50 protein-coding genes and 1 tRNA gene (1 of these 51 only partly in view) are annotated in these 57,090 nt (G+C 63.9%); 29 read left to right on the plus strand and 22 right to left on the minus strand.

Annotated elements, in window-relative coordinates; all coding sequences use genetic code 11:
- Positions 1 to 160: 160 nt before the first annotated feature.
- Genes trpC through ACVWY1_RS09795 form a run of 3 tightly spaced genes read right to left on the minus strand, consistent with a single transcriptional unit; the run spans position 161 to position 2,643 of the window.
- Entirely contained in the window at positions 161 to 994 is an 834-nt protein-coding gene (gene trpC, locus ACVWY1_RS09785) for an indole-3-glycerol phosphate synthase TrpC (RefSeq protein ID WP_198753816.1), read from the minus strand.
- A complete protein-coding gene (trpD, locus tag ACVWY1_RS09790; protein ID WP_102685216.1) occupies positions 991 to 2,040 on the minus strand; it encodes an anthranilate phosphoribosyltransferase in 1,050 nt (349 codons plus the stop codon). Before trpD ends, trpC begins: the two co-directional genes overlap by 4 nt.
- Positions 2,041 to 2,049: 9 nt before the next feature.
- On the minus strand, positions 2,050 to 2,643 hold the full coding sequence (locus ACVWY1_RS09795) for an aminodeoxychorismate/anthranilate synthase component II (protein ID WP_046857364.1): 594 nt from the start codon (positions 2,641 to 2,643) through the stop codon (positions 2,050 to 2,052).
- A 373-nt stretch (positions 2,644 to 3,016) separates the two neighbouring features.
- Here ACVWY1_RS09795 and estP point away from each other — a divergent pair, with 373 nt between their 5' ends.
- Positions 3,017 to 4,918, plus strand: a complete 1,902-nt coding sequence (gene estP, locus ACVWY1_RS09800; RefSeq protein ID WP_277502568.1) for an esterase EstP — start codon at positions 3,017 to 3,019, stop codon at positions 4,916 to 4,918.
- A gap of 33 nt (positions 4,919 to 4,951) precedes the next feature.
- On the opposite strand, the gene trpE is transcribed toward estP, so the two are convergent.
- The 9 genes from trpE to ACVWY1_RS09845 form a co-directional block, all read right to left on the minus strand.
- Positions 4,952 to 6,430, minus strand: coding sequence for an anthranilate synthase component I (gene trpE / locus ACVWY1_RS09805; RefSeq protein ID WP_277502567.1), 1,479 nt, complete (start codon positions 6,428 to 6,430; stop codon positions 4,952 to 4,954).
- A gap of 70 nt (positions 6,431 to 6,500) precedes the next feature.
- Entirely contained in the window at positions 6,501 to 7,319 is an 819-nt protein-coding gene (locus tag ACVWY1_RS09810; protein ID WP_277502566.1) for a phosphoglycolate phosphatase, read from the minus strand.
- Complete coding sequence (rpe, locus tag ACVWY1_RS09815; RefSeq protein WP_102685224.1) at positions 7,316 to 7,990, minus strand: ribulose-phosphate 3-epimerase; 675 nt, start codon at positions 7,988 to 7,990, stop codon at positions 7,316 to 7,318. Before rpe ends, ACVWY1_RS09810 begins: the two co-directional genes overlap by 4 nt.
- Before the next feature lie 195 nt (positions 7,991 to 8,185).
- Positions 8,186 to 9,013 carry an ABC transporter permease gene (locus ACVWY1_RS09820; RefSeq protein WP_457378195.1) on the minus strand — a complete coding sequence of 276 codons (828 nt, stop codon included), beginning with the start codon at positions 9,011 to 9,013 and terminating at the stop codon, positions 8,186 to 8,188.
- Between the two features lie 11 nt (positions 9,014 to 9,024).
- On the minus strand, positions 9,025 to 10,272 hold the full coding sequence (locus ACVWY1_RS09825; RefSeq protein WP_277502565.1) for an ABC transporter permease: 1,248 nt from the start codon (positions 10,270 to 10,272) through the stop codon (positions 9,025 to 9,027).
- Between the two features lie 126 nt (positions 10,273 to 10,398).
- Entirely contained in the window at positions 10,399 to 11,433 is a 1,035-nt protein-coding gene (locus tag ACVWY1_RS09830) for an ABC transporter substrate-binding protein (RefSeq protein WP_102681939.1), read from the minus strand.
- Between the two features lie 40 nt (positions 11,434 to 11,473).
- Complete coding sequence (locus tag ACVWY1_RS09835; protein ID WP_102681938.1) at positions 11,474 to 12,586, minus strand: ABC transporter ATP-binding protein; 1,113 nt, start codon at positions 12,584 to 12,586, stop codon at positions 11,474 to 11,476.
- A gap of 281 nt (positions 12,587 to 12,867) precedes the next feature.
- Positions 12,868 to 13,500, minus strand: coding sequence for a response regulator (locus ACVWY1_RS09840; protein WP_172670942.1), 633 nt, complete (start codon positions 13,498 to 13,500; stop codon positions 12,868 to 12,870).
- Complete coding sequence (locus ACVWY1_RS09845) at positions 13,494 to 15,896, minus strand: PAS domain-containing sensor histidine kinase (protein ID WP_277502563.1); 2,403 nt, start codon at positions 15,894 to 15,896, stop codon at positions 13,494 to 13,496. Before ACVWY1_RS09845 ends, ACVWY1_RS09840 begins: the two co-directional genes overlap by 7 nt.
- 95 nt (positions 15,897 to 15,991) lie before the next feature.
- Between ACVWY1_RS09845 and ACVWY1_RS09850 the strand changes: the two genes are divergently transcribed.
- Positions 15,992 to 16,996, plus strand: a complete 1,005-nt coding sequence (locus ACVWY1_RS09850) for an alpha/beta hydrolase family protein (RefSeq protein WP_139668067.1) — start codon at positions 15,992 to 15,994, stop codon at positions 16,994 to 16,996.
- A 52-nt stretch (positions 16,997 to 17,048) separates the two neighbouring features.
- On the opposite strand, the gene ACVWY1_RS09855 is transcribed toward ACVWY1_RS09850, so the two are convergent.
- From ACVWY1_RS09855 to ACVWY1_RS09865, 3 genes are read right to left on the minus strand one after another with little or no spacing between them, the layout of a single operon-like run.
- On the minus strand, positions 17,049 to 17,813 hold the full coding sequence (locus tag ACVWY1_RS09855; RefSeq protein ID WP_277502562.1) for a TerB family tellurite resistance protein: 765 nt from the start codon (positions 17,811 to 17,813) through the stop codon (positions 17,049 to 17,051).
- Position 17,814: 1 nt separating this feature from the next.
- On the minus strand, positions 17,815 to 18,486 hold the full coding sequence (gene murU, locus ACVWY1_RS09860) for an N-acetylmuramate alpha-1-phosphate uridylyltransferase MurU (RefSeq protein ID WP_277502561.1): 672 nt from the start codon (positions 18,484 to 18,486) through the stop codon (positions 17,815 to 17,817).
- Entirely contained in the window at positions 18,483 to 19,502 is a 1,020-nt protein-coding gene (locus ACVWY1_RS09865; RefSeq protein WP_457378196.1) for an aminoglycoside phosphotransferase family protein, read from the minus strand. The genes murU and ACVWY1_RS09865 overlap by 4 nt, the downstream gene beginning before the upstream one ends.
- A 132-nt stretch (positions 19,503 to 19,634) precedes the next feature.
- On the opposite strand from ACVWY1_RS09865, the gene ACVWY1_RS09870 reads away from it, so the two are divergent.
- From ACVWY1_RS09870 to ACVWY1_RS09920, 11 genes are all read left to right on the plus strand, one after another.
- Entirely contained in the window at positions 19,635 to 22,475 is a 2,841-nt protein-coding gene (locus ACVWY1_RS09870) for an LPS-assembly protein LptD (RefSeq protein WP_277502558.1), read from the plus strand.
- Positions 22,456 to 23,775 (plus strand): peptidylprolyl isomerase, encoded by a 1,320-nt coding sequence (locus ACVWY1_RS09875; RefSeq protein WP_102681930.1) that lies wholly within the window; start codon positions 22,456 to 22,458, stop codon positions 23,773 to 23,775. The genes ACVWY1_RS09870 and ACVWY1_RS09875 overlap by 20 nt, the downstream gene beginning before the upstream one ends.
- Positions 23,772 to 24,761, plus strand: a complete 990-nt coding sequence (pdxA, locus tag ACVWY1_RS09880) for a 4-hydroxythreonine-4-phosphate dehydrogenase PdxA (RefSeq protein WP_277502556.1) — start codon at positions 23,772 to 23,774, stop codon at positions 24,759 to 24,761. Before ACVWY1_RS09875 ends, pdxA begins: the two co-directional genes overlap by 4 nt.
- Positions 24,758 to 25,558 (plus strand): 16S rRNA (adenine(1518)-N(6)/adenine(1519)-N(6))-dimethyltransferase RsmA, encoded by an 801-nt coding sequence (rsmA, locus tag ACVWY1_RS09885; RefSeq protein WP_102681928.1) that lies wholly within the window; start codon positions 24,758 to 24,760, stop codon positions 25,556 to 25,558. The genes pdxA and rsmA overlap by 4 nt, the downstream gene beginning before the upstream one ends.
- Positions 25,559 to 25,685: 127 nt before the next feature.
- Positions 25,686 to 26,066 (plus strand): Co2+/Mg2+ efflux protein ApaG, encoded by a 381-nt coding sequence (gene apaG, locus ACVWY1_RS09890; RefSeq protein WP_046857379.1) that lies wholly within the window; start codon positions 25,686 to 25,688, stop codon positions 26,064 to 26,066.
- Positions 26,066 to 26,923 (plus strand): symmetrical bis(5'-nucleosyl)-tetraphosphatase, encoded by an 858-nt coding sequence (locus ACVWY1_RS09895; RefSeq protein ID WP_457378197.1) that lies wholly within the window; start codon positions 26,066 to 26,068, stop codon positions 26,921 to 26,923. Before apaG ends, ACVWY1_RS09895 begins: the two co-directional genes overlap by 1 nt.
- 13 nt (positions 26,924 to 26,936) lie before the next feature.
- Positions 26,937 to 27,266: a thiosulfate sulfurtransferase GlpE gene (gene glpE / locus ACVWY1_RS09900; RefSeq protein WP_046857381.1), complete on the plus strand. Its 330-nt coding sequence runs from the start codon at positions 26,937 to 26,939 to the stop codon at positions 27,264 to 27,266.
- Positions 27,267 to 27,548: 282 nt separating this feature from the next.
- Positions 27,549 to 29,471, plus strand: a complete 1,923-nt coding sequence (locus ACVWY1_RS09905) for a PrkA family serine protein kinase (RefSeq protein WP_023629260.1) — start codon at positions 27,549 to 27,551, stop codon at positions 29,469 to 29,471.
- A 125-nt stretch (positions 29,472 to 29,596) separates the two neighbouring features.
- Positions 29,597 to 30,868 carry a YeaH/YhbH family protein gene (locus ACVWY1_RS09910; protein WP_102681926.1) on the plus strand — a complete coding sequence of 424 codons (1,272 nt, stop codon included), beginning with the start codon at positions 29,597 to 29,599 and terminating at the stop codon, positions 30,866 to 30,868.
- Entirely contained in the window at positions 30,865 to 32,433 is a 1,569-nt protein-coding gene (locus ACVWY1_RS09915) for a SpoVR family protein (RefSeq protein ID WP_277502554.1), read from the plus strand. The genes ACVWY1_RS09910 and ACVWY1_RS09915 overlap by 4 nt, the downstream gene beginning before the upstream one ends.
- Before the next feature lie 60 nt (positions 32,434 to 32,493).
- Complete coding sequence (locus ACVWY1_RS09920; RefSeq protein ID WP_457378198.1) at positions 32,494 to 33,588, plus strand: multifunctional CCA addition/repair protein; 1,095 nt, start codon at positions 32,494 to 32,496, stop codon at positions 33,586 to 33,588.
- A 48-nt stretch (positions 33,589 to 33,636) separates the two neighbouring features.
- Here ACVWY1_RS09920 and folK read toward each other — a convergent pair whose 3' ends face one another.
- Complete coding sequence (gene folK / locus ACVWY1_RS09925; protein ID WP_277502553.1) at positions 33,637 to 34,146, minus strand: 2-amino-4-hydroxy-6-hydroxymethyldihydropteridine diphosphokinase; 510 nt, start codon at positions 34,144 to 34,146, stop codon at positions 33,637 to 33,639.
- Positions 34,137 to 34,493 carry a dihydroneopterin aldolase gene (gene folB, locus ACVWY1_RS09930; protein ID WP_457378199.1) on the minus strand — a complete coding sequence of 119 codons (357 nt, stop codon included), beginning with the start codon at positions 34,491 to 34,493 and terminating at the stop codon, positions 34,137 to 34,139. The genes folK and folB overlap by 10 nt, the downstream gene beginning before the upstream one ends.
- 74 nt (positions 34,494 to 34,567) lie before the next feature.
- On the opposite strand from folB, the gene plsY reads away from it, so the two are divergent.
- Entirely contained in the window at positions 34,568 to 35,137 is a 570-nt protein-coding gene (gene plsY, locus ACVWY1_RS09935; protein ID WP_046857387.1) for a glycerol-3-phosphate 1-O-acyltransferase PlsY, read from the plus strand.
- 25 nt (positions 35,138 to 35,162) lie between these two features.
- Here the strand turns inward: plsY and tsaD are convergent, their stop codons facing one another.
- Complete coding sequence (gene tsaD / locus ACVWY1_RS09940; RefSeq protein ID WP_046857388.1) at positions 35,163 to 36,188, minus strand: tRNA (adenosine(37)-N6)-threonylcarbamoyltransferase complex transferase subunit TsaD; 1,026 nt, start codon at positions 36,186 to 36,188, stop codon at positions 35,163 to 35,165.
- Between the two features lie 205 nt (positions 36,189 to 36,393).
- Here tsaD and rpsU point away from each other — a divergent pair, with 205 nt between their 5' ends.
- The 5 genes from rpsU to ACVWY1_RS09965 all read left to right on the plus strand — a co-directional run bounded on the left by rpsU (position 36,394) and on the right by ACVWY1_RS09965 (position 44,758).
- A complete protein-coding gene (gene rpsU, locus ACVWY1_RS09945; protein ID WP_003255575.1) occupies positions 36,394 to 36,609 on the plus strand; it encodes a 30S ribosomal protein S21 in 216 nt (71 codons plus the stop codon).
- A gap of 278 nt (positions 36,610 to 36,887) precedes the next feature.
- Positions 36,888 to 38,876: a DNA primase gene (gene dnaG, locus ACVWY1_RS09950; protein WP_457378200.1), complete on the plus strand. Its 1,989-nt coding sequence runs from the start codon at positions 36,888 to 36,890 to the stop codon at positions 38,874 to 38,876.
- A gap of 67 nt (positions 38,877 to 38,943) precedes the next feature.
- Positions 38,944 to 40,794, plus strand: coding sequence for an RNA polymerase sigma factor RpoD (gene rpoD / locus ACVWY1_RS09955; RefSeq protein ID WP_457378201.1), 1,851 nt, complete (start codon positions 38,944 to 38,946; stop codon positions 40,792 to 40,794).
- Between the two features lie 120 nt (positions 40,795 to 40,914).
- Positions 40,915 to 44,664: an EAL domain-containing protein gene (locus ACVWY1_RS09960; protein ID WP_457378202.1), complete on the plus strand. Its 3,750-nt coding sequence runs from the start codon at positions 40,915 to 40,917 to the stop codon at positions 44,662 to 44,664.
- A 17-nt stretch (positions 44,665 to 44,681) separates the two neighbouring features.
- Positions 44,682 to 44,758, plus strand: a tRNA-Ile gene (locus tag ACVWY1_RS09965).
- A 182-nt stretch (positions 44,759 to 44,940) separates the two neighbouring features.
- On the opposite strand, the gene prfH is transcribed toward ACVWY1_RS09965, so the two are convergent.
- Positions 44,941 to 45,561, minus strand: coding sequence for a peptide chain release factor H (gene prfH, locus ACVWY1_RS09970; RefSeq protein WP_110697542.1), 621 nt, complete (start codon positions 45,559 to 45,561; stop codon positions 44,941 to 44,943).
- On the minus strand, positions 45,561 to 46,697 hold the full coding sequence (locus tag ACVWY1_RS09975; RefSeq protein WP_110697459.1) for an RNA ligase RtcB family protein: 1,137 nt from the start codon (positions 46,695 to 46,697) through the stop codon (positions 45,561 to 45,563). Before ACVWY1_RS09975 ends, prfH begins: the two co-directional genes overlap by 1 nt.
- Positions 46,698 to 47,148: 451 nt before the next feature.
- Here ACVWY1_RS09975 and ACVWY1_RS09980 point away from each other — a divergent pair, with 451 nt between their 5' ends.
- Positions 47,149 to 47,520: a hypothetical protein gene (locus tag ACVWY1_RS09980; protein WP_110697457.1), complete on the plus strand. Its 372-nt coding sequence runs from the start codon at positions 47,149 to 47,151 to the stop codon at positions 47,518 to 47,520.
- Between the two features lie 54 nt (positions 47,521 to 47,574).
- Here ACVWY1_RS09980 and ACVWY1_RS09985 read toward each other — a convergent pair whose 3' ends face one another.
- A complete protein-coding gene (locus ACVWY1_RS09985) occupies positions 47,575 to 48,270 on the minus strand; it encodes a CatB-related O-acetyltransferase (protein ID WP_457378203.1) in 696 nt (231 codons plus the stop codon).
- Between the two features lie 146 nt (positions 48,271 to 48,416).
- Between ACVWY1_RS09985 and ACVWY1_RS09990 the strand changes: the two genes are divergently transcribed.
- A complete protein-coding gene (locus ACVWY1_RS09990; protein ID WP_094011516.1) occupies positions 48,417 to 48,878 on the plus strand; it encodes an Lrp/AsnC family transcriptional regulator in 462 nt (153 codons plus the stop codon).
- Positions 48,879 to 48,883: 5 nt separating this feature from the next.
- On the opposite strand, the gene ACVWY1_RS09995 is transcribed toward ACVWY1_RS09990, so the two are convergent.
- Entirely contained in the window at positions 48,884 to 49,174 is a 291-nt protein-coding gene (locus ACVWY1_RS09995) for a DUF3077 domain-containing protein (protein WP_028689051.1), read from the minus strand.
- Positions 49,175 to 49,774: 600 nt separating this feature from the next.
- On the opposite strand from ACVWY1_RS09995, the gene ACVWY1_RS10000 reads away from it, so the two are divergent.
- The 8 genes from ACVWY1_RS10000 to pqqE all read left to right on the plus strand — a co-directional run.
- Complete coding sequence (locus ACVWY1_RS10000) at positions 49,775 to 51,457, plus strand: flavin monoamine oxidase family protein (RefSeq protein ID WP_457378204.1); 1,683 nt, start codon at positions 49,775 to 49,777, stop codon at positions 51,455 to 51,457.
- A gap of 16 nt (positions 51,458 to 51,473) precedes the next feature.
- Positions 51,474 to 52,256 carry a carbon-nitrogen hydrolase family protein gene (locus ACVWY1_RS10005; protein WP_277502550.1) on the plus strand — a complete coding sequence of 261 codons (783 nt, stop codon included), beginning with the start codon at positions 51,474 to 51,476 and terminating at the stop codon, positions 52,254 to 52,256.
- A gap of 52 nt (positions 52,257 to 52,308) precedes the next feature.
- The gene (gene pqqF / locus ACVWY1_RS10010; protein WP_277502549.1) at positions 52,309 to 54,624 is read left to right on the plus strand and encodes a pyrroloquinoline quinone biosynthesis protein PqqF; all 2,316 of its coding nucleotides are present in this window, start codon (positions 52,309 to 52,311) and stop codon (positions 54,622 to 54,624) included.
- Between the two features lie 170 nt (positions 54,625 to 54,794).
- Positions 54,795 to 54,866, plus strand: coding sequence for a pyrroloquinoline quinone precursor peptide PqqA (gene pqqA, locus ACVWY1_RS10015; protein ID WP_003243383.1), 72 nt, complete (start codon positions 54,795 to 54,797; stop codon positions 54,864 to 54,866).
- 73 nt (positions 54,867 to 54,939) lie between these two features.
- Entirely contained in the window at positions 54,940 to 55,851 is a 912-nt protein-coding gene (gene pqqB / locus ACVWY1_RS10020; protein WP_102681912.1) for a pyrroloquinoline quinone biosynthesis protein PqqB, read from the plus strand.
- Between the two features lie 27 nt (positions 55,852 to 55,878).
- Complete coding sequence (gene pqqC, locus ACVWY1_RS10025) at positions 55,879 to 56,616, plus strand: pyrroloquinoline-quinone synthase PqqC (RefSeq protein WP_173862413.1); 738 nt, start codon at positions 55,879 to 55,881, stop codon at positions 56,614 to 56,616.
- Positions 56,613 to 56,888, plus strand: a complete 276-nt coding sequence (gene pqqD / locus ACVWY1_RS10030; RefSeq protein ID WP_457378205.1) for a pyrroloquinoline quinone biosynthesis peptide chaperone PqqD — start codon at positions 56,613 to 56,615, stop codon at positions 56,886 to 56,888. The genes pqqC and pqqD overlap by 4 nt, the downstream gene beginning before the upstream one ends.
- Positions 56,860 to 57,090, plus strand: partial view of a pyrroloquinoline quinone biosynthesis protein PqqE gene (pqqE, locus tag ACVWY1_RS10035; protein WP_457378206.1) — the beginning only. It continues 918 nt past the right edge of the window; 231 of the gene's 1,149 nt are visible here — the first part of the coding sequence; the start codon lies at positions 56,860 to 56,862; the stop codon falls past the right edge of the window. Before pqqD ends, pqqE begins: the two co-directional genes overlap by 29 nt.

The following is a 57,090-nucleotide window of genomic DNA, read 5'->3' on the forward strand; positions in this document are numbered from 1 at the left end:
TCACCGCCGCCCGCCACTGTTTTGTTTTTCCACCCCCCGGCCGCCGGGGGGCCCCCCCCCCCCCCCCCCAATACCGCGCCGGGGGGGGGGGGGGCGCCCCCCCGCGATGAGGCCGGTACAGGTATGAAAAAGCCGGCAAAAACGCCGGCTTTCGGTTCGATCAGTCCAGTTGCTGAACAGTCTTCTTCACTTGCTCGGGGAAGAACAGCCGCTGCAGCTCCAGCCCTGGCTGCTCTGCGCGCATGAACGCCTCGCCGACCAGGAAGGAGTACACCTCGTTGATTTCCATCAGCTCGACATCGGCCCGGTTGAGGATGCCGCTTTCGGTAATCGCCAGACGGTCACGCGGGATGCGCGGCAGCAGGTCGAGGGTGGTCTCCAGGCTGACCTCGAAGGTATGCAGGTTGCGATTGTTGACCCCGACCAGCGGTGTATCGAGGGTCTTCAGCGCACGCTCCAGTTCATCGCCGTCATGCACTTCGACCAGCACGTCGAGGCCGACGTCCTTGGCCGTGGCCGCCAGCTCGGCCATTTTCACGTCGTCCAGCGCTGACACGATCAACAGCACGCAGTCGGCACCCAGGGCGCGGGCCTCGACGATCTGATAAGGATCGACCATGAAGTCCTTGCGGATCACCGGCAGCGAAACGGCGGCACGCGCCTGCTGCAGGTAGATGTCAGCGCCCTGGAAATAGTCCACGTCGGTCAGCACCGACAGGCAGGTTGCGCCACCCCTCTCATAGCTGACGGCAATTTCCGCCGGCACGAAGTTTTCGCGGATCACGCCCTTGCTCGGCGAAGCCTTCTTGATTTCGGCAATGACCGCCGGCTGCTTGCGCCTGGCCTGCTCGATCAGGGCATTGGCAAAGCCACGCGGGGCATCGGCCGCCTTGGCCAGGCGCTCGAGCTCACCCAGGCTGACCCGCGCGCTGCGCTCGGCCACTTCCTGGAACTTGCGGGCGATGATCCTTTCCAGCACCGTCGGTACACTCATGCTTCGTTCTCCACCTTGAATACCGCGGTAAAGGCGCCCAGCTCCTGGAGTTTTTCCCAGGCCAAGCCGGTGTGCAGGACATCGTGAGCCAGCTCTACACCCTGGGCCAGGGTCATCGCGTGATCAGCGGCATACAGCGCCGCGCCCGCGTTGAGCACGATCATCTCGGCGGCCTTCTGGCCGTTCTCGGTCTTGCGCCGGCCCAGGGCATCGCGGATCAGTTCCAGCGAGGCCTGCGGGCCCTCGACCGCCAGGCCATGGAGGCTCTGGCTCTTCATGCCGAGGTCTTCCGGCTCGACCCAATACTCGGTGATCTGGTCGTTCTTCAGTTCAGCGACAAAGGTTGGCGCAGCCAGGCTGAACTCGTCCAGGCCATCCTTGGAGTGCACCACCAGCACATGCTTGCTGCCCATGCGCTGCAGCACTTCGGCCAATGGGCGGCACAGGGCCTGGGTGAACACGCCGACCACCTGGTGCTTCACACCGGCCGGATTCGTAAGCGGGCCGAGCATGTTGAACAAGGTACGCAGCCCCAGTTCGCGACGCGGGCCAGCGGCGTGCTTCATCGCGGTATGGTGGGTCTGGGCGAACATGAAGCCGATGCCGAGGCTGTCGATGCAGCGGGCCACCTGCACCGGAGTCAGGTTCAGGTAGATGCCGGCAGCTTCCAGCAGGTCGGCGCTGCCGCTCTTGCCGGAGACGGCGCGGTTGCCGTGCTTGGCCACCGTGCAGCCCGCAGCCGCCAGCACGAAGGCCGAGGCGGTGGACACGTTGAAGATGTTGGCGCCGTCGCCGCCGGTGCCGACGATGTCGACCACGCCGTCGAGGGTCTTGAGCTCGACCTTGTCGGCCAGCTCACGCATCACCGACACCGCGCCGACGATCTCGTCGATGCTCTCGCTCTTCATGCGCATGCCCATGAGGAAGGCGCCGATCTGCGCCTCGCTGCACTGGCCGGTCATGATCTGGCGCATGACGTCGCGCATTTCCTCGGTGGACAGGTCCAGGTGGCCGACAATGCGGCTCAAAGCGGTCTTGATTTCCATGATCGGTCCTTAACGGCGTCCGCCGGTCTGCTTGAGGAAGTTGGCGAACAGCTCGTGTCCCTGCTCGGTGAGGATGGATTCCGGGTGGAACTGTACCCCCTCCACGTTCAGGGTTTTATGACGCAGGCCCATGATCTCGTCGACGGAGCCGTCTTCATGCGCGGTCCAGGCGGTCACTTCCAGGCAGTCGGGCAACGTGTCGCGCTTGACCACCAGCGAGTGGTAGCGGGTCACGGTGAGCGGATTGTTCAGGCCAGCGAACACACCCAGGTCGCGGTGGAACACCGGGCTGGTCTTGCCGTGCATCACCTGGCGGGCACGCACCACGTCACCGCCATAGGCCTGGCCGATGGACTGGTGGCCCAGGCACACGCCGAGGATCGGCAGCTTGCCGGCAAAGTGCAGGATGGCCTCGATGGACACACCGGCCTCGCTCGGCGTGCAGGGGCCCGGGGAGACGACGATGCGTTCGGGGTTCAGGGCTTCGATCTGGGCGATGGTCATTTCGTCATTGCGAATGACCTTGACCTCGGCACCGAGCTCGCCGAGGTACTGCACGACGTTGTAGGTGAAGGAGTCGTAGTTGTCGATCATCAGTAACATCTGGAACGAACCTCTTGAATACTGACTTTTGATTCGAGCCTTCCCTGCTGCCATGGGCGCGGGAAAATTCCGCGGTGAGCGGCGGTTAAAGCGAAGGGAAGGCAAACAGGAGCGGGCCGGGCATGCCGGCAAGAGATAAAGTCAGGCGCGCCAACGCCAACGGGCGACGGCCTTGATAACGCGCATCAAGAGTTTGCTGACGATCAACACGGGGTAGGTCTCGTTCATACGTCAGGGCACAGTAGCCTACCGGGGCGACGGGCGCAATACGCCCGTAAACACTGGGAAACCAATGCGATGGTGGGCGAAGACCGGCGATTTGCTAAGGTCATGCGGCTTGCTTCGATAAAAACAACGAAAAGGATATTCATGCATGCGCAAGACTCCCTTCCTGTTCTCCGCCCTCGGCATCCTCGCCCTGGCTTGCAGCCAGGCGATGGCCGGCCCCTCCCCTTATTCATCGCTCATCGTCTTTGGCGACAGCCTCAGTGATGCCGGGCAGTTTCCCGACCTGACCGGCGGCACGCCAGGCATGCGTTTCACCAACCGCGATGCCGATGGCAACTACGCGCCCGTATCGCCGATGATCCTGGGGGGCAGGCTGGGCTTTTCGGGAACTGCCCTGGGACCATCGACATCACTCAGCAACCAGCTGCAAGGCACGCCCGACGGCAACAACTGGGCCGTGGGCGGCTACACCACCCAGCAGATCCTCGACTCGATCACCGACACTTCGAAAGCCGTCATCCCGCCCGGGCGCCCTGGCGCGGGGGTGGTCCTGCGCGAGCGTGACGGTTACCTGGCCAATGGCCTGCGCGCCGACCCCAATGCCCTGTACTACCTGACCGGTGGCGGCAACGACTTCCTCCAGGGCCTGGTCAACAGCCCCGCGACCGCAGCCGCAGCAGGTGCCCGCCTGGCGGCCAGCGCCCAGGCGCTGCAACAGGGCGGAGCCCGCTACATCATGGTCTGGTTGCTGCCAGACCTGGGCCAGACACCGAACTTCAGCGGCACGCCCCAGCAAGGACCGCTGTCGCAACTGTCCAGCGTGTTCAACCAGTCGCTGGTCAGCCAGCTCGGGCAGATCGACGCCGAGATCATTCCGCTCAACATTCCCACCCTGCTGCAAGAGGCCCTCGCCAGCCCCGCCCAGTTCGGCCTGGCCGCCGACCAGAACCTGGTCGGCACCTGCTACAGCGGCGACGGTTGCGTGGGCAACCCGGTCTACGGGCTGAACGGCACGACCCCGGACCCGACCCGGTTGCTGTTCAACGACTCGGTACACCCGACCATCGCCGGCCAGCAGCTGATCGCCGACTATGCCTATTCGATCCTGGCCGCGCCGTGGGAGCTGACCCTGCTCCCGGAAATCGCCCACGCCAGTATCCGCGCCCACCAGGATGAACTGCGCAACCAGTGGCAGACACCCTGGCAGGCCGTCGGTCAATGGCAGGCCTTCGTCGCCACCGGCGGCCAGGACCTGGATTTCGGCAGCCAGCGCAGCGCCGCCAGTGGTGACGGGCGCGGCTACAACCTGACCCTCGGCGGCAGCTACCGGCTCGACGACGCCTGGCGCGTGGGGCTGGCGGCCGGTGTGTACCGGCAAAAGCTCGAGGCGGGCCAGGATGATTCGGACTACAAGCTCGACAGCTACTTGGCCAGCGCCTTCGCCCAGTTCCGCCAGGATCGCTGGTGGGCTGATGCGGCATTGACCGCCGGTCACCTGGATTACCGCGACCTCAAGCGCACCCTCGCCCTGGGTGTGAACGACCGCAGCGAGAAAGGCGACACCGATGGCGAGGCCTGGGCCGTCACCGGCCGGGTGGGCTACAACCTGGCGCCCGAGAGCAGCCACTGGCAACTGGCGCCGTTCATCAGTGCCGACTACGCGCGGGTCAAGGTCGATGGCTACGACGAGAAGAGCGGCCGCTCCACGGCGCTCGGTTTCGACGACCAGGAACGTACGTCGCGCCGGCTCGGAGCCGGCCTGCTGGGTAGCGTGCAACTGCTGCCGACGACAAAGCTGTTTGCCGAGGTGGCCCGCGAGCATGAATTCGAGGATGACCAGCAGGACTTGCGCATGCACCTGACCAGCCTGCCGGCGAACGACTTCACCCTCACCGGCTATACACCGGACAGCAACCTGACGCGGGCCAGCCTGGGGGTGAGCCATGAACTGGTGCCGGGGGTGAACCTGCGGGGGAACTACAACTGGCGCAAGAGTGATGAGTTGCGCCAGCAGGGAGTGAGCGTGGCGTTGAGCCTGGACTTCTGAGTTGTCTGGGGCCGCGCCGCGGCCCCTATCAACCTACTTGGAGGTTTGCTCGGCCAGCGCCACCGCGCGGAACATCGCCCGGCGCTTGTTGATGGTTTCTTCCCACTCCAGCGCCGGAACCGAGTCGGCGACGATGCCGCCACCGGCCTGCACATGCAGTTCGCCATCCTTGATCACCGCAGTGCGGATGGCGATGGCGGTATCCATGTTGCCGTTCCAGGCAAAGTACCCCACCGCGCCACCGTAGACGCCGCGCTTGACCGGCTCCAGCTCGTCGATGATTTCCATGGCGCGGATCTTCGGCGCGCCGGAGAGGGTACCGGCCGGCAGAATCGCCCGCAGCGCGTCCATGGCCGTCAGCCCCTCGCGCAGCTGGCCGGTGACGTTGGACACGATATGCATGACGTTAGAGTACCGCTCGATGACCATCTTCTCGGTCAGGCGCACGCTGCCGGTGGCGGACACGCGACCCACGTCGTTGCGGCCCAGGTCAATGAGCATCAGGTGCTCGGCGATTTCCTTGTCATCCGACAGCAGGTCGTCTTCCAGGGCCCGGTCGGCTTCTTCGGTGGCGCCACGCGGGCGGGTACCGGCGATCGGGCGCACGGTCACCAGGTTGTCTTCGACCCGCACCAGCACTTCCGGCGAGCTGCCCACCACATGGAAGTCGCCGAAATTGAAGAAGTACATGTACGGCGTCGGGTTGAAGCAACGCAGCGCCCGGTAAAGGTCGATGGGCGCGGCCTTGAAGTCGATGGACATGCGCTGGGATGGCACCACCTGCATGCAGTCGCCGGCCAGGATGTATTCCTTGATCCGGCCCACCGCGTTTTCGTAGTCGTCACGGGTGTAGCTGGAGCGGAACTCGGGTTCGGCTGCCTGTGGCCCGCTCAAGTCCAGGCCGCGGCGCGGGGTGATCGGCTGGCGGAGGGTGTCCAGCAAACCTTGCAGGCGGGCCTGGCCCTGCTCGAACGCTTGTTCTTCGGCCGGATCAACCAGCACGATCGCATGCATCTTGCCGGCCAGGTTGTCGAACACCACTACCGCGTCGGAGACCATCAGCAGGATATCTGGCACGCCCAGCGGATCGGGGTTGGGGCTGGCGCCCAGGCGTTTTTCCACATAACGCACGCAGTCGTAGCCGAAGTAACCGACCAGGCCACCATTGAAACGCGGCAAGCCTGGGATGTCAGCGACCTTGTAACGGTCCTTGAACGCCTCGACGAAAGCCAGCGGGTCTTCGACGTCGTGGCTTTCCACCTCGACGCCATCCTGCAGGATGCTCACATGGTAGCCATGCACACGCATGACGGTGCGCGACGGCAGACCGATCATCGAGTAGCGGCCCCATTTCTCGCCACCTTGCACGGACTCGAGCAGGTAGGAGTTGGGCTGGTCAGCCAGTTTCAGGTAGATCGACAGCGGCGTGTCGAAGTCAGCCAGGGTTTCGCAGGCCAGGGGGATGCGGTTGTAGCCGGCAGCGGCCAGGCGCAGGAATTCTTCGCGGGTCATGTGTAGCCTCGGGGCAAGCAGCAATGGGGTCGGGCAAACGGATGTACCGGCAGGCGCCGGCGGGCGGGAGTCAGGCGCGCCAGCGCCAGCGGGCCAGGGCCTTGATGACTTTCATCCAGAATTTGCCAGTAACCACCACGTCGTTGTCTCTGCTTTGCGGGGCTTGAAGGTCCGCCAACGTTATCCCAGTGTCGGTGACTAAGCAACCGGGCAGCAGCAGGCGCAGGTCGCTGAGCACCAGGCTGGGCGACTCCTCGTCGATGGGGCGGCCATGGTTGTAGCCGTAGCTCAGGCCGACGCACTGCACCCCCGCGGCCTTGGCGGCTAGCACGTCGCTGCGTGAATCGCCGACGAACAGCGCCTGCTCGGCGCTGACGCCGGCCATTTTCATGACAAACAGCAGCGCTGCAGGGTCGGGCTTCTTCTGTGGCAGGGTGTCGCCGCCGATGATCCAGCGGAAATAGCGCCCGATCTTCATCTGGTCAAGCAAAGGGGCAACGAAGCGTTCGGGCTTGTTGGTGATCAGTGCCATCTCCACACCCTGCTTGCGCAGCCAGCGCAAGGTGTCGCGCACGCCGGGGTAGACCACGGTGAGTTCATGGTTATCGGCATAGGCCTCCATGAACAGCGCCAGCGCTTGCTCGGCCAGCGCATCGTCCACCGCGGCGTGATCAATACCGCCGGCCAGGGCCCGGCGCACCAGCACCTGGGCGCCGTTGCCAACCCAGTGGCGCACGGCCTCAAGGCCTGCAGGCGGTCGCCCGAGTTCGAGCAGCGTGCGGTCGACGGCTGCGGCCAGGTCAGGTACCGAATCGATCAGGGTGCCATCCAGATCGAACATCACCAGCCTGGGCAGTGTCCCCGGGAACAGCTGCTCGAAGCCGCTCATGCGCGTGCCAGCGCCATTTCGGCACGCATCTTGTCGATGACTTCCTTGTAGTCCGGGGCATTGAAGATCGCCGAGCCGGCGACGAAGGTGTCAGCGCCGGCGGCGGTGATCTCGCGGATGTTGTTGACGTTCACGCCACCGTCGATCTCCAGGCGGATGTCACGACCGCTGGCGTCGATCAGGGCACGGGCTTCGCGCAGCTTGTCGAGGGTGCCGGGGATGAACTTCTGGCCGCCGAAACCTGGGTTTACGCTCATCAACAGGACCATGTCGATCTTGTCCATCACGTACTTCAGCGCATCCAGGCTGGTAGCCGGGTTGAACACCAGGCCGGCCTTGCAGCCGCCGTCCTTGATCAGTTGCAGGGAACGGTCGATGTGCTGCGTGGCTTCCGGGTGGAAGGTGATGTAGGTGGCGCCGGCCTCGATGAAGTCGCCGATGATGCGGTCGACCGGGCTGACCATCAGGTGCACGTCGATGGGCGCGGTCACCCCGTACTTGCGCAGGGCGCTGCAGACCATCGGGCCGATGGTCAGGTTGGGCACGTAGTGGTTGTCCATGACATCGAAGTGGACGATGTCGGCCCCGGCGGCCAGGACCTTGTCGACGTCCTCGCCCAGGCGGGCGAAGTCGGCGGACAGAATGGAGGGGGCAATAGCGTAGGGCTGCATGGCGCACCTGTTGGGCAGAATCACGGTGGCGCGCATTGTAACTCAGGGAAGCGGATCGGGGCTGATTGGTATCAACGCCGGCGCAGCAGACGGTCGAACGGATGGCGTGGAAGCGGGCTTGCCCCGCGATTGCGATCGTGAATTCGGCATGCCATCGCGGGGCAAGCCCGCTCCCACGTCACCCGCGTCGAAGATTCAACCTAGCTGCTGGGTCCTCAGTTTCTCACTGCGCCCACGCAACCACTCCAGGGTCAGCAGCAGGATCACCGAGAAGGCGATCAACAAGGTCGCCGCCGCGGCGATGGTCGGGCTCAGGTTTTCGCGGATGCCACTGAACATCTGCCGTGGCAGGGTCGCCTGCTCGGGCCCGGCAAGGAACAGGGTCACCACCACCTCATCGAACGACGTGGCGAAGGCGAACAGCGCGCCGGAGATCACCCCAGGGGCGATCAACGGCAAGGTCACCCGACGGAAGGCCAGCAGAGGCGAGGCCCCAAGGCTCGCCGCCGCGCGCACCAGGTTGTAGTTGAACCCCTGCAGCGTGGCCGACACGGTGATGATCACGAACGGCACACCCAGCACCGCATGTACCAGGATCAGCGAGGTGAAGCTGTTACCCATGCCCAACGGCGCGAAGAACAGGTAGCTGGCCACGCCGATGATCACCACGGGCACCACCATCGGCGAGATTACCAGCGCCATCACCAGCGACTTGCCGGGGAAGTCGCCACGGGTCAGGCCGATGGCCGCAAGGGTGCCGAACACCATGGCCAGCAGCGTGGCTGCGGGGGCAACGATGATGCTGTTCTTCAGGGCGCGCATCCATTCGGCGGAGGCGAAGAAGTCCTGGTACCAGTGCAACGAAAAGCCTTGCAGCGGATAGACCAGGAAGCTCCCGCTGTTGAACGAAAGCGGGATGATCACCAGCACCGGCAGCACCAGGAACAGCAGGATCAGGCCGCACAGGATGCGCAGGCTGTAGAACCACACCCGCTCCACGGGCGACATGTAAGGGCTCAGCATGACAAGGCTCCTCAGCTCAGGCGCAGGCGGCTGGCGCCGACCAGCCAGCTATAGATCAGGTACAGCAGCACGGTGGCCAGCAGCAGCAATCCGCCCAGGGCGGTGGCCATGCCCCAGTTGATGCTGGTGTTGGTGTAGAAGGCGACGAAGTAGCTGACCATCTGGTCGTTCGGGCTGCCCAGCAGCGCCGGGGTGATGTAGTAGCCGATGGCCAGGATGAACACCAGCAGGCAGCCGGCGCCGACACCGGCGTAGGTCTGCGGGAAGTACACCCGCCAGAAACTGGCGAACGGATGGCAGCCGAGGGAGATCGCCGCGCGCATGTAGCTGGGCGAGATACCTTTCATCACGCTGTAAAGCGGCAGGATCATGAACGGCAACAGGATGTGCACCATGGAGATGTACACGCCGGTACGGTTGAACACCAGCTCCAGCGGCTGGTCGATGATGCCCATGGCCATCAGCGCACTGTTGATCAGCCCGCCTGACTGCAACAGCACGATCCAGGCCGCCACCCGCACCAGGATGGAGGTCCAGAACGGCAGCAGCACCAGGATCATCAGCAGGTTGCTCTGCCGGGTCGGCAGGTTGGCCAGCAGGTACGCCAGGGGATAGGCCAGCAACAGACAGATCACGGTGATCACCACACCCATCCACAGGGTGCGAGCGAAGATGTCCAGGTAGATGGCCTGGTCGGGGGTGGCCTTGGCCAACTCGCCCAGGTCGTCGATACGGTGGTCCAGCGCGGCCAGCAGGTAGAACGGCGTGACACTGCTGGTGTTGCGACGGATCGCCTGCCAGTAGGCAGGATCGCCCCAGCGCTCGTCGAGCGTCTGCAAGGCTTCTTTGTAGGAGGCAGGCTCGGCCTTGAACGGCAGCGCCCGCGCAGTCTTGGCCAACAGGCTGCGGTAACCGGCCAGCTCCATGTTCAGGCGCTTGGAAAGGTCACCCAGGGTCTGGTTCTTGCGAGACTCGGCAAGGTCTTGGCTCAGGGCCTTGTAGACCTCCTCGCCCGGCAGGCTCTTGCCGTCCCACTGCGTCACTGCCTCGACGGTGCGCGGCAGGCCGGCGACCACCTCGGGGTTGCCGACGCTTTTGTACAGCAGTGCCGCGATCGGCACCAGGAACACCAGCAGGAGGAACAACGCCAGCGGCGCGATCAACGCCTGGGCCTTCCAGCGGTTGACCCGCTCGGCATGCTTGAGGCGCTGCTTGAGGCTTTTACCCGCGCCTTCGTTGAGGGGCACTGCAATGGCCATGGCGAACTCCGCGATACAGGCTGAAATTGGGGCTGCTGCGCAGCCCATCGCCGGCAAGCCGGCTCCCACAAGTACTGCACAGGTTTTATGGGAGCCGGCTTGCCGGCGATGAAGGCTCCAGATGGTTTACTTCTTCGCCGCCCAGGCGTTGAAGCGTTGCTCCAGTTGTTCGCTGTTGTCGGCCCAGAAGGCCACGTCGATCTGCACCTGGTTGGCGATGTTCTCAGGGGTGGTCGGCATGTCCTTCTTCACCTCGGCCGACAGCAGCTCCACCGCCTTGCTGTTGGCCGGGCCATAGGCGATGTTCTCGGAGTAGGTCTTCTGCTGCTCGGGCTGGACGGTGTAGGCGATGAATTTCTTCGCCTCTTCCACATCCTTGGCACCTTTCGGGATGGCCCAGGCATCGAAGTCGTAGATGCCGCCGTTCCACACCACCTTGAGGTTGCTTTCCTTCTGCACCGCGGCGATACGACCGTTGTAGGCCGAGCTCATGACCACGTCACCCGAGGCCAGGTACTGCGGCGGCTGGGCACCGGCTTCCCACCACTGGATGCTCGGCTTGAGTTCGTCGAGCTTCTTGAAGGCGCGGTCCTGGCCTTCTTTGGTGGCCAGCACCTTGTACACCTCTTTGGGTGCGACGCCGTCAGCCATCAGGGCGAATTCGAGGGTGTACTTGGCGCCCTTGCGCAGGCCACGCTTGCCCGGGAATTTCTTGGTGTCCCAGAAGTCGGCCCAACTGGCAGGCGCGCTCTTGAGTTTGTCGGCGTTGTAGGCCAGCACCGTGGACCAGACGAAGAAGCCGACGCCGCACGGCTGAATGGCGCCGGGCACGAAGTCGCCTTCATTACCGAACAGTGCGGGATCAAGCTCTTCGAACATGCCTTCATCGCAACCTCGGGCCAACTCCGGCGACTCCACCTCGACCAGGTTCCAACTGACGCTCTTGGTGTCGACCATGGCTTTGACCTTGGCCATCTCGCCGTTGTACTCACCGGCGACGATCTTGCCCTTGCCCGCCTTTTCCCATGGTTCGTAGAACGCCTTGGTCTGGGCCGCCTTGTTGGCGCCGCCGAAGGAAATTACGGTCAGGTCGGCCGCCATGGCCTGGCCGGCGGCGAACAGGCCAAGGGCCAGGGCGGTCAGTTTCAACTGCTTGCGCATTATTATTCTCTCCACAGTTCAGGGTTGGTGAAGCAAACCATCAATGGGCGTCGGCAATCGGATCGAGCGCGCGGGCGTGCTCCACCTCCCAGCCCAGCGGTACCACGTCGCCCACAGCCAGGGCCGGGTCGAGCTCGGCGATTGGCTGCTTGACGAAGAAATCGGCCTTGCCACAGACCTCCAGGCGTACCCGCACGTGGTCGCCCAGGTAGATGAACTCGGCGACACGACCGGAGAAGCGGTTGACGCAGTTCTCGCTGTGGCCGTTCAGGCGTACCCGCTCGGGGCGGATCGACAGCGTCACCGGGTCACCGGCCTGGCCAACGTTGACCGCCAGCGCATCGACCCGCTCGCCACGGGCCAGTTGCACCTGGCAACGGCTGCCGTCACTGGCCAGCAGGGTGCCGTTGATGCGGTTGTTCTCACCGATGAAGTTGGCGACGAAGGTGTTGCAAGGCTCTTCGTAGAGGGTGCGCGGGTCGGCGATCTGCTGGATCTCGCCCTGGTGGAACACCGCCACCCGGTCGGACATGGTCAGCGCCTCGCCCTGGTCGTGGGTCACGTAGACCACGGTCACGCCCAGGCGCTGGTGGATATGCTTGATCTCCATCTGCATGTGTTCACGCAACTGTTTGTCGAGGGCGCCGAGCGGCTCGTCCATCAGCACCAGCTGTGGCTCGAACACCAGGGCACGGGCCAGTGCCACGCGCTGCTGCTGGCCACCGGAAAGCTGGCCGGGATAGCGCTTGGCGAAGGCATCCAGCTGGACCATGCCGAGCACGCGCTTGACCCGCTCGCTGACGTCGGTCTTGCTGAGGTTGCGCACGGTCAACGGGAAGGCCAGGTTCTCGGCCACGGTCATGTGCGGGAACAGTGCGTAGTTCTGGAACACCATGCCGATATCGCGCTTGTGCGGCGGCACATTGTTGATTGAGCGCCCGGCCAGCTGGATCTCACCGGCGGTGGGGGTCTCGAAGCCTGCCAGCATCATCAGGCTGGTGGTCTTGCCCGAACCGGAAGGGCCGAGCAGGGTCAGGAACTCGCCCTTGCGGATGTCCAGATTGAGGTCCTTGACGATCAGCGATTCGCCGTCGTAGCTCTTCTGCACACCTCGGAAGCTGACCAGCGTCTCGTTCGAATTCGCCTCGCTCATGCCCTGCACCTTCTTGTTGGAATGACTGCGTTGGCAAAAGCGTAGAAGACGCGCAAAGCCCCGGAAATCGGGGGCGCTGAGAGAATGCCATCATCCGGATGGAAGACTTGTTGTAGGGATCGCCCTACAAGGATGGCGTTTTCAGGTAACTCGAGCTTTGCAGGAGCGGCTTTAGCCGCGAGCACCCGCGAAGCGGGTGTCGGAGACAGCGGCGCTTGCATCGCGGCTAAAGCCGCTCCTACGGTGAGATCGCGTAAAAGCCATTGTCGTAACCAGAACACTCACACCAACTTGTGCTCCATGGCGTATTTCACCAGCTCCGCCAACGAGTTGACCTTGAGCTTCTGCATCAGCCGCGCCTTGTGGGTGCTGATGGTCTTGCTCGACAGCGCCAGCTGCAGGGCGATGTCGTTGACGTTGGCGCCCTGGGCCAGGCGCTCGAACACCGAGAATTCGCGCTCCGACAGCAGCGTGTGCAGCGGCCGGGTTTCGGTCAGGCCCACCTCGAACACCATGCGGTCGGCCAGGGCCGGGTCGATGTAGCGCCCTCCCCCCGCCACCCGGCGGATAGCCGTGAGCAACAGCGCCGGGTCGCTATCCTTGGTCGCATAGCCCGCCGCACCGGCCTTGAGCGCCCGCGCCGCCATCTGCGCCTCGTCATGCATCGACAGCATCAGGATCGCCGGCGGATTGTTCAGCGCACGGATCCGCGGGATCGCCTCCAGGCCATTCACCCCAGGCATGGAGATATCCAGCAGCACCACCTCGCAGGGCGTGTGGCGCAGGGTCTCCAGCAACTGCTCGCCATTGCCCGCCTCGCCCGCCACCTGCATGTCCTTGGCCAGGCCGATCAATTGCTTGATGCCTTCCCGGACGATGGTGTGGTCTTCCGCCACCAGCACTCGAATCACGATTGTTTCTCCTGCTTCAAAGGAATCGCCACGCTCAGGCTGGTGCCCTCGCCCGGCTCGCTGTCCAGGTTCATGCTGCCACCGTGCATCAACACCCGCTCACGCACACCCACCAGGCCGAACGAAGTCGGCCGCGCCGCCTCCATGGCAAACCCCACGCCGTCGTCGATCACGGTCATGCGCAACTGCCCGGCCTCGTGAACCAGCTCGATCTGCACCGTGTGCGCCTGGGCATGGCGCATGACGTTGGTCAGCGCCTCTTGCAGGATACGGAACAGGCCGATGGCCTTGGCATCGCTCAAGGGTGGCAGATTGTCCGGTACCTGCACCAGGCAGGGGATCTGCGTGCGCGCCTCGAAACGCCGCGCCTGCCACTCGATGGCCGAGGCAATGCCGGCGTCGAGGATCGGCGGGCGCAGGGCCGTGGCCACGTCGCGTACCAGCTGGAACAACTGGGCGATCAGGCGCTTCATGCTGGCCAGGCGCTCGTTGAGGGCGGGATCCAGCTTGGCGAACGCCAGCTCGCACATCGACACTTCAAGCTTGAGCACCGTGAGCATCTGCCCCAGTTCGTCGTGCACTTCGCGGGCAATCCGCGCCTTCTCCTCTTCGCGCACGCTTTCCAGGTGCGCCGACAACTCGCGCAATTGCTCCTGGGACCCGGCCAACGCCAGCTCGGCCTGCTTGCCCTGGGTGATGTCCCAGACCACGCCGTCCCACACCATGCGCCCATCGGCCAGGCGGCGGGTGGTCGCCTTGATGTCGGCCCAGCGCTGCTCGCCCTGGCGGGTGAGGATACGCCCCTGCCAGGACCAGTCCTGATCGCTGGCCAAGGCCAGGTCCTGGACCCGATGGTAATCGGCGCGATCCTCCGGGTGGACCAGGTTGCGCAGCCCCATCTGCGGGTGCTGGATCGCCGCCGGGGTGTAACCGACCAGCGCCTCGCTGCCTTCGCTGATATAGGGAAACTCCGGGTCGCCTTCGGCCGGATCGCGCTCCAGGCGAAACACCAGCCCCGGCACGTTGCCAGCGATCCCCTTGAGCCGCGCCTCGCTTTCGCGCAGCGCGGCCAGGTCGCGCCGGCGCTCGGTGACGTCGGCGAGGAACACCACCAGGTACTCGGCATCGCGAAAACGCAGGAACGACAGCGACAACTCGACCGGGAACAGGCTGCCGTCGGCGCGCCGACACTGGCTTTCGAATTGCTGCTCGCCGCCATCCCCGGTACGGGCACGCTTCCACAGTTCCAGCCAGCGATCCATCTTCAGGTTCGGCTCGATAACGACCAGCGGCAGCTCCAGCAGCGCCCCCTCGGCAAAGCCCAGCATGCGCTCGGCGGCATGGTTGGCGTAGCGCACATGGCTGTCCCAGTTGACCCAGAGGATGCCCACCGTGCTCTGGTCGATGGAAAACTGACTCAGGCGCAAAGCCTCCTCACGCACCTGGCGCTCGACCAGGCTCTCCCGGGCCGCCAGCAACCCGCGCTCCAGGCCGCGCTGCTGACGACGCTGCCAGGCCAGGGTCGCCAAGGCGCACAGCAGCAGCAGGCCGAACAGCAAGGCCAGGTTCTGCCAGAACCCGGCGGACTCGGAAAACCGGGGATACCTGGGCTGCAACCAACGCTGGTGCATCTGCTCCAGGGTCTTGGCCGGCAGGGCCTGCAAGGCACGCTCGAGAATATCAGCCAGCACTGGCCAATCGCGCCGTGAGCCGACCCGCAGCAACTGCGGCAGACCGATATCACCCACCACCGCGAGGTCGGCAAACTCGCCTTCGCGCGACAGCCGGCTAAGCTGCGCCTCGTCCAGCACGGCGAAGCTGGCCTGCCCACCCAACACCAACTGCAGGGCCTCGCGCTCGTCGGGTACACCCTGCAGGTTCAGATTGCCGTAGTTGCCGCGCAGGTAATCCACCAAGGTACCGGGCATGCGTACCGCCACGCGGTCATTGGCGTTCAGTTTTTCCAGTTCCACGGCTACCGCGCCGCTGCGCATGCCTACCACCAATTGCGGCACACGCATGTAAGGGTCACTGAACAACCACAGCCGCAGGCTGGTCGGCGTTTGCATAAGGCCTGGAGCGAAATCGATCTCGCCCGCCTGCAAGGCATGCTCAAGGGCGGCCTGGTCGGCAAAGCCGCGCCAGGTCAAATCCAGGCCCAACGCCTGGGACAAGGCGCCGACCAGTTCGACGTTGGCCCCGTAGAATTGCTGCAGGCGCCGGTCGAACTGGGCATAGGGCGCCTGCAGTACCAGGCCGACGCGCAAGCCGCGGTGTTCGTCCAACCATTGCTGCTGGGCTGGATCCAGCATCACGGCAGGCGGCGCCTGCGGCTTGGCCAGGGCGATCAAGGGTAGACACAACCAGCCGATAACCCACAGGCAACGCACTCGCTTCATCTCTACGCTCGTCTTGGCAATGACGGCCACCTGGCGTGGCCGTCGCGGGCAAATACCATTAGGCTGCCGGTATGATTCTGGCCTTGGATTGATCGATGTTCACACTTTATCGCACGACGCTGGCAATGTTCTGCCTGGCTTCGGCCCTGCCGTTCGCGGCTCAAGCCGACGACGCCGAGAAACCCGAAGCGCCCGCCGAGGCGGCCGCGTCCGCTCCCGCTCCGCGCCCACCGCTGCTCGAGCGCAGCCAGGACGATGCCATGGCCCTCGAGCGCCAGGTACCCAAGGCCGAACAGCAGACCTTGCAGGCCAATGGTGAAAACTTCCTGGCGCTGTGGAAGCCTGCCAACGACAGCGATCCGCAAGGCGCGGTGATCATTGTCCCGGGCGCGGGCGAAAGTGCCGACTGGCCCACCACCGTCGGCCCGCTGCGTCGAGGTTTCCCCGATGTCGGCTGGAGCACCCTGAGCCTGAGCATGCCCGACCTGCTGGCCGAGCGCCCACAGGCGCGGGTCGAGGCCAAGCCCGCAGTCGAACCGAAAAAACAAGACGGCGAGTCGGCTCCAGCCAAGGACACGCCCGCCGATGCCAACGCCAACGTTGCCCAGGCGACCGCGCCGGAAGCGGATACCGCCGAAAGCACCGACGCGGTCGAAGCCGACGAACACACCAGCGAGGAAGATGCCGAGCGCATCTTTGCCCGCCTCGACGCCGCCGTGGCCTATGCCCAGCAGGAGAAAGCGCGCAGCATCGTGTTGCTGGGCAACGGCAGTGGCGCGTACTGGGCCGCACGTTATCTCAGCGAGAAGCAGCCGCCCCAGGTACAGAAACTGGTAATGGTCGCCGCGCAGACACCCGCGCGGGTTGAGCATGACCTGCTGAGCCTGACCCCGACGCTGAAGGTACCAACCGCCGACCTCTACTACGTCACCCGCACAGCAGATCGGCTGGCGGCCCAGCAGCGCCTGCAGGCCAGCAAGCGGCAAAAGGGCAGCCAGTATCGCCAGGTGTCGCTGATGGCCATACCTGGCAACAAAGCGGCGGAACAGGAGCAACTGTTGCGCCGGGTGCGCGGCTGGTTGACGCCGAAGGAAGAGTAACAACAGCCGCTCCTGCCCGCCTCGGCAGGAGCGGGCTTGCCCGCCGGTGTACCTACAGCCCCCGCCGCTTGCGGATCATGGCATAGGCCTGATGCAACTCACGGGTAAGCTCGGTCGCCTCGCGCACCTTCGCTTCGCTGGCGCCACTGCCCACCAGCTTGTCCGGATGGTGCCGGCTGAGCAGGCGCCGATAGGCCTGTTTGACCTTGTCGGCCTCGGTATCCGGCTCTACCCCCAGCAATCTCAGCGCCGCCGCATAGGTCATGACGCCGCCTTCGATCGAAGAACGTCGCGGCTCATAATCTAGCGACAAGGCCTGCACCTGGTTGCGACTGAGCCCCAACTGCTGCCCCCAGCCGAGCAACAGGTCACGCTCCTGGCGCCCGGCCTTGCCGTCGGCCCAGACCATGCGCCAACAGGCACGCAAGGTGCCTTCGGCGCCGTGGGGCTGCATCTTTATGCGGCGCAGGTAGTGCCCCAGGCGCTCCTTGCCCGACTTGCCCCGGTTGAACGCGGCTATCGCACGCATCCGCGCTGGCTCCGCCAGGTCCAGCCGGGTCATTTCCTGCCGCGCCTGCTGGATATGCCCTTCACCCACCCGGCCATCGCTCTTGGCCAGCCGCCCGAGCAGAACGAACAACAACTCTTCGTCACGCAGTGCCGGGCGCCCGCCCAGGCGCTCGCGCGCGTCCTCCCAACCCTGCAGCCGCAGGCGCCGATCCATGGCCTGGCCCAGCAGCGCCCCCAGCAACGCACCTGGGATGCTGGCCACGGCGAAACCGGCACCGGCACCAATCACTGTGCTCGGCCACCACATATCAGGCACGCTCCCCGATCAGGCGCTCGACATCGGCCAGACGCTCGAGGGTGCCGACATCGATCCAGTGCCCGCCATAGTGCTCGCCGCTCACCCGCCCTTCGGCCATGGCGCTGCGCAACAGAGGAGCCAATTTGAATGCACCGGGCTGGCAACCTGCGAACAGCGCCGGGTCCAGCACCGAGATACCACTGAAAGTCAGCGTTCCCGGGGCGTCATCGCCATCGCTCACCTGCCCGTCCGCCAGGCGGAAGTCGCCACGGCCGTGGTGGCCGGGGTTGTCCACCAGCACCAGATGCGCCAGGCCGTGCAACGGTGCATTCAGGCCGGCGAAGTCGTAGTCGGTCCAGACATCGCCATTGACCAGGATGAACGGTGCATCACCCAGCAGCGGCAGCGCCTTGAAGATCCCACCACCGGTCTCCAGCGGCTCGCCCTCCGGCGAATAGCTGATCACCAGGCCGAAGCGGCTGCCATCGCCCAGGTGATCCTCGATCTGCTGGCCAAGCCACGCATGGTTGATGACCACCTCGCGAATACCGGCACGGGCCAGGGCCTCTAGGTGGTACTCGATCAACGGCTTGCCGGCGGCTCGCACCAGCGGCTTGGGCGTGTGCAGGGTCAGCGGGCGCATGCGCTCGCCCTTGCCTGCCGCCAGGATCATCGCCTTCATGAACGCGCCCCGGCATGCAGTTCGGCAATCAGCTGGCCCAGCTCGGCCAACTCAGGCCGGCGGCTGATCACTTCATCTATATAAGCAAAGAACCGCGGCACGTCGGCCAGATAGCGTGGCTTGCCGTCGCGGTGGCAGATGCGCGCGAAGATACCGATCACCTTGAGATGGCGTTGCACCCCCATCAGGTCGCTGGCTCGCTGGAAGGCATCGAAGTCCCCCTGTACCGGAATCCCGGCGGCCTGCGCCTTGTGCCAGTAATCACGCAGCCAGCCCTCGACGCGGGCCTGGGGCCAGCTGAGGAAGGCGTCCTTGAACAGGCAGGTGATGTCGTAGGTGACCGGACCATAGACCGCATCCTGGAAATCCAGCACGCCTGGGTTTGGCGTACTGTGCATCAGGTTGCGCGGCATGTAGTCGCGGTGCACCAGCACCTTGGGCTGGGCCAGGGCACTGTCGATCAGCAACTGGCTGACCCGTTGCCAGGTGGCCTGCTGCGCGTCGCTGAAGCTCAGGCCAAGCGCGCGGCCCACGTACCACTCGGGGAACAGTTCGACCTCACGGCGCAGCAGGGCGACATCGTAGCTGGGCAGTGGCGCGTCCATCGGCAAGCGCTGGAACGCCAGCAGCGCATCGATGGCGTCGGCGAACAGGGCATCGGCATTGCCCTGATCAATGATGTCCAGGTATGTCTGCCGGCCCAGATCCCCCAGCAGCAGGAAACCGCGCTCCAGGTCCTGGGCATGGATGACCGGCACGTGCACGCCCGCCGTGGCCAGCAAATGGTCGATGTCGACGAACGGGCGGCAGTTCTCCTGGGGCGGCGGCGCATCCATGATCACGAAGCTGTGCCCGGCGCCCTCCCAGCGGAAGTAGCGGCGGAAACTCGCATCGCTGCTGGCGGCGGTCAGGCTGCCGGCGGGCACTTCGCCCCAGGCATTGGTACGGAAGAGGTTCTCCAGCTGCCCGGCAAGCCAGGCGGTCAGTTGTTGCAGGCGTACATCGTGATCGGGCATTACAAGGGTTCTCCGACGGCCCTAGCCGTCAAGCGGGTCATGCTTTATTATCCAGCATCTTTTTCAGACCATCGAGAGGCGTGCGGCCCCCACACGCGGGCAGATGGCACGCAGGAAGCCCGGACTAATAAGATGGCATTGAAATCCCCCGCGTTTCGTAGAAAGTTTCCGTTGCTCGTGACTGGCGGTTTGCTGGCCCTGCAACCCCTGGCCACGTCGTACGTGGTGGCGGCCGAGCAGTTCGACTGCCAAGTGTCCGCTTCCGGTGGCTGGGACTGCAAGCCCAAGACCGCTGCCAACTTGCCTCCGCGCCCGGTACACCCGGGCGCTGCCGCGGCCAGCACGGGTGCCGAGGCACCCGGCGAAGTCGCCGCGACCGAGGCCGACAAGCCGATGCTGGTCACCGAGGCCAAGGGCCGCGGCCTGAAGTCGCGCAGCGAAGACTACAGCCATCTGGACTGGGTCCCGCGCGAGAAGCTCACTGCCGCGCAACTGGCCGAGACCGGCCCGTACTGCGGCGGCGCCTACATCGAGCCGACCCGCCCGGGCATGAACGACTCCACGCCCAAGGACGAGTCGCCGACCTACATCAACGCCAAGGTCTCCAAGTACCAGCAGGAGCAGCAGATCGCCACCCTCGCCGGTGACGTGGTCATGCGCCAGGGCAGCATGCAGGCCGAAGCTGACGAAGCCAACCTGTACCAGGCCGAAAACCGCGGCGAGCTCAAGGGCAACGTCAAGATCCGCGACAACGGCTCGCTGGTGGTTGGCGACGAGGCGCAGATCCAGCTCGATACCGGCGAGGCCCGGGTCGACAACGCCGAATACGTGATGCACAAGTCGCACATCCGCGGCAACGCGCTGTACGCCAAACGTGCGGAAAACGCCATCATCCGCCTCAAGGACGGTACCTATACCACCTGTGAGCCGGGCAGCAACGCATGGCAGCTCAAGGGCAACAACATCACCCTGAACCCGGCCACCGGTTTCGGCACCGCGACCAACGTGACGCTGCGGGTCAAGGATTTCCCGGTGTTCTACACACCGTACATCTATTTCCCGATCGACGACCGTCGCCAGTCCGGCTTCCTGCCGCCATCGTTCAGTTCCAGCAGCGACACCGGCTTCATGCTGGTCACGCCGTACTACTTCAACCTGGCGCCTAACTACGATGCCACGTTGTACCCGCGCTACATGGCCAAGCGCGGCATGTTGATGGAAGGCGAGTTCCGCTACCTGACCAAGTCCAGCGAAGGGCAGTTCGGCGGTGGATTCCTGAACGATCAGGACGACGACCGCGAGAAGCAGACGGACTACAAGAAAGACCGCTGGATGGTCAACTGGCAGCACAAGGGCGGTCTGGACGAGCGCCTGATGGCCGAAGTGGACTACACCGATATCAGTGATCCGTTCTACTTCCAGGATCTGGAGACCGATCAGATTGGTGTGCAGAGCCGTGATTACATCAACCAGCGTGGCACGCTCACTTATCGTGGCGATAACTACACTGCTGGCTTGAATCTGCACGCCTATGAATTGGCAACGATTTCGCAGATCACCCCGTATGACCGTCTACCGCAGCTGACCCTCAACGGCATGCTGCCCTTCCATCCGGGCGGCGTGGACGTCGGTTACGAAGCCGAAGCGGTACGCTTTGATCGGGATCTGAAGAATGATCTAGTGTTCGACAAGGACGGTAACCCTGATGAAACTGCCGGTGTCGAACTTGACCCCATTACCGGCGCTGTCCTCGGAGGACGCCGCCTGGATCAGAACGTCTTCGGCGTAGCCCGCTCCAACGGCAATCGCCTTAACGTCGCGCCATCGATCAGCCTGCCGCTCGAAGCCAGCTATGGCTACGTTACGCCCAAGCTGAAGTACGTCTACACGCACTACGACCTCGACCTCGACAGCAAGGGTAAGAAAGACCTCGCCGACAATCCGGGCATGGTTGGCGTATACGGCGACTTCAAGAGCAATCAGAACCGCGATATCCCGGTGTTCAGCGTCGACAGTGGCCTGTACTTCGATCGCAATACCCAGTTGTTCGGGACGAACTACCGCCAGACCCTCGAGCCACGGCTGTTCTACCTCTACGTACCGTACAAGGATCAAACCGACATCCCGCTGTTTGACTCCGGCGAGAGCACCTTCAACTACTCGTCGCTGTTCCGCGACAACCGTTTCAGCGGCATCGACCGCATCGGCGACGAGAACAAGCTGTCGCTGGGCGTGACCAACCGCTGGATCGAAGAGAACGGGTTCCAGCGCCAGCGTTTCAGCATCGGCCAGGCGCTGTACTTCAAAGATCGCAAGGTCCAGCTTCCAGGCATCGACTACCGCACCCGAGTGGACAGCAAATCGGATGTCTCGCCGTATGCGCTCGAATACGAATACGCCTTCAACCGCGACTGGCGCTTCAATTCGGACTACAACTGGGACCCGGACACCCACAGCCCTCGCTCGGGCAGTGCGATGTTCCACTACCAGCCCGAGGACAACCCGAACAAGGTGGTTAACCTCGGTTACCGCTATCGCAACGACCTGATCACTTACGACTCGCAGACCGGCAACTGGAAGGTCGGTGGTGGTGACTACGGTACGCCAGGCACGCCGGGCTATATCAAGGACTACTACAAGATCCAGCAGCACGACTTCTCGGTCATCTGGCCGATCGTGCCGCAATGGAGCGTCATTGCACGCTGGCAGCATGACTACAACCGCAATCGCACGCTGGAAGCGATGGGCGGCTTCGAGTACGACAACTGCTGCTGGAAACTGCGCCTGATCAACCGTTACTGGATGGACTACGACGACTTCAGCCAGGCCATCCCGAACAACGAGAAGGGCGACCACGGCATCTTCCTGCAGATCGTGCTCAAAGGGCTCGGTGGTGTAGTCGGCAACAAGGTCGAATCGTTCCTGGACCAAGGCATTCAAGGTTACCGTACCCGTGAAGAGCAAGCTTATTGATCGTCTGCGCCCGCTGATGCTGGGCGCCGCAATGCTGAGTGGCGCGGTGCATGCCGCGGTACAACCCATCGACCGCATCGTGGCCACCGTCGACAACGACGTGGTCATGCAGAGCCAGCTGGACCAGCGCGTTCGCGAAGTGCAGCAGACCATCGCCAAGCGTGGCGGCGGCGTGCCACCCACCAGCGCGCTGGAACAGCAAGTGCTGGAACGCCTGATCGTCGAGAACCTGCAACTGCAGATCGGCGAGCGCTCTGGCATCCGCATCACCGACGAAGAGCTGAACCAGGCCGTCGGCACCATTGCCCAGCGCAATGGCATGTCGCTGGAGCAGTTCCGCGCCGCCCTGGCCCATGACGGCCTGTCGTACGACGATGCCCGCGAGCAGATCAAGCGCGAGATGGTCATCAGCCGTGTGCGTCAGCGCCGCGTTGCCGAGCGCATTCAGGTCTCCGAGCAGGAAGTGAAGAACTTCCTCAACTCGGACCTGGGCAAGATGCAGATGTCGGAAGAATACCGCCTGGCCAACATCCTCATCCCGACCCCGGAAGGTGCCAACTCGGAGGCCATCCAGGCCGCCGCGCGCCAGGTAGGCGATGTCTACCAGCAGCTCAAGCAAGGCGCGGACTTCGGCCAGATGGCCATCGCTCGCTCGCGCAGTGAAAACGCCCTGGAAGGCGGTGAGATGGGCTGGCGCCAGGCAGGCCAGCTACCACCAGACTTCGCCAAGATGCTCAGCAGCATGGCGGTCGGCGACATCACCCAGCCGATCCGCATCCCCAACGGCTTCATCATCCTCAAGCTGGAAGAGAAGCGCGGCGGGAGCCAGAGCGTGCTGCGCGACGAAGTGCACGTACGCCACATCCTGATCAAACCGAGCGAGATCCGCAGCGAAGCCGCCACCGAGCAACTGGCCGAGCGCCTGTACGACCGGATCCAGAACGGTGAAAACTTCGCCGAGCTGGCGAAGAGCTTCTCGGAAGACCCGGGTTCGGCGCTCAACGGCGGCGATCTCAACTGGGTCGACCCGAACAGCCTGGTACCTGAGTTCCGTGAGCAGATGGCCAACGCCGAGCAAGGCGTGGTGACCAAGCCCTTCAAAACCCAGTACGGCTGGCATGTGCTGGAAGTGCTGGGCCGCCGCGCCACCGACAGCACCGAACAGGCTCGCGAGCAGCAGGCCATGAACGTCCTGCGCAACCGCAAGTACGACGAAGAGCTGCAGAACTGGCTGCGCCAGATCCGCGACGAAGCCTACGTTGAAATCAAGCTGCCTGGCGCCGACCAGGTCGCCCAGTGAAACCCCTGCGCTTCGCCGTCACCCCCGGCGAGCCAGCCGGCATCGGTCCCGACCTGTGCCTGCTGCTCGCCGCCGAGGTCCAGCCCCACCCCCTGATCGCCATCACCAGCCGTGACCTGCTCGCCGAGCGGGCCACGCAGCTGGGCCTGGACGTCAAGCTGATCACGGTTGAGCCGAGCGCCTGGCCGGAGCAACCCGCTCCCGCCGGCAGCCTGTATGTCTGGGATACCGCCCTGGCCCACCCGGTGACAGCCGGGCAGCTGGACAAGGCCAACGCCGCATTCGTCCTGGAAACCCTGACCCGTGCCGGGCAAGGCTGCCTGGACGGACACTTCGCCGGGATGATCACCGCGCCGGTGCACAAGGGCGTGATCAACGAAAGCGGTATCGCCTTCTCCGGGCATACCGAATTCCTCGCTGACCTCACCCACACCACACAAGTGGTAATGATGCTGGCCACCCATGGGCTGCGCGTGGCACTGGTGACCACTCACCTGCCCCTGCGGGACATCGCCGAGGCCATCACCGGCGACCGCCTGGAGCGCGTCACCCGCATCCTGCATGCGGACATGCACGACAAGTTCGGCATTGCCAACCCTCGCATCCTGGTCTGCGGGCTCAACCCGCATGCCGGAGAAGGCGGCCACCTGGGCCGTGAAGAAATCGACATCATCGAGCCGGCGCTGCAGCGCCTGCGTGCCGAAGGCATGGACCTGCGCGGCCCGCTGCCGGCCGATACCCTGTTTACCCCCAAATATCTGGAGCACTGCGACGCGGTGCTGGCGATGTACCACGACCAAGGCCTGCCCGTGCTCAAGTACAAGGGCTTCGGCGCTGCGGTCAATGTGACGCTGGGCCTGCCGATCATCCGCACCTCGGTCGACCACGGCACCGCCCTGGACCTGGCCGGCACCGGTCGAGTCGACACCGGCAGCCTGCGCGTCGCCCTGCAAACCGCCTACCAGATGGCCGAGAACCGACCATGACCGAGCATTACCAACACCGGGCGCGCAAGCGCTTCGGCCAGAACTTCCTGCATGACGCCGGAATCATCGACCGCATCCTGCGGGCGATCAACGCCAAGGCCGGCGAACACCTGCTGGAAATCGGCCCGGGCCAGGGCGCCCTGACCGAGGGCCTGCTGGGCAGTGGCGCTCAGCTGGACGTGGTCGAGCTGGACAAGGACCTGGTGCCGATCCTGCAACACAAGTTCGCCGGGCGCGGTAATTTCCGCCTGCACCAGGGTGATGCCCTGAAGTTCGACTTCAATCAGCTGGGCGTGCCGGAGCGCAGCCTCAAGGTGGTGGGCAACCTGCCCTACAACATCTCCACGCCGCTGATCTTCCACCTCCTGGCCCATGCCAACCTGATCCGCGACATGCATTTCATGCTGCAGAAGGAAGTGGTCGAACGCATGGCCGCGGGCCCTGGCGGCGGCGACTGGGGCCGCCTGTCGATCATGGTGCAGTACCACTGCCGCGTGGAGCACCTGTTCAACGTCGGCCCGGGTGCCTTCAACCCGCCACCAAAGGTGGACTCGGCGATCGTGCGGCTGGTGCCCCACGAGACCCTGCCGCATCCGGCTAAAAATCCAAAGCTGCTGGAACACGTGGTACGCGAAGCCTTCAACCAGCGTCGCAAGACCCTGCGCAACACCCTCAAGGGCCTGCTCGACAGCCAGGCCATCGAGGCCGCTGGCGTGGATGGCAGTCTGCGCCCCGAGCAGCTCGACCTGGCCGCCTTCGTGCGCCTGGCCGACAAGCTGGCCGAACAGCAGGCCTGACCAGGCCTGCGCAGGACAAGCCCGTCCCACCGTGGGAATGGGCTTGCTTGCGCTCAGGCATGACTGGCCTCCACCCCCGCCAATGGCCTAGACTGCATTATTGCGTCAGTTCGCCCAAGGCCCTTGCATGTCCGACCCCCGCTACCAGATCGACGTCAGCGTCGTGACCCGCTACCTCAAAGAACAATCCGATCCCGAAAGCAGCCGTTTCGCCTTCGCCTACACCATCACCGTGCAGAACAACGGTACGGTCAAGGCCAAGCTGATGTCCCGCCACTGGCTGATCACCAACGGTGACGGCGAAGTCGAGGAAGTGCGCGGCGCCGGCGTGATCGGCCAGCAGCCGCTGATCGAGCCCGGCCAGAGCCACACCTACAGCAGCGGCGCCGTGATCAGCACCCGCGTCGGCACCATGCAGGGCAGCTATCAGATGTTCGCCGAAGACGGCAAACGCTTCGATGCCCAGATCGCCCCGTTTCGCCTGGCCGTGCCCGGGGCGCTGCACTGATGGCCACCTATGCCGTCGGGGACCTGCAAGGCTGTCTGCAACCACTCAAGTGCCTGCTCGAACGCGTACGCTTCGACCCGGCCGTCGATCGCCTGTGGCTGGTGGGCGACCTGGTCAACCGTGGCCCAGAGTCCCTCGAGACCTTGCGTTATCTCTACTCGATCCGCCATGCGCTGGTCTGCGTGCTGGGCAACCATGACCTGCACCTGCTGGCCGCCTGGCACAATGTCGAGCGCCTGAAGAAAAGCGACACCCTGCGCGAAGTCATCGAAGCCCCGGACGCCGACCAGCTGTTCGACTGGCTCCGCCAGCAGAAACTGCTGCACTACGACGAAGCCCGCGGCATCGCCATGGCCCATGCCGGCATCCCACCGCAGTGGACCCTGGGCAAGGCGTTGGAGCTGGCCGCGGAGGTCGAGGAAGTGCTGCGCGACGACAGTCGCCTGAAACTGTATCTGGACGGCATGTACGGCAACGAGCCGAACAAGTGGAGCAAGGATCTGGCCGGCATCGAACGCCTGCGAGTGATCACTAACTACTTCACCCGCATGCGCTTCTGCACCGCCGCCGGCAAGCTCGACCTCAAGACCAAGGAAGGCGCCGACAGCGCGCCCAAAGGCTATAAACCATGGTTCGCTCACCTGGACCGCCGCTCGCGCCATGTGAAGATCATCTTCGGTCACTGGGCCGCCCTCGAAGGCCGGGTCGACGCCCCCGGTGTGATTGCCCTGGATACCGGCTGTGTCTGGGGGGGCGCGATGACCCTGTACAATGTCGACAGCGGCGAATTCCACCGCTGCGACTGCACCCGCGAAGGCACCCCTCGCCCGCCGGCATCACCCAACGATCAGCCATGAAGGAACCGCACCCATGAGCGAATTCAAGCGTATCTCCCCAGAACAAGCCCTCGCCCTGCGTGCCGAAGGTGCGATCGTTGTCGATATCCGCGACCCACAGGCGTTCGCCGCCGGCCATATCGCCGGCGCCACTCATCTGGATAATCACTCGGTAGCCGACTTCATCCGCAGCGCCGACCTGGACGCGCCTACACTGGTAGTCTGCTACCACGGCAATTCCAGCCAGAGTGCCGCCGCCTACCTGGTCGGCCAGGGCTTCTCCAACGTCTACAGCATCGATGGTGGCTTCGAACTGTGGCGTAACACCTACCCGGCGGAAACCGCCCAGGGCAGCGCCGAATAATTTTTTCATTTTTCCTGCAGCCCGCGCTTGGCGCGGGCTAGCGCCCGACCTGACGAACGGTCGTAGGCGTCTTCTCCGCTCCCCGCCCTTGACCTCTCGTATAACCAACTATCCTTAAGCCCAGGCCATCCAAAAAAGGGGAGAGCCGGTACACCGGCGTGCGGGTCATCGGTAGCGTTACAGGGTGTTCTGGGGGGTATACAGCAACCGGCAAAACCGGTTGCATGCCAGCATCGGCTGACTGATCCGGCGTCGTCTCCACGTATCGAGCGAGGTGACGTCATGAGCATTTTTAGCCACTTCCAACAACGTTTCGAGTCCACCCGCCAGGAAGAACTTTCGCTGCAGGAGTACCTCGAGCTGTGCAAAGAGGATCGCAGCGCCTATGCCTCGGCGGCCGAGCGGCTGTTGCTGGCCATCGGTGAACCAGAGCTGATCGACACCTCAAGCAACTCCCGGCTATCGCGGATCTTCTCCAACAAGGTGATCCGCCGCTATCCGGCCTTTGCCGATTTCCATGGCATGGAAGAGTGCATCGACCAGATCGTCTCCTACTTCCGCCACGCCGCCCAGGGCCTGGAAGAGAAGAAGCAGATCCTCTACCTGCTGGGTCCGGTGGGCGGCGGCAAGTCGTCGCTGGCCGAAAAACTCAAGCAGCTGATGGAAAAGGTGCCGTTCTACGCCATCAAGGGCTCGCCGGTCTTCGAATCGCCACTCGGGCTGTTCAACGCCACCGAGGACGGTGCGATCCTGGAGGAAGAATTCGGCATTTCGCGCCGCTATCTCAATACCATCATGTCGCCCTGGGCCACCAAGCGCCTGCAGGAGTTCGGCGGCGATATCAGCAAGTTCCGGGTGGTCAAGCTCTATCCGTCGATCCTCAACCAGATCGCCATCGCCAAGACCGAGCCGGGTGACGAGAACAACCAGGATATCTCGGCCCTGGTGGGCAAGGTGGATATTCGCAAGCTCGAGGAGTTTCCGCAGAACGACGCCGATGCCTACAGCTACTCGGGCGCGCTGTGCCGGGCCAACCAGGGCCTGATGGAATTCGTCGAGATGTTCAAGGCGCCGATCAAGGTTCTGCACCCGCTGCTCACCGCTACCCAGGAAGGCAACTACAACAGTACCGAAGGCCTGGGGGCGATCCCCTACACCGGTATCCTGTTGGCCCACTCCAACGAATCGGAATGGCACACCTTCCGCAACAACAAGAACAACGAAGCGTTCATCGACCGCATCTACATCGTCAAGGTGCCGTACTGCCTGCGCGTCAGCGACGAGATCAAGATCTACGACAAGCTGCTGATCAACAGCTCGCTGGCCAAGGCTCATTGCGCCCCCGACACACTGAAGATGCTCGCCCAGTTCACCGTGCTTTCACGCCTGAAAGAGCCGGAGAACTCCAACATCTACTCGAAGATGCGCGTCTACGACGGCGAGAACCTCAAGGACACCGACCCGAAGGCCAAGTCGATCCAGGAGTACCGCGACTCCGCGGGCGTCGACGAGGGCATGAACGGCCTGTCGACCCGCTTCGCCTTCAAGATCCTCTCCAAGGTATTCAACTTCGATCCGCATGAGATTGCCGCCAACCCGGTGCACCTGCTGTACGTGCTGGAACAGCAGATCGAGCAGGAGCAGTTCCCTGCCGAAGTACGCGAGCGCTACCTGCGCTACCTCAAGGAGTACCTGGCGCCGCGCTACATCGAGTTCATCGGCAAGGAAATCCAGACCGCTTACCTGGAGTCCTACAGCGAGTACGGCCAGAACATCTTCGACCGTTACGTGCTGTATGCCGACTTCTGGATCCAGGACCAGGAATACCGCGACCCGGAGACTGGCGAGATCCTCAACCGCATCGCCCTCAACGAGGAGCTGGAGAAGATCGAGAAGCCGGCCGGCATCAGCAATCCGAAGGACTTCCGCAACGAGATCGTCAACTTCGTGCTGCGCGCCCGCGCCAACAACAATGGCAAGAACCCCAGCTGGCTCAGCTACGAGAAGCTGCGGGTGGTGATCGAGAAGAAAATGTTCTCCAACACCGAAGACCTGCTGCCGGTCATCAGCTTCAACGCCAAGGCCAGCAAGGAAGACCAGCAGAAGCACAACGATTTCGTCACCCGGATGGTGGAGCGTGGCTACACCGACAAACAGGTACGCCTGCTGTCGGAATGGTACCTGCGGGTCAGGAAATCGCAGTAAAAGCGGCACGCCCCGGGCGCTTGGCGGTGTGCCCCGGCACACCGCCGGCCCGTGGCGGCAGCGACTGCTTTTACTTGCAGCTCGTAGCTTGAAGCTTGCAGCTGTACCCAGCTACCGGAGGGCCCATGAGCTACGTTATCGACCGACGCCTGAACGGCAAGAACAAGAGCACGGTCAACCGCCAGCGCTTCTTGCGGCGTTACCGTGAGCACATCAAGAAAGCCGTCGAAGAGGCCGTGAGCCGCCGCTCCATCATGGACATGGAACACGGCGAGCAGATCAGTATCCCGGGGCGTGACATCGACGAACCGGTGCTGCACCACGGCCGCGGCGGCAAGCAGACCATCGTTCACCCAGGTAACAAGGAGTTCACCGCCGGCGAACACATCGCCCGGCCACAAGGTGGCGGCGGTGGCGGCGGGCGCGGCAAGGCCGGCAACTCCGGCGAGGGCATGGACGATTTCGTGTTCCAGATCACCCAGGAAGAATTCCTCGAATTCATGTTCGAAGACCTGGAACTGCCCAACCTGGTCAAACGCCACCTTACCGGTGCCGACACCTTCAAGACCGTGCGCGCCGGTATTGCCAACGAGGGCAACCCTTCGCGCATCAACATCGTGCGCACCCTGCGCTCGGCCCACGCCCGTCGCATCGCCCTGACCGGCAGCAGCCGCGCGCTGCTGCGCGAGGCGCAAAAGGAGCTGGACCGACTCAAGGTCGAAGAGCCCGACAACTTCACCGACATCCAGGATACCGAGGCCGAGATCGAGCGCCTCAAGGCGCGCATCAATCGCCTGCCCTTCCTCGACACCTTCGACCTCAAGTACAACCTGCTGATCAAGCAGCCCAACCCCAGCTCCAAGGCGGTGATGTTCTGCCTGATGGATGTCTCCGGCTCCATGACACAGGCTACCAAGGACATCGCCAAGCGCTTCTTCATCCTGCTGTACCTGTTCCTCAAGCGTAACTACGACCGCATCGAGGTGGTGTTCATCCGCCACCACACCAGCGCCCGCGAAGTGGACGAGGAAGAATTCTTCTACTCCCGCGAGACCGGCGGCACCATCGTCTCCAGCGCGCTCAAGCTGATGCAGGAAGTCATGGCCGATCGCTACCCGGCCAGCGACTGGAACATCTATGCCGCCCAGGCCTCGGACGGTGACAACTGGAACGACGATTCGCCGATCTGCCGCGACATCCTCGCCAACCAGATCATGCCGCATGTGCAGTACTACACTTACGTCGAGATCACCCCACGCGAACATCAGGCGCTGTGGTACGAGTACGAGCGCATCGGCGAAGCATTTCCCGACACCTTCGCCCAGCAGCAGTTGGTATCGGCCGGCGATATCTACCCGGTCTTCCGTGAACTCTTCCAGCGCAGGTTAGCCACATGACCGCCAGAGAGCAGAGACGCCAACCCATTTCCACCGGCTCCGAATGGACGTTCGAGCTGATCCAGACCTACGACCGCGAGATCAGTCGCCTGGCCGCCCGCTATGCCCTGGATACCTACCCCAACCAGATCGAAGTCATCACCGCCGAACAGATGATGGACGCCTACGCCTCGGTCGGCATGCCGCTGGGCTATCACCACTGGTCCTACGGCAAACAGTTCCTCAGCACCGAGAAGTCCTACAGTCGGGGCCAGATGGGCCTGGCGTACGAGATCGTGATCAACTCCGATCCGTGCATCGCCTACCTGATGGAAGAAAACACCATGTGCATGCAGGCACTGGTGATCGCCCACGCCTGCTATGGCCACAACAGTTTCTTCAAGGGCAACTACCTGTTCCGCACCTGGACCGACGCCAGCTCGATCATCGACTACCTGGTGTTCGCCAAGCAGTACATTGCCCAGTGCGAGGAGCGTCACGGCATCGACGCCGTCGAGGACCTGATCGACTCCTGCCATGCGCTGATGAACTACGGGGTGGATCGCTACAAACGCCCCTACCCCATCTCCGCCGAAGAGGAACGGCGCCGGCAGAAGGAGCGTGAAGAGCACCTGCAACGGCAGATCAACGACCTCTGGCGGACCATTCCCAAGGGCGCCGAGAAGGGTGGCGACAGGGACGATGCGCGCTTCCCGGCCGAACCCCAGGAGAACATTCTCTACTTCATCGAGAAGCACGCCCCGCTGCTCGAGCCCTGGCAGCGCGAGGTGGTGCGCATCGTGCGCAAGATCGCCCAGTACTTCTATCCACAACGCCAGACCCAGGTGATGAACGAAGGTTGGGCGACCTTCTGGCACTACACGCTGATGAACGATCTCTACGACGAGGGCCTGATCACTGAAGGCTTCATGATGGAGTTCCTCCAGTCGCATACCAGCGTGGTGTTCCAGCCAGGCTTCGACAGCCCCTACTACAGCGGCATCAACCCGTATGCCTTGGGCTTTGCGATGTACACCGACATCCGTCGCATGTGCGAGGCCCCTACCGAGGAAGATCGCCGCTGGTTCCCGGACATCGCCGGCAGTGACTGGCTTTCGACCATCAAGTTCGCCATGAGCAGCTTCAAGGACGAAAGCTTCATCCTGCAGTACCTGTCGCCCAAGGTGATGCGCGACCTCAAGCTGTTCAGCATCCTCGATGATGACCAGCGTGATGACCTGCTGGTCCCGGCGATCCACGACGAGGCCGGCTACCGCACCATCCGCGAGCAACTGGCCGCCCAGTACAACCTGGGCAACCGTGAACCCAACGTACAGATCTGGAGTATTGATCGCCGCGGCGACCGCTCGCTCACCCTGCGCCACCAGCAGCACAACCGCAAACCCCTGGGTGATTCCACCGAAGAGGTGCTCAAGCACCTGCACCGCCTGTGGGGCTTCGATATCCACCTGGAGACCGTTCAGGGCGACCAGGTGATGAAGACCCACCACATGCCGCCACGCGGCGAGCACAGCGAGGCCGGCGACTACGGGCGCATGGACCTGGCCGTGGTGCACCACCTCTAGCGGCAGCCCACCTCCATTGCTGCCGACAAGGTATCCTGTCGCCAGTAATGGAGGTTCCACATGCAGATCTACAAGGTTGGCGGCGCCGTGCGCGACCGCCTGCTCGGCCGTCCGGTCAGCGACATCGACTGGCTGGTGGTCGGCGCCACGGTCGAACAGATGCAGGCCGAGGGTTTTCGCCCGGTCGGTGCCGACTTTCCGGTATTCCTTCACCCCAGGACGGGCGAGGAATATGCCCTGGCCCGTACCGAACGCAAGAGCGGGCGCGGGTATGGCGGTTTCACCTTCCACGCGAGCCCCGAAGTGACCCTCGAGGAGGATCTGGTTCGTCGCGACCTGACCATCAATGCCATGGCCGAGGACGAGCACGGCAACTTGCACGATCCCTACCATGGCAAGGCAGATCTCGAGCAGCGTCTCCTGCGCCATGTTTCCCCGGCATTCGCCGAAGATCCTCTGAGAGTACTGCGCGTTGCCCGCTTTGCCGCGCGCTATGCGCCGCTGGGCTTTCGTGTCGCCGATGAGACGTTGCAGCTGATGCGCCAGATCGCCGAATCGGGCGAACTGCAGGCGTTGACCGCCGAGCGCAGTTGGAAGGAGATCGAGCGTGCATTGATGGAAAGCGAACCGCAGGTGTTCATTGAGGTGCTGCGCAGCTGCGGCGGGTTGAGCGAGCTGATGCCCGAGCTTGAGGGCGCCAGTACACTGGCAGCGCTGCACCAGGCGGCAAGGCACCAGCAGCCACTGGCGGTGCGCTGGGCGTGCCTGCTACGCGGACTGCCGCCTGCCGCGCTCAAGGCGCTGAACCAGCGCTTCAAGGCCCCGCGTGAATGCCAGGAACTGGCAATGCTGGTGGGGGAGTTTGCCGAGCGCGCAGACCAGGCTGCGCAGCTGGAGCCTGCAAGCCTGCTGGAAATGTTGCAGAAGTTCGACGTGTACCGACGGCCGCAGCGCTTCGAGGACTTCATCGCCGTCTGCGAGATGGCGGCGTTGGGTTCAGGTTATCCACAAGGCGAGTACTTGCGCGGGGCCGCTGAAGCGGCGCGTGCCGTGGATGTGAAGCCGTTGCTGGACGCCGGGCTTGCCGGCCAGGGCCTAGGCGAAGCGCTTAAAGGTGAGCGGCTGAAGGCGCTCGAAGCCTATAAGGCAGCTTGATCTGCCCGGCCTCTTCGCAGGCAGATCCGCGAAGAGGCCGGCGCTGGCTTAAGCGGGGGTCAACTGCAACCCGCGCCATTCGAACGGTACCGGCGCCAGTACCTGCTCGATGCGCGCTTCGCGCCACAACTGCCCCATGGACTTGCCCTCGCCCGGGTGCACCAGCTCCGCAGCCAGCAGCGACAGCGGCCAAAGCACGAAGGCGTTCTTCAGGATCTCCGCGCGCGGCAGCACCAGGCCATCGAAGGTCCCGCACAGTTCATCGAACATCAGTACGTCGATATCCAGCGGCAGCCCCTTGCGGTCCGGCGCGTAGCGGCCATTGTCGGCCTCGATGAACTTGAGCCGGCGGTCAAGTTCCAGCAGCGGCAGTTCGGTGCGCCCGCGCACCACCAGGTTGTAGAACGGGCCACTCTTGATCCCCACGGCCTGGCTCTCGAACACCGCGGAACACTGCATGTCTTTGAGGATGCCGGCGAGGGCATCGAGCCCGGCGCACAAGTGCCGCTCACGCTCGATGTTGCTGCCCAGCCCAAGGTATACCGTGCTCAGAGACATCCGCGCTCGATCTCCACGCCAACACCACCACGGGCCGCCGGTACCGCGCCCGGCTTGGTGAGTTTCAGGCGCACCCAGGGAATGTTGAATTCCGCCATCAACACCGTGACCAAGCGCTCGGCGAAGGTCTCGACCAGCTCGAAACGGGCCTGTTCGGCGAACGCCTGGATACGTGCCGAGACACTGGCATAGTCCAGTGCCAGCGACAGGTCGTCACCGGCCGCCGCCGGGCGGTTGTCCCAGGCGAAGCTCAGGTCCAGGCGCAGGCACTGGCGAATATCCCGCTCCCAGTCATAGGCGCCGATCACGGTATCGACTTCCAGGCCTTCGATGAACACTCTGTCCAAGCACTTCTCTCCACAGCACGACAAGGGCGACGGGCGCCGTTAGAATCAGGGCGTCCTCGCCCGGAATAGTTAGCATGTTTTGGTCACTGGCGCTGCTTGCCTACCTGCTCGGCTCTCTGTCCTTCGCCATTGTCCTGAGCCGCCTCAGTGGCAGCCCCGACCCGCGCTCCAGCGGTTCCGGCAATGCCGGCGCCACCAACATGCTACGCCTGGCGGGCCGCAAACTGGCGATCCTGACGCTGCTCGGCGACCTGTGCAAGGGCATGTTGCCCGTGCTGCTGGCACGCCTGGCCGGGCTCGACCAGCAAGAGCAGGCCTGGGTAGGCATCTGCGCGGTGCTCGGTCACCTGTTCCCGGTGTACTTCCGCTTCAAGGGCGGCAAAGGCGTGGCCACCGCCGCCGGCATGCTCATGGCCCTGTACTTTCCAGCCGCCCTGTTGGCCATCGGCGCCTGGCTGCTGACCTTCTACCTGACCCGCACCAGCTCGCTCGCGGCGTTGATCGCCACACCGCTGACGCTGCCCTTGCTGGCCTGGCGCGAGCCTGAAGCGCTGCTGCCGATGACCGTGCTGACGGTGCTGATCGTGTGGCGCCACCGCCGCAACCTGCGTGACCTGTTCGCCGGGCGCGAACGCCACTTCTGATGCGCTCGCACAAGCCCGGCTCACCTCATACTGCCGGCAACTGCTCCATCGGCCAGCGCGCCTGCACGCTGATCGCCAGGTCCTGTTGCTGCCCGGCCAACAGACGCTGGCAACCGGCATAGGCAATCATCGCACCGTTGTCGGTGCAGAAGCGTGGGCGGGCGTAGTAGACATTGCCCTTGATGCTCGCCAGCATCTCTTCCAACGAAACACGCAAGGCCTTGTTGGCGCTCACGCCGCCGGCGATGACCAGGCGCTTGAGGCCGGTCTGCTTGAGGGCGCGCTTGCACTTGATGGTCAGAGTCTCCACCACCGCCTGCTGGAACGCCAGCGACACGTCGCAACGGGTTTGCTCGTTGTCGTCCCCGGCATCGCGGCATTGCTGCCAGGTATTCAGGGCAAAGGTCTTCAGGCCACTGAAGCTGAACTGCAGGCCGGGGCGGTCGCACATCGGCCGCGGGAACACGAAGCGCCCAGGCGTGCCTTGTTCGGCCAGGCGGGCGATCTCGGGGCCACCCGGATAATTGAGGCCGATCAGCTTGGCGGTCTTGTCGAACGCCTCGCCAGCCGCGTCGTCCAGGCTCTCGCCCAGCAGTTCGTACTGGCCGATACCATCGACCCGAACCAGTTGGGTATGGCCACCTGAAACCAACAAAGCGACGAACGGAAACTGCGGCGGCTGCTCTTCGAGCATCGGCGCCAGCAGATGGCCCTCCATATGGTGCACGCCAATCGCCGGAATATCCCAGGCGAACGCCAGTGCCTGGGCGCAAGAGGCGCCCACCAACAGCGCGCCGACCAGGCCCGGGCCTGCGGTGTAGGCGATGGCGTCGATCTCGGTAGCGACGCAGTCGGCCTCCTGCAGCACCTGGCGAATCAGGGGCAGCATGCGTTTGACGTGATCGCGCGAGGCGAGCTCGGGCACCACGCCGCCATAGACGCGGTGCAGGTCGATCTGGCTGAACAGCGCGTCGGCCAGCAGGCCGCGCTCACTGTCGTATAATGCGACGCCAGTTTCGTCGCAGGATGTTTCCAATCCCAGTACTAGCATGGGTCCGTGCCTTGTGGAGGCTGAATTCGAAGGCGCGCATGATAGTCCCCGTGCCCGATGCCGACCAGCGGTTTTCGATCAGAGGCTTTGCATTCCGGCCAGCTAAGGGTTAACATCCGCAACCCTTGAAAACCGACGTTCTCCAGCACACCTTATGTTTTGCCAGGAGCACGTCTACCCCGGTAATGAATTAAGGTAGCCCTGGATGCCAGCCGTCAAAGTTAAAGAGAACGAACCCTTCGACGTAGCTCTGCGTCGTTTCAAGCGCTCCTGCGAAAAAGCCGGTGTACTGGCTGAAGTTCGTAGCCGCGAGTTTTACGAGAAGCCGACCGCCGAGCGTAAGCGCAAAGCCGCTGCCGCTGTTAAGCGTCACGCGAAGAAAGTTCAGCGCGAACAGCGCCGCGCCGTTCGTCTGTACTAAGTACAGCCGTTCTACGCAAAGCTTCTGCCATGCCCGGCCTCGTGCTGGGCTTATGGTAGCGGTTGCTTGAAACCCTTGGCCATGCGCCTGGGGCGCCCCGGCAAAAGCCATGGGCAACCTGCCTCAACGCGTCAGAACTGGTCTTTGGCCAGGCGTGCACGTCTTTTCTGACGAGCCCTCACCGGCTACCGACGAGCACACACCTCTTCCTGCGACACCCCACGCCAAACCCGCGCACAAGCGTTTAGACTTGCCAGTTGCCAGATGACGAGGCTGCCATGGCCGGGCTGATTCCCCAGAGTTTTATCGATGACCTTCTCAACCGCACCGACATCGTCGATGTGGTGAGTTCGCGCATCCAGCTGAAAAAAACCGGCAAGAATCTTTCCGCCTGCTGTCCGTTCCACAAGGAAAAGAGCCCCTCCTTCACCGTCAGCCCCGACAAGCAGTTCTACTACTGCTTCGGTTGCGGCGCTGGGGGTAATGCCCTCGGCTTTGTCATGGACCACGACAACCTGGACTTCCCCCAGGCAGTCGAGGAGCTGGCCCGCGCGGCCGGCATGGAAGTCCCTCGCGAGGAAGGCCGCCGCGGGCAGAAGCCACGCCAGCCGACCGACTCGCCGCTGTACCCCTTGCTGGAGGCGGCCAGCGAGTTCTATCGCCAGGCCCTGCGCAGCCACGCCACCCGCAAGGCGGCGGTGGAGTATCTCAAGGGGCGCGGTTTGTCCGGCGAGATCGCCCGCGACTTTGGCCTGGGCTTCGCGCCGCCGGGCTGGGACAACCTGCTCAAGCACCTGGGAGCCGACTCGCTGCAACAGAAGGTGATGATCGACGCCGGCCTGCTGATCGAGAACGCCGAAAGCGGCAAGCGCTATGACCGCTTCCGCGACCGGGTGATGTTCCCGATCCGCGACAGCCGCGGCCGGGTCATAGCCTTCGGCGGCCGGGTGCTGGGCGACGACAAGCCCAAGTACCTGAACTCCCCGGAAACCCCGGTGTTCCACAAGGGCCAGGAACTGTACGGGCTGTACGAGGCACGCAAGCACAACCGCAACCTTGACGAGATCATCGTCGTCGAAGGCTACATGGACGTGATCGCCCTCGCCCAGCAAGGCTTGCGCAACGCGGTGGCCACCCTTGGCACATCCACCAGCGAGGAACACCTCAAGCGCCTGTTCCGCGTGGTACCTAGCGTGCTGTTCTGCTTCGACGGCGACCAGGCCGGCCGCAAGGCCGCCTGGCGCGCCTTGGAGGCGACCCTGTCGAGCCTGCAGGACGGTCGCCGTGCACGCTTCCTGTTCCTGCCCGAAGGCGAAGACCCGGACAGCCTGGTGCGCGCCGAAGGCACCGATGCCTTCCAGGCCCGCATCAACCAGCACGCCCAGCCACTGGCCGACTATTTCTTCGAGCAGTTGAGCAACGAGGCCGACCCGCGCTCGCTGGAAGGCAAGGCGCACATGGTGACGCTGGCCGCACCGCTGATCGAAAAGGTCCCGGGCGCCAATCTGCGCCAACTGATGCGCAACCGCCTGAAAGACATCACCGGCCTCGACCCGCAGCAGATGGAGCAACTGGCCCAGAGCGCGCCAGCACCCAGCGCGCCGGATTACGACCCCGGCTACGACTACGACGCGATGGCAAGCTACGTGCCAGACCATGGCGACATGCACTACCAGCCCGACTATGCCGCACCACATCAGGAGCAACGCCCCTGGACGCCGAACAAAGGTGGCGGCAAAAAGCAGTGGGACGGCAAACCCTGGGACAAGAAAGGTGGCAAGCCGTGGCAGCGCGATGGCCAGCGCGGCGAGGCGCCACCACGGGTACCCGCGCCAGTGGAGCCACCGACGCTCTCGGCCCTGCGCACCTTGCTGCATCACCCGCTGCTGGCCGGCAAGGTCGAGGACGCCAGCCACTTCGCCGACGAAGAGCAACTCTACAGCCAGCTGCTGGTGGCCCTGATCGAGGCCGCACAGAAGAATCCTAAGCTAAGCTCAATGCAGCTGATTGCGCGCTGGCACGGGACCGAACAGGGTCGCCTGCTACGCGCCCTGGCGGAAAAGGAATGGTTGATCGATGCCGACAACCTTGAACAACAGTTTTTCGACACTATAACTAGCTTGTCCGCTCGCCAGCGCGAGCGCAGCCTGGAACATCTGCTCAGGAAAGCGCGTCTAAGTGAGTTGAGCGCAGAGGAAAAATCTCAGCTGCTCGTCCTGTTAAGCAGGAATGTTCCCGCACAAACCCCGACCTCATCTGGCGCGTGAGGTCCATGCTCGGGTATAATCCTCGGCTTGTTTTTTGCCCGCCAAGACCTTCAGTGGATAGGGTGTTATGTCCGGAAAAGCGCAACAGCAATCTCGTATCAAAGAGTTGATCACCCGCGGTCGTGAGCAGGGCTACCTGACTTACGCGGAGGTCAACGACCACCTGCCAGAGGATATTTCAGATCCGGAGCAGGTGGAAGACATCATCCGCATGATCAACGACATGGGGATCAACGTATTCGAGAGTGCTCCGGATGCGGATGCCCTGTTGTTGGCGGAAGCCGACACTGATGAGGCCGCAGCCGAAGAGGCCGCCGCCGCATTGGCGGCTGTCGAGACCGATATTGGCCGCACGACCGACCCGGTGCGCATGTACATGCGCGAAATGGGTACCGTCGAGCTGCTGACCCGCGAAGGCGAGATCGAAATCGCCAAGCGTATCGAGGAAGGCATCCGTGAAGTCATGGGCGCCATCGCTCACTTCCCGGGTACTGTCGACTACATCCTCGGCGAATACGACCGTGTCACCTCCGAAGGTGGCCGTCTGTCCGACGTTCTCAGCGGTTACATCGACCCTGACGACAACATCGCCGCACCGACCGAAGAAGTACCGATCCCAGGTGCCAAGGCCGCTGCCGCGAAGGAAGAAAGCGACGACGAAGACGAAGAAAACGCCGATGGCGATGACGAGGAAGAGACCGAAAGCGGTCCGGACCCGGTCGTTGCCGCCCAGCGTTTCGGTGCAGTCAAGGATCAGCTGGTCGATACCCTCAAAGTGCTGAAGAAGCACGGTCGAGGCCATAAGGACAGCATCGGCGCCATGCAGGCGCTGGCCGACCTGTTCATGCCGATCAAGCTGGTGCCGAAGCAGTTCGACGTTCTGGTCGAACGCGTACGCGGCGCCCTGGATCGCCTGCGCCAGCAAGAACGCGCCATCATGCAACTGTGCGTGCGTGACGCGCGCATGCCGCGTGCCGACTTCCTGCGCCTGTTCCCGAGCAACGAGACCGACCAGACCTGGTCCGGTGACCTGGCCAAGCGCAACACCAAATGGGCCGCCGCCCTGGGTGAGAAAAACGCCGCCATCGTCGCCTGCCAGCAGAAACTGATCGACCTCGAGACCGAGACCGGCCTGACCGTCGCCGAGATCAAGGACGTCAACCGCCGCATGTCCATCGGCGAGGCCAAGGCTCGTCGCGCCAAGAAGGAAATGGTCGAGGCGAACCTGCGTCTGGTGATTTCGATCGCCAAGAAGTACACCAACCGCGGCCTGCAATTCCTCGACTTGATCCAGGAAGGCAACATCGGCCTGATGAAGGCGGTGGACAAGTTCGAATACCGTCGCGGCTACAAGTTCTCGACCTACGCCACCTGGTGGATCCGCCAGGCGATCACCCGCTCGATCGCCGACCAGGCGCGCACCATCCGTATCCCAGTGCACATGATCGAGACGATCAACAAGCTCAACCGTATTTCCCGCCAGATGCTGCAGGAAATGGGCCGCGAACCGACCCCGGAAGAGCTGGGCGAACGCATGGAAATGCCTGAGGACAAGATCCGCAAGGTACTGAAGATCGCCAAAGAGCCGATCTCCATGGAAACCCCGATCGGTGACGACGAAGATTCGCACCTGGGCGACTTCATCGAGGACTCCACCATGCAGTCCCCGATCGACGTGGCCACGGTCGAAAGCCTCAAGGAAGCAACCCGTGACGTGCTCTCGGGCCTGACCGCACGCGAAGCCAAGGTGCTGCGCATGCGTTTCGGCATCGACATGAACACCGACCACACCCTCGAAGAAGTCGGCAAGCAGTTCGATGTGACCCGCGAGCGGATCCGTCAGATCGAAGCCAAGGCGCTGCGCAAGCTGCGCCACCCGACGCGAAGCGAGCATCTGCGCTCCTTCCTCGACGAGTAAAGACGAACCCCGGCCCAGGCCGGGGTTTTTCTTATGTGACGGAAGGTCGTTACCACTGTCTACCCAGCGGGCGGAATGCCCGTCTACACTCGAATCAGACCCCCTGTTCGAGAGGCCGCTATGCCCATGATGCCGGCCTTCCTGTTGCTGCTCCTGCTCACCTGGAACACAACGGCCGGCGCCCTGACCCTGACCGACGAGGAACAAGCCTGGCTCAGCGCCCACCCGCAGCTGCGCCTGGGCGTCGATGCTTCATGGCCGCCGTTCGAATTCCGCGACCAGGAAGGTCGCTACCAGGGATTGGCCGCCGATTACATCGCCCTGATCCAGGAACGCCTGGGGATCACCCTCAAGCCGATCGAGCCCAGCAGCTGGACCGAAGTCCTCGCGCAGGCACGCAGCAACCGGCTCGATCTGCTGCCCGGTATCATGTCCACACCGGAGCGGCAGGGCTACCTGGCCTTCACCCGCCCTTACCTGGACTTCCCGATCGTCATCCTCGCCCACTCCGGCGGCGCGCAACCGCGCAACCTCAAGGACCTTTACGGCCTGAAGATCGCCGTGGTGGAGAACTACGCCCCCCATGAGCTGCTGCGCACCCACCACCCGGACCTCAACCTGGTGGCCATGCCCAATGTCAGTTCCACCTTGCAGGCCTTGGCTACCGACGAGGTGGACGCCGTGGTCGGCGACCTCGCTTCGAGCATCTGGAGCCTGCGCCAGCTCAAGCTCGACGGCTTGTATGTAAGCGGTGAAACGCCGTACCGCTACCAGTTGGCCATGGCCGTGCCGCGGGAACAGAAGATGCTCGTCGGCATCCTCGACAAGGTCATGGCCGACATGAGCAGCAGCGAAGTCAGCCACATTCAGCAGCGCTGGGTGGGCAACGTCGTCGACCAGCGGACTTTCTGGCACGACGTGCTGCTCTACGGCCTGCCAGCCGTGATGGTGCTGATGGCCATCCTGGCGGTGGTGATCCGCATCAACCGCCGGCTGAGTTCGGAGATTTCCCGGCGCATCGCCCTGGAACAGGAACTGCGCAGCAGCGAGTATCATTACCGCGGCCTGATCGAGAGCCTGTCAGCAGTGGCCTGGGAGGCCGATGCCAACGACTTCAGCTACAGCTATGTGTCGCCGCACGCCGAGGACCTGCTCGGCTACCCGACGGGAGAATGGCTCAAACCGGGCTTCTGGCGCAGCATCCTGCACCCGGAAGATGCCCTGTGGGCGCAGGCCTACTGCGACAGCGAAACAGCCGCCGGGCGCGACCACAGCCTCGACTACCGGGTGATCCGCGCCGACGGCCATACCCTATGGGTGCGCAACATCGTCAGCATGATCGAACATGGCCACAAGTCGCTGATGCGCGGATTGATGATCGACATCAGCGAAACCAAGCACACCGAAGATGCCCTGCGCCTGTCGGAGCAGAAGTTCGCCTCGGTGTTCCAGCAGTGCCCGGACATCCTGATCATCGCCCGGCACAGCGACGGCTGCCTGCTGGAGGTAAACGAAGCCTTCGAGGAACTGATCGGCCTGAGTCCGGCGCAAGTGATCGGCCGCACCGCCACCGAGCTCGGCCTGTGGGGCGTGGCCGGTACCGGCCCGGCCCTGCTCGAGCGCCTGCATCGCGGCGGCATCCGCAACCTGGAGATGACCTTTCGCCGCAACAACGGCGAGTTGTTCACCGGCCTGACCTCGGCCGAGACTTTCGACCTCGACGGCATGCCGGCACTGGTTGTGGCGATCCGCGATATCAGCCAGCTGAAGGAAACCCAGCAGCAACTGCAGACCTCCGAGGAGAAGTTCGCCAAGGCCTTCCACGCCTCACCCGATGGCCTGTTGCTGTCACGCCAGAGCGACGGCCTGCTGCTGGAGGTCAACGAAGGCTTCTGCCGCCTCACCGGCTACGACATCAGCCCAACGGTCGACCAGACCTCGCTGGACCTGGGTATCTGGGTCGACCTCAACGAGCGCCAACGCCTGGTCGATCAACTACAGCGTGACGGTTTCGTGCGCGATTTCAGCTGCCATATCCGCCGCAGCGACGGACAGATCCGCCTCTGTGAACTGTCCGCCCGGCCACTGCCGATCGGCGGCGTCGACTGTATGCTGACCATCGCCCGCGATATCACCGAACGCCACCTGATGCAGGAGAAGCTGCAACTGGCCGCCACGGTGTTCGAGAACACCGCCGAGGGCGTGCTGATAACCGACACCGACCAGCGCATCAGCGCGGTCAACCGCGCGTTCAGCGAAATCACCGGCTACAGCGAGATCGAAGCCCTCGGCCAGACTCCGCGACTGCTCGCCTCCGGCCAGCACGACAGCGCCTTCTACGTCGCCATGTGGCACCAGTTGACCGCGGAAGGCCACTGGCAAGGCGAGATCTACAACAAACGCAAGAACGGCGAACTCTACCCCGGCTGGCTGACCATCAGCGCCGTGCGCAACCACGAACGCGAGATCACCCACTTCGTCGCCGTTTTCGCCGACATTTCCAGTATCAAGCACGCCCAGGCCAAGCTCGACTACCAAGCCCATCACGACCCGTTGACCGGCCTGCCCAATCGCGCCCTGTTCGAAAGCCGCCTGCAGGCCGCGCTCAGCTGCGCCCAGGTATCCAACCGCCAGGGCGCGGTGCTGTTCCTCGACCTCGACCGCTTCAAGCACATCAACGACAGCCTCGGCCACCCGGTGGGCGACCTGTTGCTCAAGGGCATCGCCCAGCGCCTCAAGGAGCAGGTGCGTGATGTCGACACCGTGGCCCGCCTGGGCGGCGACGAGTTCATCATCCTTTTGCCCGGATTGCACAAGCCCAGCGATGCCAGCGCCATCGCCATCGCCAACAAGCTGCTGGCCGGCTTCCACGCACCGTTCCAGGCCGGCGAGCACGAGTTCTTCACCAGCGCCAGCATCGGTATCAGCCTTTACCCACAAGACGGCACCGATGTCGCCAACCTGATCCGCAACGCCGACGCCGCCATGTACCGCTCCAAGGCCAAGGGCCGCAACCGGGTAGAGGCCTACACCCGCGAACTGACCACCCAGGCCAGCGAGCGCATCGCCCTGGAACACGAACTGCGCCGCGCCATCGAGCGCAATGAACTGAGCCTGTGCTACCAGCCCAAGTTCAGCCTCAAGACCCAGAGCCTGGTGGGCGCCGAGGCACTGATTCGCTGGACCCACCCAACCTTCGGCGACGTGCCGCCCGAGCAGTTCATTCACCTGGCCGAGGAGAACGGCACCATTCTCCAACTTGGCGACTGGGTACTGGAGCAGGCCTGCCGGCAGATGCACAGCTGGAAGAAGACCTACCACGCCTTCGGCCCGCTCTCGATCAACCTCGCTGGCGCCCAGCTGCGCCAACCCAACCTGGCCCGGCGCATCGAGCAACTGCTGCGCAGCTACCAGCTCAAGGCGGGCGACCTGCAACTGGAGATCACCGAAAACTTCATCATGAGCCAGGCCGAGGAGGCGCTGAGCGTGCTGCACCAGCTCAAGCAACTGGGCGTGCAGTTGGCCATCGACGACTTCGGCACCGGCTACTCCTCGCTCAGCTACCTCAAGCGCCTGCCGCTGGACATCCTCAAGATCGACCAGTCGTTCATTCGGGGCCTGCCCGACGACCCCCACGACGCCGCCATCGCCCGCGCCATCATCGCCCTGGGCCGCAGCATGCAACTGACGATCATTGCCGAAGGCGTGGAGAACCAGGCGCAGCAGCGCTTCCTAGCCGCCGAAGGTTGCGAGCAGATCCAGGGCTACATCGTCAGCCTGCCCCTGCCCCCGGACGAATTCGCGGCGACCTTTCTTCGCATAGCACAAACGGATCTTTCGGATGGCACGCTATCTAAACCCTCGTTATAATCCTGCCCACTTGCTGAGGGCCTATAGCTCAGTTGGTTAGAGCAGAGGACTCATAATCCTTTGGTCCACGGTTCGAGTCCGTGTGGGCCCACCATCTTCGAAGCCGCGCATTGCGCGGCTTTTGCGTTTTTGGCGGGATCGCCTCAGATACGGAATGCTCATTTGCAACTCGTAAACCCGAGTGCGAGCCGGGTCCTTTCCTCATCCGTTTTTGTGGGGCCGGCATCGCCTACGCCGCCCGGCCTGACTTTTGCTAGACGACTATTCGCACACAATCTACTCGTCAGCCGGCTCGAAGCGCTCGCCACGAAACACCCGACGTGGATTGCCACGCTCGATGCGGTGATGGAACAACCGCCGCTCCGCGCGCAGTTCGCTGTCGACCTGCTCTGCCTGTTGCGCCAGGCGTTGACCGATGAGCAGCAGCGCCAAGCGCTTGTTGGCGTGCTGGCTACGCTCGCTCTGTACCTTGACGCTGACGCCGCTGGCCAGGTGCGTGGCGCGCACTGCCGAGTCGGTGGTGTTGACATGCTGACCACCCGGCCCGGACGAACGCAAGGTCTCGAAGTGGATCTCGCTCGCCAATTCCGGTGCCGGTGGCGCAAACCGTGCGCCCCCAAAAAACCAGTTCTTGCGCGCATGCGCCGGCCGGTACGGACTGCTGCACGTCCATTGCAGCGAGCCCGTCCAGTGATCCGCCAGGCGCTCGGCCTGCTCGCCATCCAGTGCCAGCAACACCGAGCGCAAGGTGCCGCGCCGCGGCCCCGGCTCTTGTTCGAGTATCCGTACCGCCACGGCCTGGGCATCCGCTTCGGCCTGCAGCCTGAGCAATGCCTTGGCCACTGCCAGGGCACATTCTTCCGGCCCCTGAGCCGCCGAGAGTTGCAGTAGGATCATCAGCAGCACCCTCCGCGCGTCTTGTAGGTGAGCACCGGTTTCAGTCGTGCCAGCACGCGAACCAACCCCGCTTCACGCAAGGCACCCACCACCGAGTCGATAGCCTTGTAGGCCTCCGGCGCTTCCTCGTAGATCAGCGCCCGGTCGGCGCAGATCACGCGGCTGCCTAGTGCCGTACGACTCAGTTGCTCGACGCTGTAGCGCGAGGCGAGGCGCTCCTTGCACTCGCTGCGCATCCATTTGCGTCCGGCGCCATGGGCCAGGGACAACAGGCTGCGCTCGTCGGCGATCGGCTGTACCAAGTAGCTGTAGTCGCCGCGCGAACCAGGGATCACCACCGCCCCCTGATCCGAAGGTGTGGCGCCTTTGCGATGCAGCCAACCATCGAGCCCGTCGACCTGCGCTGGCGACACCAGGTTGTGGTTGATGTCGAGCAGTACATCGCCATCGGCACGCAAGCGGTCGAGCATGCGCCGGGCAATCAACTGACGGTTGGCTTCGGCAAAACGCAGCGCGCCGTCGTGCCGGCCCAGGTAATGAGTGCTGGCCTCGCTGCCCGCCTCCAGTCCGTGATGACCGAACAGGTCGACCTGCTCACGCAAGATCGCCTCGCCCAAACCACGCGAGCCGCTGTGCACCAGCAACAGCAGGTGTTTGCGCTCGATGCCCAAGGCTGTCAGGGCCGCATCGTCGTAGTTTTCATCGAGTTGCTGCAGCTCGGCGAAGTGGTTACCACCACCAATGGTGCCTAGAGAACGCTCGTGCCCCGTGGCAGGCAAACCGAAGCTGGCGACGGCCTCCTGCCACGTCTCGTCAAGCGGCAGGTCGAGGTTGCCAAGGCGTTTCTCCAGCTTGTCCAGATGCAGCTTGGCGGTCGGGATGTCCGTGCGCCACAGCGCCATGCCACAGCCGATGTCATTGCCGACCAGCGCCGGGTACAAACGCCCCACGGAAAAGAATGCCGCGCCGACCGGATAGCCACGCCCCGGGTGCAGGTCCGGCATGCCGGCCACCCGATGCATGCCCCTTAGGCGAGCGGTGGTTTCGAGTTGTTGGATCGCTTTTCCTTCGATCCAGGTGTCGTCCGCGGCGACCAATACGGCGCCGTCGGACAAATTGCGAATGCAAGTGCCCATAGTCCAATCCTGATGGGTTGAAACGAAAAGATGTTCGGATTGGCAGGCCAGAGGCCGGGCGTTGCGGTACCGCTAACGAGTAGCGGCGAATGCGATCAAGCCAGGCGCGACCTGCAAAGGGTGATCAACTGTTGCATGATGTACCTCCTTTGCTGTCGGGTGAGAGAAGGCGGGCATCTTAGGTGTGCAATTGCCACCTTGCAACAACCTTGATCACATTTTTACCAGGAGAACAACGTCATGGCCGAAAAACCTGACCGCTCCGCGGTACAAAAAACAATACACTGGCGCTACAGTGCCCAGCTTCCCCTGGATTTGTAGCTCGGGTCGCTCTGACCAGCGGCAAAGTGCCTTTAGCACACCCGTTCTATTTCGCCATCACGGCCGCGTTTCTAGAATTCCTCCATCGCTTCGGCACCGGGTCGGAGCCCAGTGATCGAGGGAACGTCACATGAACATCCAAGGAACGCTTGGGACCCTGCTCGTTGTACCGATGCTGGCCACGCTCGCAGGTTGCGTGGCACCGGGCTCCTACAACCAGGGCCAGCAGCCAAGCCAGATGGCCGGCGGCAACGCACCCTGCACCCCCAGTACGACCGACAACCTGATCTCCACCGGCCGCAGCCTGCTCAGCATCGCCAACTCCGTGCTCGAAACCAAGAACAGCATGAATGGCACCTCGGCCACTTATGACCAGCGCATGCAGCTTGCGGAGAACGCGCAGAAGGTCAACAAAGGCAACCAGATGCTCGACAACGTCGAGAGCATGACTGCTGGCCTGAAGTCGCCTTGCGCCACGGCGCAGACCAGCGCATCACGTTGATCAAATCCGATCAGGGCTGCGCAGCAGCCCCGGTCGTAAACGTCTCTGGACGATTCAAGCCGACGCCAGCACCTTGCAGCCACGCCGCGAAATTTCGATCCTCGTGTAACTTGCCTCATCCAGCCCGGTAATCCGGTCAAGACAGGCGGCAGGGTCGTGCAGCGGCAGCTCCAGCAACTGCCGGGTATCGCGCTCCCACCAGCGCGATGCGAGCAGACGCTCGATCATCTCTTCCGGGTATCGATAACGCACGACCTTGGCTGGAAAGCCCGCCACCACGGCATAGGGCGGCACGTCCCGAGTCACCAGAGCGCGAGTGGCGACAATCGCGCCCGTGCCCACTTCGACCCCCTCCATGATCATCGCGCCTTCGCCGATCCACACGTCATGGCCAATGCGTGCCGGCGTGCTCGGCGGCTCGTATTGCCACTGGGTGCCGGTGAACTGGAAAGGGTGGGAACTCAGCCAGTCGGTGGGATGAGCGTATTTTTCCTGGCCGATGACCACCGCGCTGCCGATGGAGCAGTAGCGCCCGATCGATTCGACCACCTGCAGCGAGCCGCCGCTGCGGATATAGGTGTGAGCCCCGATCGAGACATCCAGGGTGGTGGCGCTGACCGCCACATCGCCGATGCGCACTTCGGCCTCGAGCGCCAGCCTGGCGCGCTTGCCGAACTTGGAAATGCCCGTACTCACCTTGCAACCGTGTTGGCGAATCCATCGCCGCCAGTACCAGTCCTTGAACTTCATGGGTCAATCACTCCTGCCATGGTCCAGGCTGCCGAGCGGCAGCGGCCCGCTATCGTACCGCCTTGCCAACGTAATGCCAGCCCTGGGCGCCTTGCGCGAATCGGTCGCGCTTGCATAGGCTAGCAGCTCGACAAAAGAGACCTACCATGCCGGCCACCTCCTCCATCACCCTCGACGCCATCGATCGCCAGTTGATCTCCCTGTTGCAGATCAACGCCCGCGAAAGCGTCGCCACGCTCGCCCGCCAACTGGGGATCGCCCGTACCACGGTGAACTCGCGCCTCGAACGCCTGGAACGCAACAAGGTGATCACCGGCTATGGCGTGCGCCTGGGGCAGCGCCTGATCGGCGGCGGCCTGCAGGCGTACGTGGGGATCAAGGCACAGCCGCGCTCGGGCAAGGACATCGTGCGCCACCTGAGCGCCATGGGGCAGGTCCAGCAGTTGTGCGCGGTCAGTGGCGAATTCGACTACGTAGCCTGGCTGCTCAGCGACTCACCGGAGCAGTTGGACCAGTTGCTCGACCTGATCGGCAGCCTCGACGGGGTGGAGAAGACCACCACGTCGATCATCCTCAGCAGCAAGGTGGACCGCGGGCAGCCAGGCTGAGGCCCTCAGGCCTCCATCGCGTCGAGCAGCCCTTCCAGCAGCGCCCGTACCGTTTCCGCCGAATGCAGGATCGACCAGATCATCGCCCGCCCCGCCTCGGGGGCATGGTGCTGGGCGTAGTCGTCGGCGATTTCCTGGATGGCCCGAGCCAGCATGCTGGCGTGAACCAGGGCGTCGGCGGCATCGACGCCGGGGCGTACGGTAAAGATGGGGGGATGACTGGACTGGCAGGAGCAGAAGGACTGCTCGGTGGTTGGGTTCAGGGCGAGGGGTGGGTCGGGGACGATCTTTTTCATAGCGCAATATCCAAGTTGAGCCAGGGATCACTGCCATCTGCATCCTTCTCACGGGAATTGGGTGGCAGCCGTACGCGGGGTGAGAATCCGGCCAACTTGGAAACCGGCCAGGCAAGAGCCTGCCCACGCAAGGCTGCCATAACGCATGCCTCGACGCTCAAGTTGGAAGAGGGTTCTCACGCCCAATCACCGAATATGCGGTGACCGGCTGAAGTTAACCGCGAAGGTTTACCCGCACAGCCAGACCGGAGCGATAGGGTTTGTAGGATAGGTCTCGTTAAACTTCACGTCTGTAGGAAATAGTCTGACAAATACCGAACTGCTACCGCTTTCACGGGCCCGACGAAAAATTTGCAGTGGCCCTGAGATCGAGCGCCGCGCGGGCGGCGCTCGATCTCAAGAACACCACAAGGCCAACGCCGAACACCTTTCAGCAAGAAATCGTCACTATTAAAAATGACCAACCCATTAAGACGAAACAAATCACATAACGACGTCGATTTTCACCTTAATAACGAACACCCCACTTCATAAAATGGCCACCAGGCATTCTCTATACTCAGGCTCCGCCCCCTGCGCAGCCCCTGGCAAGGTCATTACATGAACAAGAAAAACCGCCACCCCGCCGACGGCAAGAAACCCATCACCATCTTCGGCCCGGACTTTCCCTTCGCCTTCGACGACTGGCTGGAGCACCCGGCCGGCCTGGGCAGCATTCCCGAGGCGCGCCATGGCGAAGAAGTGGCGATCGTCGGTGGCGGTATTGCCGGGCTGGTGGCGGCCTACGAGTTGATGAAGCTGGGCCTCAAGCCCGTGGTGTACGAAGCTTCCAAACTGGGTGGCAGGCTGCGTTCGCAGGTGTTCAACGGCACCGACGGCATCGTCGCCGAACTGGGCGGCATGCGTTTCCCGGTGTCGTCCACCGCCTTCTACCACTACGTCGACAAGCTGGGCCTGGAGACCAAGCCCTTCCCCAACCCGCTGACGCCGGCCTCAGGGAGTACGGTGATCGACCTGGAAGGCCAAACCTACTACGCCGAGAAGTACGCCGACCTGCCGCAGCTGTTCCACGAAGTGGCCGACGCCTGGGCCGACGCCCTGGAGAGCGGCGCGCAGTTCGCCGACATTCAGCAGGCCATTCGCGACCGCGACGTACCACGCCTGAAAGACCTGTGGAACAAGCTGGTGCCGCTGTGGGACGACCGCACTTTCTATGACTTCGTCGCCACCTCGCGCTCGTTCGCCAAGCTGAGCTTCCAGCACCGCGAGGTGTTCGGCCAGGTGGGCTTCGGCACCGGCGGCTGGGACTCGGACTTCCCCAACTCGATGCTGGAAATCTTCCGCGTGGTGATGACCAACTGCGACGACCACCAGCACCTGGTGGTCGGCGGCGTCGAGCAGGTGCCCCAAGGCATCTGGCGCCATGTACCGGAGCGCTGCGCCCACTGGCCGGCGGGCACCAGCCTCAGTACGCTGCATGGCGGCGCGCCGCGCACCGGGGTCAAGCGCATCGCCCGCGCCAGCGATGGGCGCCTGGCGGTCACTGACAACTACGGTGACGTGCGCCACTACGCTGCTGTGCTCACCACCTGCCAGAGCTGGTTGCTGACCACCCAGATCGACTGCGAAGAGTCGCTGTTCTCGCAGAAAATGTGGATGGCCCTGGACCGCACCCGCTACATGCAGTCGTCGAAGACCTTCGTCATGGTCGATCGCCCGTTCTGGAAGGACAAGGACCCGCAGACCGGTCGCGACCTGATGAGCATGACCCTCACCGACCGCCTGACCCGCGGCACCTACCTGTTCGACAACGGCGACGACAAGCCGGGGGTGATCTGCCTGTCCTACGCCTGGATGAGCGACGCCCTGAAGATGCTGCCGCACCCGACCGAAAAGCGCGTGCAACTGGCTCTCGACGCGCTGAAGAAGATCTACCCCAAGACCGATATCGCCGGGCATATCATCGGCGATCCGATCACCATCTCGTGGGAGGCCGACCCGCACTTCCTCGGTGCCTTCAAGGGCGCGCTGCCGGGCCACTACCGCTACAACCAGCGCATGTACGCGCACTTCATGCAGGCCGACATGCCCGCCGAGCAGCGCGGCATCTTCATCGCCGGTGACGACGTATCGTGGACCCCGGCCTGGGTCGAAGGCGCGGTGCAGACCTCGCTCAATGCCGTGTGGGGTATCATCAACCACTTCGGTGGCCAGACCCACCCGGACAACCCCGGCCCGGGCGATGTGTTCCACCAGATCGGTCCGATCGCCCTGGCCGACTGAGCGAAGGAGTAGCGCCATGCGCATCGCCCTGTACCAGGGCACGCCAAAGCCATTGGACGTGCCCGGCAACCTCGCGCGCCTGCAGCACCAGGCCCAGCTTGCCGCTGCCCGCGGCGCCCGGTTGCTGGTGTGCCCGGAGATGTTCCTCAGCGGCTACAACATCGGCCTGGACCAGGTGGAACGCCTGGCCGAGGCCGAGGACGGCCCCTCGGCGATGAGCGTCGTCGAGATTGCCCAGGCGCACCGCATCGCCATCGTCTATGGCTACCCCGAGCGGGCCGAGGACGGGGCGATCTACAACAGCGTGCAACTGATCGACGCCCATGGCCGCAGCCTGTGCAACTACCGCAAGACCCACCTGTTCGGTGAGCTGGACCGCTCGATGTTCAGCCCGGGCGGCGATCACTTCCCGGTCGTCGAGCTGGAGGGCTGGAAGGTCGGCATGCTGATCTGCTACGACATCGAGTTCCCGGAGAACGCCCGGCGCCTGGCGCTGAACGGCGCCGAGCTGATCCTGGTGCCGACGGCAAACATGGCGCCCTACGACTTCGTCTGCCAGGTGACCGTGCGCTCGCGGGCGCAGGAGAACCAGTGCTACCTGGTATACGCCAACTACCGCGGCAGCGAGGGCGAGATCCAGTATTGCGGGCAGAGCAGCATCATCGGGCCGGACGGCGATGTACTGGCGATGGCCGACCACGAGGAAGGACTGTTGCTGGCAGATCTGCAACGCGAGCGGGTATTGAAAGGGCGGGAAGCGTTTCCCTACTTGGCGGACCTGCGTCGGGACCTGAATTGACAGCCGCAGGGCCAGAACAGACAACCTCGGCATTGCGCGCTAGCATGGCGTCATGTCCGACACCATTCGCCACCTCACCCTCGCCAACGGCCTGCACCTGACCCTGCGCCACGCGCCACGCCTCAAGCGCGCGGCCGCAGCGCTGCGGGTGCATGCCGGCAGCCACGACGCACCAGCGCGCTGGCCGGGCCTGGCGCACTTTCTCGAACACCTGTTCTTCCTCGGTAATACGCGTTTTCCGTTGGACGACGGCCTGATGCGCTACGTCCAAAGCCTGGGTGGCCAGGTCAACGCCAGCACCCGCGAGCGCACCACCGACTTCTTCTTCGAAGTGCCGCCCGCGGCGCTGGCCGGCGGGCTGGAGCGCCTGTGCCAGATGCTCGCCGAGCCGGACTTTGCCATCGAGAGCCAGCGCCGCGAACGCGAGGTGATCCATGCCGAGTTCATCGCCTGGTCGCGCAACCCCGAAGCCCAACGCCAGTTCACCCTGTTGCAATCGGTGTCGGCGCGCCATCCGCTGAGCGCTTTCCATGCCGGCAACCGCTATAGCTTGCCGCTGGAAAGCCCCGCCTTCCAACAAGGGCTGAGGCAGTTCCATCAACGCCACTACCAGGGCGGGCAGCTCACCCTGAGCCTGGTCGGCCCGCAACCGCTGGATGAGCTGGCACAACTGGGCAGACGATACGGCGAGCTGTTCACCCAGGGCGCCGGCACCGTCCGGGACCGACCGCCCGCCTTGCTCGAAGCGCCTTTGCGCCAGCCAACCGCATGGGGTGCCCGTCATGACTGGCTGTTCGCCCATGACAGCGTGCCGGAAGGCGCGGAACAGGCGCTTGAATTGTTACTGGCCCAGCTCACCGACAGCCGGCCTGGTGGTTGGCTGGATGCCTTGCGCAAGCGCGGCTGGCTGCAGGACTGCAAGGCGCAACAACTTTACGCCCATGCCGGGCAGCTGCTCTGGCATGTTCAGTTGCAGCTGGCGGACGAAGCCTGCCTAGCCGAGGCCTGGGCGCTGCTGCATGGCTGGCTGGGTTTTCTACGGCAGCAGGATCCTGGGCAGCTGAACCTGCGCTTCACGCAAATGCAGCAACGCCGGGAGCAAGCTGGTAGCGCGCTCGAACTGGCCCAGCGCGACAGCGCCGGGCGGCCGTTCAGCGGCCTGTCGGCCCAAGGCCTGGCCGCCTTCGATGCACTGCTGGCCGACCTGCCATCCACGGCGGCAGGAGACTGGCAGCTCCCTCCCGAAGAAGTACTGCTGGCAGACGCACTGCCAATGATCGGCAGCGTATTGCCAGCCGCGCTCGGTATCGGCGACTGCCTGCCGCCAGCACGCCAGTTCGCGGCGCTGGATCTGCGCTGGCAGATTTTGTCACCTCTGCGCCAACGCCTGTGGTCCGTTCTCGAGCACAGCCTTCGACCGTTGCGCGAGCGTGCCACGCAGGCGGCATTGCGACTGGGCTTCGAGGCCTGCGGCGAGTACTGGCAGTTGCGCCTGGCGGGGCATCCCCTGGCCGTGATCAACGCCACGCAGGAGGCGCTTGCGTTGCTGCGTTCGCCTGCCTGGGAGCATTGGCACGCGCCAGCGGCAGCCGAAGCACCCTTGATACCGATCCGCACCCTGCTCAAGGCACTGCCAGACACTTTGCTGATGGGCGCAATACAACCACTGCAGGCCTGCACGCCGGACCAGCCGCAGCTCGATTCACTCTGGCGACAGGCCCGGTGGCAGGGATTGGCGCAAGGATTCGACGCGGCGCAACAGGGGGCGCTGGGAACGGTACTGCAAAGCCTCATGGGCCAACCTGCCGAGCCTTCAGCGCCACGTCCGATCCACGAGCGCTACTGGCGGCAGATCCCGACTACGGGCAGCGAGCCCGCACTGTTGCTGTTCTGCCCATTGCCCGCGCGCCTGCACCCCGCCGGCCGCCTGCTCACCCAGCTGTTGCAGGGCCCGGTCTATCAACGCCTGCGCGTCGAGCTACAACTGGGTTATGCGGTGTTCAGCGCCTTTCGTCAGATCGAAGGCTACGGCGGGCTCCTGTTCGGCGTGCAATCGCCGCACGCCAGCCACGCAGAGATCCTTGGCCACCTGCTGAATCTGCTGCGCCAAGGCGCCACGCTGAACGCCGCTGCCCGTACCCAGCTCGCCGATCAATTCGACGAAACGGCGATGAGCAATGCCGATGTCGCGCAATGGGCCTGGCAGGCACATATGGCGACACACAATCCGGACCTGCCCCGCATGCGCCGGTCTATTCTCAATGTCGAGCAAGTTCAGTTGGACGAACTGCTGCAGCAACTCATCGACGCCAGTCACGGTTGGCTGTGCCTGGCCAATGCCGCCGCGCCGGACGCCAAATGGCGGTGACGTCAGCGGTGATTGTTACCGCTGGTGCAAGGGCGCATTTCGAATAATTAACCTTTCGGTACAATTTTTTCTTGTAAGATAGCGCAATCTCGGCCAATGGAACCTCTCGTCCCTGGGAGAACCCAATAATGAACCGACCACCTCAAACCCCATCCGGAAGGAGCAAACCCATGTGGACCAAACCTGCATACACTGACCTGCGTATCGGCTTCGAAGTGACCATGTACTTCGCCAACCGCTAAGCGGCAGTGCGTTACGACGCCTCGGCCCGCCGGGGCGTTGTCGTTTTTTGGATCAGCGTTTACGAGGGCGCGCATGTACATCCAGATTCTCGGTTCCGCCGCCGGTGGCGGCTTCCCCCAGTGGAACTGCAACTGCGTCAACTGCAAGGGCTACCGCGACGGCACCCTGCGCGCCACGGCACGTACCCAGTCGTCCATCGCCCTGTCCGACGACGGCGAGCACTGGATCCTGTGCAACGCCTCGCCGGACATCCGCGCCCAGCTCCAGGCCTTCGCGCCGATGCAGCCGGCCCGGGCCCTGCGTGACACCGGTATCGATGCAATTGTCCTGCTCGACAGCCAGATCGATCACACCACCGGCCTGCTCAGCCTGCGCGAAGGCTGCCCGCACCAGGTGTGGTGCACCGACATGGTCCACCAGGACCTGAGCACCGGCTTCCCGCTGTTCAACATGCTCAGCCACTGGAACGGCGGGCTGGTGTGGAACCGCATCGAGCTTGATGGCAGCTTTGTCATCGATGCCTGTCCGAACCTGCGCTTCACTCCCTTCCCGCTGCGCAGCGCCGCGCCGCCCTACTCGCCGCACCGTTTCGACCCGCACCCCGGCGACAACCTCGGGCTGCTGGTGGAGGACACCCGCACCGGCGGCAAGTTGTTCTACGCGCCGGGCCTGGGCCAGGTCGACGCCAAGCTGCTGGAGATGATGCATGGCGCCGACTGCCTGCTGGTCGACGGCACCCTGTGGGAGGATGATGAAATGCAGCGCCGCGGCGTCGGTACCCGCACCGGCCGCGAGATGGGTCACCTGGCGCAGAATGGCGCGGGCGGCATGCTCGAGGTGCTGGACGGCTTCCCACGTCAGCGCAAGGTGCTTATCCACATCAACAACACCAACCCGATCCTCGACGAAGACTCGCCGGAACGCGCCGAAGTACAGCGCCGGGGCGTGGAAGTCGCCTTTGATGGCATGAGTATCGAGCTGTAAGGAGGCCCTGTGAGCGACGCAACGCCGATGTCCCCTGCCGAGTTCGAGCAGGCCCTGCGCGCCAAGGGCGCCTACTACCACATCCATCACCCCTACCACGTGGCGATGTATGAAGGCCGCGCCAGCCGCGAGCAGATCCAGGGCTGGGTGGCCAACCGCTTCTACTACCAGGTGAACATCCCGATGAAGGATGCAGCGATCCTGGCCAACTGCCCGGACCGCGAAGTGCGCCGCGAGTGGATCCAGCGCCTGCTCGACCACGATGGCGCGCCCGGCGAGGATGGCGGTATCGAAGCCTGGCTGCGCCTGGGCCAGGCCGTGGGCCTGGACCCCGAGCAACTGCGCAGCCAGGAGCTGGTGCTGCCCGGCGTGCGCTTTGCCGTGGACGCCTACGTCAATTTCGCCCGCCGCGCCAGCTGGCAGGAGGCCGCCAGCAGCTCGCTGACCGAGCTGTTCGCCCCGCAGATCCACCAGTCGCGCCTGGACAGCTGGCCGCAGCACTACCCCTGGATCGACCCGGCCGGCTACGAATACTTCCGCACCCGCCTCGGCCAGGCCCGGCGTGACGTGGAGCATGGCCTGGCGATCACCCTGCAGCACTACACCACCCGCGAAGGGCAGGAGCGCATGCTGGAGATCCTGCAATTCAAGCTGGATATCCTGTGGAGCATGCTCGACGCCATGAGCATGGCCTATGAACTGAACCGCCCGCCGTACCACAGCGTCACCGCCGAGCGGGTCTGGCACAAGGGGATCGCCCTATGAGTTTCGACCGTCAACAGGTGCCCGCCTGGCGCCCCGGCTATCGTTTCCAGTACGAGCCCGCGCAAAAGGGCCATGTGCTGCTGTACCCCGAAGGGATGATCAAGCTCAACGACAGCGCCGGCCTGATCGGCGGGCTGATCGATGGCCAGCGCAGCGTCGCCGCGATCATCAGCGAGCTGCAACAGCAATTCCCCGATGTGCCCGAAGTCGCTGACGACATCGAGCAATTCATGGAGGTGGCCCGTGCCGAACACTGGATCACCCTCGCCTGAGGTGCCGGTCGGCCTGCCCTTGTGGCTGCTGGCCGAGCTCACCTACCGCTGCCCTTTGCAGTGCCCGTACTGCTCCAACCCACTGGATTTCGCCGAGCAGGGCAAGGAGCTGAGCACCGAGCAGTGGTTCAAGGTAATGGCCGAAGCCCGCGAGATGGGCGCCGCGCAGATTGGTTTTTCCGGCGGCGAGCCGCTGGTGCGC

This window comes from Pseudomonas sp. TE6288, assembly GCF_054062095.1.

What these genes read in the sequence shown, in the direction of transcription:
- estP (WP_277502568.1), top strand. Translation starts at nt 3,017, where the DNA reads ATGCGCAAGACTCCCTTCCTGTTCTCCGCCCTCGGCATCCTCGCCCTG.
- pqqC (WP_173862413.1), top strand. Translation starts at nt 55,879, where the DNA reads ATGTCCCCTGCCGAGTTCGAGCAGGCCCTGCGCGCCAAGGGCGCCTAC.
- prfH (WP_110697542.1), bottom strand. Translation starts at nt 45,561, where the DNA reads ATGATCCTACTGCAACTCTCGGCGGCTCAGGGGCCGGAAGAATGTGCC.
- glpE (WP_046857381.1), top strand. Translation starts at nt 26,937, where the DNA reads ATGAGCGAATTCAAGCGTATCTCCCCAGAACAAGCCCTCGCCCTGCGT.
- ACVWY1_RS09810 (WP_277502566.1), bottom strand. Translation starts at nt 7,319, where the DNA reads ATGAGCGGCTTCGAGCAGCTGTTCCCGGGGACACTGCCCAGGCTGGTG.
- ACVWY1_RS09990 (WP_094011516.1), top strand. Translation starts at nt 48,417, where the DNA reads ATGCCGGCCACCTCCTCCATCACCCTCGACGCCATCGATCGCCAGTTG.
- trpC (WP_198753816.1), bottom strand. Translation starts at nt 994, where the DNA reads ATGAGTGTACCGACGGTGCTGGAAAGGATCATCGCCCGCAAGTTCCAG.
- plsY (WP_046857387.1), top strand. Translation starts at nt 34,568, where the DNA reads ATGTTTTGGTCACTGGCGCTGCTTGCCTACCTGCTCGGCTCTCTGTCC.
- ACVWY1_RS09825 (WP_277502565.1), bottom strand. Translation starts at nt 10,272, where the DNA reads ATGGCCATTGCAGTGCCCCTCAACGAAGGCGCGGGTAAAAGCCTCAAG.
- ACVWY1_RS09910 (WP_102681926.1), top strand. Translation starts at nt 29,597, where the DNA reads ATGAGCTACGTTATCGACCGACGCCTGAACGGCAAGAACAAGAGCACG.
- murU (WP_277502561.1), bottom strand. Translation starts at nt 18,486, where the DNA reads ATGAAGGCGATGATCCTGGCGGCAGGCAAGGGCGAGCGCATGCGCCCG.
- trpE (WP_277502567.1), bottom strand. Translation starts at nt 6,430, where the DNA reads ATGACCCGCGAAGAATTCCTGCGCCTGGCCGCTGCCGGCTACAACCGC.
- ACVWY1_RS10005 (WP_277502550.1), top strand. Translation starts at nt 51,474, where the DNA reads ATGCGCATCGCCCTGTACCAGGGCACGCCAAAGCCATTGGACGTGCCC.
- rpe (WP_102685224.1), bottom strand. Translation starts at nt 7,990, where the DNA reads ATGCAGCCCTACGCTATTGCCCCCTCCATTCTGTCCGCCGACTTCGCC.
- pqqD (WP_457378205.1), top strand. Translation starts at nt 56,613, where the DNA reads ATGAGTTTCGACCGTCAACAGGTGCCCGCCTGGCGCCCCGGCTATCGT.
- rpsU (WP_003255575.1), top strand. Translation starts at nt 36,394, where the DNA reads ATGCCAGCCGTCAAAGTTAAAGAGAACGAACCCTTCGACGTAGCTCTG.
- rsmA (WP_102681928.1), top strand. Translation starts at nt 24,758, where the DNA reads ATGACCGAGCATTACCAACACCGGGCGCGCAAGCGCTTCGGCCAGAAC.
- ACVWY1_RS09960 (WP_457378202.1), top strand. Translation starts at nt 40,915, where the DNA reads ATGCCCATGATGCCGGCCTTCCTGTTGCTGCTCCTGCTCACCTGGAAC.
- ACVWY1_RS09995 (WP_028689051.1), bottom strand. Translation starts at nt 49,174, where the DNA reads ATGAAAAAGATCGTCCCCGACCCACCCCTCGCCCTGAACCCAACCACC.
- ACVWY1_RS09845 (WP_277502563.1), bottom strand. Translation starts at nt 15,896, where the DNA reads ATGAAGCGAGTGCGTTGCCTGTGGGTTATCGGCTGGTTGTGTCTACCC.
- ACVWY1_RS09905 (WP_023629260.1), top strand. Translation starts at nt 27,549, where the DNA reads ATGAGCATTTTTAGCCACTTCCAACAACGTTTCGAGTCCACCCGCCAG.
- ACVWY1_RS09855 (WP_277502562.1), bottom strand. Translation starts at nt 17,813, where the DNA reads ATGTGGTGGCCGAGCACAGTGATTGGTGCCGGTGCCGGTTTCGCCGTG.
- ACVWY1_RS09850 (WP_139668067.1), top strand. Translation starts at nt 15,992, where the DNA reads ATGTTCACACTTTATCGCACGACGCTGGCAATGTTCTGCCTGGCTTCG.
- folK (WP_277502553.1), bottom strand. Translation starts at nt 34,146, where the DNA reads ATGTCTCTGAGCACGGTATACCTTGGGCTGGGCAGCAACATCGAGCGT.
- ACVWY1_RS09835 (WP_102681938.1), bottom strand. Translation starts at nt 12,586, where the DNA reads ATGAGCGAGGCGAATTCGAACGAGACGCTGGTCAGCTTCCGAGGTGTG.
- ACVWY1_RS09975 (WP_110697459.1), bottom strand. Translation starts at nt 46,697, where the DNA reads ATGGGCACTTGCATTCGCAATTTGTCCGACGGCGCCGTATTGGTCGCC.
- pqqF (WP_277502549.1), top strand. Translation starts at nt 52,309, where the DNA reads ATGTCCGACACCATTCGCCACCTCACCCTCGCCAACGGCCTGCACCTG.
- ACVWY1_RS09865 (WP_457378196.1), bottom strand. Translation starts at nt 19,502, where the DNA reads ATGCCCGATCACGATGTACGCCTGCAACAACTGACCGCCTGGCTTGCC.
- ACVWY1_RS09920 (WP_457378198.1), top strand. Translation starts at nt 32,494, where the DNA reads ATGCAGATCTACAAGGTTGGCGGCGCCGTGCGCGACCGCCTGCTCGGC.
- ACVWY1_RS09985 (WP_457378203.1), bottom strand. Translation starts at nt 48,270, where the DNA reads ATGAAGTTCAAGGACTGGTACTGGCGGCGATGGATTCGCCAACACGGT.
- ACVWY1_RS09895 (WP_457378197.1), top strand. Translation starts at nt 26,066, where the DNA reads ATGGCCACCTATGCCGTCGGGGACCTGCAAGGCTGTCTGCAACCACTC.
- pqqB (WP_102681912.1), top strand. Translation starts at nt 54,940, where the DNA reads ATGTACATCCAGATTCTCGGTTCCGCCGCCGGTGGCGGCTTCCCCCAG.
- ACVWY1_RS09795 (WP_046857364.1), bottom strand. Translation starts at nt 2,643, where the DNA reads ATGTTACTGATGATCGACAACTACGACTCCTTCACCTACAACGTCGTG.
- tsaD (WP_046857388.1), bottom strand. Translation starts at nt 36,188, where the DNA reads ATGCTAGTACTGGGATTGGAAACATCCTGCGACGAAACTGGCGTCGCA.
- rpoD (WP_457378201.1), top strand. Translation starts at nt 38,944, where the DNA reads ATGTCCGGAAAAGCGCAACAGCAATCTCGTATCAAAGAGTTGATCACC.
- dnaG (WP_457378200.1), top strand. Translation starts at nt 36,888, where the DNA reads ATGGCCGGGCTGATTCCCCAGAGTTTTATCGATGACCTTCTCAACCGC.
- ACVWY1_RS09830 (WP_102681939.1), bottom strand. Translation starts at nt 11,433, where the DNA reads ATGCGCAAGCAGTTGAAACTGACCGCCCTGGCCCTTGGCCTGTTCGCC.
- trpD (WP_102685216.1), bottom strand. Translation starts at nt 2,040, where the DNA reads ATGGAAATCAAGACCGCTTTGAGCCGCATTGTCGGCCACCTGGACCTG.
- ACVWY1_RS09820 (WP_457378195.1), bottom strand. Translation starts at nt 9,013, where the DNA reads ATGCTGAGCCCTTACATGTCGCCCGTGGAGCGGGTGTGGTTCTACAGC.
- apaG (WP_046857379.1), top strand. Translation starts at nt 25,686, where the DNA reads ATGTCCGACCCCCGCTACCAGATCGACGTCAGCGTCGTGACCCGCTAC.
- ACVWY1_RS09980 (WP_110697457.1), top strand. Translation starts at nt 47,149, where the DNA reads ATGAACATCCAAGGAACGCTTGGGACCCTGCTCGTTGTACCGATGCTG.
- ACVWY1_RS09870 (WP_277502558.1), top strand. Translation starts at nt 19,635, where the DNA reads ATGGCATTGAAATCCCCCGCGTTTCGTAGAAAGTTTCCGTTGCTCGTG.
- ACVWY1_RS10000 (WP_457378204.1), top strand. Translation starts at nt 49,775, where the DNA reads ATGAACAAGAAAAACCGCCACCCCGCCGACGGCAAGAAACCCATCACC.
- ACVWY1_RS09915 (WP_277502554.1), top strand. Translation starts at nt 30,865, where the DNA reads ATGACCGCCAGAGAGCAGAGACGCCAACCCATTTCCACCGGCTCCGAA.